Genomic DNA, 57,671 nt, shown 5'->3' with positions numbered 1-57,671 from the left:
GTATATCACTTTTTTCACAATGTGAGAAGATAAGATTTTATATTTTATTCTACCTTCTAAGAAACACAAGTGAAAATGTCCCACTTAAGGTTTCAATCTAGGAACTAATTTTTTCAGTACATTTTAACTTGCGCTTGACAGTTACGTTTTCATATTTTTTACCCGTCTTCTATGGAAAATCACTTTACATTCTGACAAGCTTTCGCTATGATGGTATAGGTTTAAATAAACACCATAGGAGGATTTTATGAAAAAATTATTAGCTTTAGCCTTATTAACATTATCTTTAGGAGCATGCGCACAACCAGCAACACCTGCCAAACAATCAACTCAAGAAACAACAACTACCGCAAAAGTAGCACAAACTATTACAGTAAATGTTAAAAAAGATGGAGAACCAATTTCAGGTAGCCCATTTACCTTAACCTTTAAAGATGGAGATAAATTATTAACCGTCATGAAAGAACAAATGCAAATCGTTGAAAAAGATGGCTTCGTATCTGCGATTAACGGAATCGAACAAGAACCTGCAAACCAAAAATATTGGTTATTTGATGTCAACGGAGAAATGAGCCCAGTCGGAGCTAACCAAGTTGACTTAAAACAAGGCGACGTTATCGATTGGAAATTAGAAGCATTTAAATAATAATGAAAAATACGCCTATTTTTTCAATTCGAAAAATTACACTGGTTGCATTATTATCAACACTAGCCTATGTTGGCAGAATCCTATTTGCTTGGATTCCAAATGTCCAACCAGTTACAGTTATTTTATTAATCATTACTCTAGAGATAGGATTAGCGGAAGGAATACTAACGGCTAGTTTATCCATGTTCCTGTCGAATATCTTTTTAGGTATGGGACCTTGGACATTGTATCAAATTGCGAGTTTTGCGATTGTCATTCTTGTATTTTCTTGCTTGAAACCTTTATGGAGTATGCCTTGGAAACAACCCTTATTGAAATTAGCCTTTTTTACATTTATGGCTGGATTGACGGGGTATTTGTACGGATTTGTCGTTTCGATTTTCTCTGTATATTTTTATCATATTCCTAAATTCTGGGTATATTATTTACAAGGAATACCATTTGATACACTACATGCTTTTGGAAATGTTGGATTTTGGATTATTTTATCTCCATTATTACCACGTATTATCCAAAAGTATCAAACTAAATTTCAGTAACATAAAAAGGAGATTGATACCGTTCAATCTCCTTCTTTTTTAATTTCTATTGGTTCGCAACAATAACACTGTCTCTTTTTCCGATAATCTTTATGTCGTCTGACTGTAAATTCATCCGGAACTGGATCTTGACCTCCTAAAATAAATGGATGACATCTCATAATTCTTCCAATTCCCATCGTTACTCCTTTGATAACACCATGTTTTTCAATCGCTTGAATCATATACGTTGAACAAGTTGGTCGATAGATACAAGTTGGTGGAAATAATGGTGAAATCCACCTTTGATACCCTCGCACCAAACCAATCATTATTTTTTTCACTAAAACACCTCTACCCTTGAATCCATTTAAAGAGAACTTGTACTCCTTCTGCTGCAATCAATGTATACACATAAAGAGTGACAGGTTTTGCCACTAAACAAATCACTACAAACTTCCTAAACGTCATCTTCCCTAATCCTGCTACCATACATAAGAAATCATCAGGAAATCCTGGCAACACTAATGCCCAGAAGAAGAAACGTTCGAATTTCTTTCCATCGTTTAAATAGCTAATATATTTATCATAAGTTGCTTGAGAAACAAATGCTTGAACGACTGCCTCTCCATACCGTCTTGCTAGCCAAAAATTAATTATTGAGCCAATCATAATACCAATAAAATTATAAATAAATCCATATAAAGGTCCAAATACAATATGCCCAACAACACAAGTTAATCCGCCCGGAATTATCGGATAAACGACTTGTACAATTTGGATGAGGATAAAGAATAGTACTCCATAAATTCCCCAATGACCTACTAACTGATGGAAGGCTCCTCCAACTTCAAAATAATGATGCTTCGCAATGATGTATCCTAAATAAATTGTTAAAATAATTCCTGCTATTGTTAATAATTGGATAATTTTTCGATTTAACGCAATGGCATTTATTTTATTCATAATTTCCTCCAGCAATCTTCTTCCGTATAAATTTTGATAAGACTACTTTAACAAATCAAATATGAAAAATCCTTGATTTTTTCTAACAAAAACGATGATAACCTTACATTACTGTCACAATGATTCCATCCAAGGTTTATGAATGGAAACATGATTCATTAATTCTCCTTGTCGTTTTAATTGTTCTAGTCGAGCCAAACGTCTCTGTTCATAGCCACTACAAATGAATTTTTCTTCTGCTGTTTCCGGTTCAATCGCTGGAAGTGCAAAATCCGTTTCACCTTCACGGGGCATTGCAACAAATGTCCAAAAACTAGTTGCTGCTAAATAACGTTCACCTGTTAAAACATCTTCCCCTACCACTTTACAAAAGACTTCCATACTTTTCTTTCCAACTCCAGAAATATAAGTCTCCACACAAACAGAATGTCCTAATGGTAATGGTTTTAAATAATTCATCGCATCAACGGAAGCAGTCACTGCTAAACGACGGCAATGACGAGATACGGTAATCGATGCACAGTCGTCAATAATCCGTGTTAAATTCCCTCCAAATAATGTTTGATGCATATTGACATCAAATGGAAAAATTCTCCTAGACTGAATCGCACGTGTTTGTGCGCATGTTTTAATAGTTGTATTCATAATAACTCCTCTAATATTCGATAACGCTATTGTACCATTCCTTTTCTTATTTTCAAAAAGTATGGCTTTGAGATATTTCCCCTAAATGGTATCTTTTTTATTTCCTACCATCCTACAAAATTTGAATAAAGATATACTAACAGGATTTAAGATATTTTTACTTGTGTTTGACATGAGACAATATCACTTGAATTTGCGAAGTTTGCAATCCGTTTTGTTTTTGGTATAATGAAGATACAAAAAGAGCCGAGCTAGAACTCGACTCTAATGTAGCCCGTTAAAAAGACGGTGGCTAGAATTGGTATTAAGATAACACCGAAAACTACCTAAGTTTAGAGCGGTGTTATTTTTTTGTCTTGATTTCTATCAGTTTGACAATAAGTGCCAATAATGCAACTAGTAAAGTCACAAAAGAACACACTAAGGTCAAAGCTTCATAGACTGACAAAGTACAACCTCCTTTCGATAGATTTTATAAAGATGCCCATAAGCATCACCTACCTTTATAGAGATTGCCACCGCTTTAAAACTTTCTACGGTGAGAGTATACCATAAACGAAATAGAAACAACAGTAAATTGTGCAAAATATCACGTTACTAAAATAACATTATTTAGGACATTTTTACTTGTGTTTCATACAAATTTCCCATACAAAAAGAGAGCAACTCTCGTTACTCTCTTATACTCAAACTTCCATTCTTAGTCTAAGCCAATTTCTTGACGAACAACATCTGCGATACGTGTTACATAATCATGACATAATTCATCTGTTGGTGCTTCTACCATGACACGTACTAATGGTTCTGTTCCACTTGGACGAACTAGGACTCGACCATTCCCTGCCATTTCAGCTTCCACTGTATCGATAATTTCTTTAATCGCTGGAACTTCCATTGCTCCATTTTTATCACTCACTCGAATATTCACTAATTCTTGCGGATAAGTTGGCACTTCACTAGCTAATTCGCTTAATTTCTTACCTGTTTGTTTCATAACATTCATTAATTGAATTCCTGATAACAATCCATCTCCTGTTGTATTTAAATCTAAAAATACAATATGTCCTGATTGTTCTCCACCGAAGTTATACCCATTTTTGCGCATTTCTTCTACAACATAGCGATCTCCTACCGCTGTTTGAAGAGCAATCATTCCTTCTTCTTCAACTGCTTTATGGAATCCTAAGTTACTCATTACTGTTGAAACAATTGTATCTTGTTTCAATTGTCCTACACTACGTAAATATTTTCCGCAGATAAACATAATTTTATCGCCATCTACGATTTCTCCATTTTCGTCAACCGCAATACAACGGTCTCCATCTCCATCGAAGCTTAATCCTAAATCTGCGCCATTTTCTTTAACGAATTCCGCTAAAGCTTCTGGATGTGTTGAACCAACTCCATCATTAATATTCACACCATTTGGTTTATTCCCCATTGTGTAAAATTCTGTTTCTAAATCTGCAAATAAACGATTTAATACTGAAGCTGTTGCTCCATTTGCCCCATCTAATGCAACTTTTATATCTGTCAGTGGTCCATCAATCGTTTGTTGTAAAAATTGACTATATTTCATTGTTCCTTCTAAATAAACATCTACTGTTCCTAATTCATCTGTTGAAGGACGTGGTAATGTATCTTCCGGACTATCTAATAAAGCTTCAATTTCTGCTTCTGTTTCGTCAGATAATTTAAAGCCGTCTGATCCAAAGAATTTAATCCCATTATCTTGTGCTGGATTATGAGAGGCAGAAATCATGACACCCGCCACTGCTCCTTGCACTCTTGTTAAATAAGACACTCCTGGCGTTGGAATAACACCTAATTGCATTACTTCAATACCGACAGATAATAAACCTGCAATTAACGCATGTTCTAATAATTGTCCTGAAATACGAGTATCTCTTCCGACTAAAACACGTGGGTGTTTATCTCCACCTGCTTGTTGTAATAAGACATAGCCACCAAAACGTCCTAATTTAAATGCTAATTCTGGTGTTAATTCTGCATTTGCTACTCCTCTTACACCATCTGTTCCAAAATATTTGCCCATATTCAATCTCCTTTAAAAGTCTATCATTTTCTATTGTCTTGTTGTTGTTGTCGTTTTCTGTGTTGTTTCTGTCGTTTGTGTTGTCATAGGTGTGACTACAACTTCTACAGATATATTTTCTGGATTGACACTATCGACTCCTGTTGGTAGCGTTAATTTCACTACTTGTGTCGTTGTTTTTGTGATTTGACTGACATCAATTACTACAGGAATGGCTGTCAATCGATCTAATATTTCTTGAGCTCCTAAAATTGTAACCTCTTTGATATCTGATTTCAACTGATAGGTATATTGAGTTCCTACACTACCCGTAGTTGTTAATACTAAAGGTACTTTCTTACTATTTGTTGTAATGGGAATTCTCACTTGTACATGATCAGGTTCCACTTTAACGGCTAAAGGTTTCCCTGTTGCATCGATTGCTTGTGCGACCACTGAAGCTGTAAAATCTGCTTTTGTACTTTCTGGAACCGTAACAGTTGCTAATACATTTTCAACTTGATTCACAAGTGATTCTGGACCAGAAATAGTTACTCTAGCAGGATTTACCATAGCTTGTCCATTTTTATAAGCACCTGGTAAACTTCCACGATTAACATTTACTGAAACCGGTAATTCAATCGTCGCCTTCTTCTCTATTACAATTTCCACTGTTTCTGGAGAAACAGTCCCTTTTACTCCTGGGGGTAACCCTGTTACTTGTAGTAATATTGTATGTTTTCCAGAACCTAATTCATTTAAATTGGGAGTTTTTACACGATACGAACCATTCCCTACAACCGTCAATAAGGAACTACTTGAACCTTCGATTCTTAATGTCACAGATTCAGGCAAACCTGTTACCGTATATAATTGACTGTCCATATCGACATATACTGGCACATTTCCAATCGTATTAGAAGTTGTTTGGATAGATACAGAAGATGATTGTCGATTTGGACTTAAATCACTTGCATATACAAATAATGCCATTGTTAAAATAAACGATAGAAATACTAAAAATGATTTCTTTGTCATCCATTTACTAATCATTCATACGACCTCCTCTAAAGAAATCGATAATCATTGTTAAAATGGTTGAATCCTTCTGAGAAGTTTCTGTTGCAATTAAATGTTCACTTAAAACTTCAACAAACTGATCTGGAGTTAACTCTCGTAATAATTTTTCACGTAAGGCCACACTAACCTTCCCAGTTTCTTCTGAAATAACAATAATTAAAGCATCCGTTACTTCACTTAATCCGATAGCTGCACGGTGTCTTGTTCCTAATTCTTTCGGAATAAATTTACTTTCGGATAATGGTAAATAACACGCTGCCGCTTCCACTTCATGACCACGAATAATGACTGCACCATCATGAAGAGGTGTGTTTGGAATAAAAATTTGCGTCATTAATTGATTTGAAATTCGTGATTGTAACGCAATTCCTGTATTAATATACTCTTCTAAAGAATTCGATTGCTCAATACAAATTAAAGCTCCAATTCTTCGCTTTGCCATATATTGTACAGAAATATTTAACTCTTCAATCATTCTTTGAGCTTGATTCGTTCCAGAAGATTTTCTAGAGAAAAAGTTCGAACGTCCAATATGTTCTAAGCCTCTTCGAATTTCTGGTTGAAAAACAATAATTGCTCCAACAACTCCCCATTGAATTACTAAATTCATAATCCAATCAAGAGTAATTAAACCAAACATATAACTGATGAATTTCACACCAGCAATCACTGCTAGTCCTTTCATTAGTTGAACCGCTCTTGTTCCTTTAACAATGAGTAATAGATTATATAATAAGTACCAAACAATGACAATATCCACAACATTACGAATACTGCTCCAAGCACCTAAACTACTCCAATTAAATTGCATCACTCAACCCCCATTTCTATATCCTCTTTAGTTTATACCTTTTCCGAAAACATTACAACTGGCGTTATCCATTCGCCTGATATTTTACCTTTTTATAATTTTTTGACAAAAAATCCTCCTACATGCTACACTACACACAACTCATTAAGGGAGGAATTATCATGCAAAAAAGTTATTTTGATGGCGGAATGTTAACGTATATTCTAAGTTACATCATTTCATTTTTTATTATTACACTAACCTTTGGATTAGGAACTCCTTGGGCAATCTGCATTATGTATAAATGGGAAATTGAACACACAGTGATTGAAGGGCGTCGACTTGGATTTGATGGCACTGCTCTCGAATTATTTGGGAATTGGATCAAATGGTTTTTCTTATGTATTATTACTTTAGGAATTTACGGATTTTGGATTCATATTAAAGTACTAGAATGGAAAGCTAAACATACATATTTCTTAGATTAAAGTAAAACCACTCCGCTTAACGTTACGGAGTGGTTTTTGTTATGCCACATTCTTGTCTTTTTGCTGAACTCGTTTAGAGATATACGCCGTTAAAATTGGTGTTAATATAGCCGTCACGATAACGGAAGCAGTAATTTGAGTCGTAGCAGTTGCTTCAATCGCTTTAAAGGAAGCATCTACCGCAGAAAGTGCCGCTGGCGTCGCAATAGCACTTGCAGCCGTACTAGAAATCGCCGCACCTGCAACTCCATTTCCTCCAGACAATTTATCTGCAGCAATCGCTGCAATCCCACCAATTAAAGTTGTAATTACACCTAGTAAAATGCCAGGAAGTCCACCTTCAAGAATTTGTCCAAAGTTCATATTTGCCCCTAAACAAAATCCTACGACGATAATAATCGCTGTAATTCCATTTGAGAGAACTTTCTTCATATAAGGAAAAGCATTTCCTAAAATAATCCCAATGATTAGTGGTAAAATCGTTCCAATCAAGTTCCAAATAGAAATATTTGCCAACCCTGCGGTACTTAACACCGCCATTGTTACCATTGGACCAACACTTAAAGTTGTAATTCCAACAGCACCAGCATCAATTTCATCACCGTATACTTCTACAATTCCAGCATACATCGCATTATTCGCTACTGAAATTGCTCCAATTACCGCTACTGCACTCAACCCTAAGAAATTATCATTGAACACTTTCGCCACTAATAATCCTAGAATAATTGATACAATAATTTTGGCGATAATAATGGATGCGCCACGAACAACAGCTTTCGGTGTATTTTTAAGGGAAATCGTTCCCCCAATGACAAATAAGAACGCTCCAACCAATGGCCCAGCACCTTTTACAATCGGTGTTGTAAATCCACCAATTTGCAAGATTTGAGGAATAAATGTATTAATAAAACATCCAATAAACATTGGTACAATAATAGTATCCCCAGGAATTTTAATCTTTTTCATTGCATTCACATACCTTTTTGAAAATTTTATCGAGCGGAAGAAAAATCAACCATCTAATGTAATACCACCATCACAGTCGCCGATTTCTCCAGTAATAAAGCTTGCCAAATCACTAGCGAAGAATAAAATCATTTGAGCAATTTCAACAGGTTCTGCACGACGTCCTAAAGGAATCATACTAATCACTTTTTGGCTCTTTTCTTTATCTTCAGAAAGCACCGTTGTCATATCTGTTCTTGTAAATGATGGACATACTGCATTACAAGCAATATTGTATTTTCCTCCTTCTTTAGCAACAGCTTTTGTTAATCCATTCAAGCCTGCTTTAGAAGAAGCATACGCTGCAGTTCCTAGAAGACCTCCCCCTAATTTTGCAGCAACGGAAGAAACATTGACAATTCTACCGCCTTTATTTTCAATAAAGTGAGGGAAAATCGTGCTAATCGTTGAGAAACATCCAGAAAGATTAATACGAATTGTTCTTTCCCATTCTTCATACGTCAATTGATCGAAAGGTTTCGCACTAATCACTCCTGCACAATTGACTAAAACATCTACTTTCCGTTCAGATAGAATTTTGTTCATACTTGCAACAATGGATTCATGATTGCCTAAATCCATGTATTCAAACGCAGTATGTTCCGCTCCAAACTCGGCTACTGTTTTTGTAGCAGCAGCTTCATTAATATCTGCAATGACTACAAAACCTCCACCTTCAACAATTCCTCTTACTACTTCTTTTCCAATCCCATTTGCTCCACCTGTCACGATAGCAACTTTTCCTGAAAAATTCATAAAATCACTTCCTTTGATTTGTTGTTTACATTCTATTCCTATGAAAAAATCAGGTTGTTATCATTTGTTACTATTTTCACAGTTTTATACAATTTTTATCGTTATTTCCGTAACAACTAAAAAAACCTGCTGGTTTTACCAACAGGTTACAAAATTATTCAAATTAGTCTAAATATCTTTCCGGTACTTTTAGAACTGCGCAGATTTTCTTCAAGTCTTCTTTAGATAGAACATTACTTTCATAAATGCTCTTACCACTAACTCTTTGAACATCTAATGCAATATGGGCTGCTTTATCAGCAGTTTCAATTAAGCCGAAGCAATCTTGATAATCTACACCAGTTGAAAGAACTCCATGTTTACTCCAAACAACTAAACGATGAGTTTCTAATTCTTTTGCTGTAGCAGAACCAATTTTTTGAGTTCCTGGTACTTCCCATGGTAGAACGGCAATTCCATCAGGGAATACTACGATTGATTCAGTTAAAACTGACCATAAATCTAATGATAGAGATTCAGTTGTTACATCATTTAATAAGCAGTATGTCACAACATTTGTTGCATGATTATGAATTACTACTCTATGATTTGGGTTTTGTTTTAATCTAGCTGCATGAGATAATACATGCATGAAAATTTCACTTGTAGGACGTTTTCCAGTAACAAAACCTGCAACTACTTGATAACCTTTATCTGTTAATTGAATGATCCCTGTATCCGCATGTGGTTGTGAATGTAATGTTCTAAAATGACTTCCAGAAGCTGTAATTAAGATATATTCTCCTCTTACATGTTCTGGAACATCTAAAACTTCCACTTCTTTTCTATTTTCAGCATAGTACGTATATTCTGTACCAGCCAAGCTGCTTTCAAGATTTTCAGCTTCTTCGACTGTTAAACGATAACTAACGTTTCCGCCGTTGTACTCGTCCCAGCCTTTATTCCACATGTCATATGTTACTTGACATAATTCTTCAATAAACTTAGGATACCCCATAATTATTCCCCTTCTTTAACTGTAATAATATTCAGCCGTACTTGAAAAAATTTTGTTTATCCAACATAATAGTAACCGTTTTCTTAACTGACGTCAACCTAATTTGTTTAAATTTTAATAAATTATACTCATTTCGTCTTAATTTAATTGTTGAGTCATATGATTTTTTACTACGATTAAGTATTAAATTAAACAAATTAGACAGTTGGTTTCTAAATACACTTTCTTAAATTCTTTCCATTGAATCTACTGATTTCTAATCTAACTCTTTAAATATCCATCATATTTAAGATTCTTTTTTTGTATTATGGAATCGATTAAATCTTCTTTCATCAAATTCCTTGAATAAATTCTGCTTATTCAAGTATATAGCAACAGGTAAAATCAAAACCGTTAACCAAATAATTTGGGAGATGATAGAATAGACAAATAGTATTCCTAATACTAAAATAAGCAACTTCTTCATTCTATTCGCCTGCTTCTAATGTTTCATTATATTTCTTTCTATCTTTTAATAGCCATACATAAAGAGCTAACCATACAATTCCTAACACAATTGCAATAACATCGCCATTAAATCCATTAGCTAAAATATAACGAATGTCTGGTCCTTCAAAAGTTGCCCATGAAATTAAACCACTTTGATTTAATGTTTTTGTTTCTTCTGCTAAACGAGTCATATATGGAGTAAAGTAAGTTGCTCCATATAAGAATAACGGAGTAGAAATTAAACCATGAATAATCATTCTTAATACATTACCATTTGTTAATAATAGAGCTCCTACAACAAATGATAAGTTAATAATACCTGCAAAAGGCAATACAATATTATTAGGTAAAACGATAGATCCTATCAATAGGAATGGAATAGTAAAGATAACAGCTACCCATAATTCATTACGTCCACCAAGTACTGGCCAATCTAAACCAATATAAACTTCACGATCTTCAAATTTTTCACGCATAAAGTCAGATACTGCTTCTGAAATTGGTGATAAAGCTTGAGAGAATAATTTTGATACCATAGGGAATAAAGTTAAAGCTGTTGCAGCTTGAACTGAAAGAGTTAATGCATATTTAATACCATTACCAGATGCAGCTCCTAATGCAAAACCAATAATAGCTCCCATTACTCCATTTTCACCAAACACACCAATTTTTTCTTTTAATGTATCTGCATCAAATTGTTTGTTTAAAATAGGAATTTTTTTCAATAATTCGTCAATTGGATGTAAAATTACTGCAATCAAACAAATGAAGTGAGGCACTGTAATTCCTGGCACTCCAGTTAAACGTTCTACTTCTGGTGCAAATACATCTCCAAGTTTTAGTTCTAATACAATAATAATAGCTGCTGCAATAAATCCTAAGAAAATGTTATTTGTAAAGTACGTTACAATTACTGCTGTAAAAATTTTATTCCAAACATTCCATAAGTCTACATTTAATGTTTTTGTTTGTTTAGTTACTAGCATTACGAAGTTAATCGCTAATTGTAATGGGAACACTAAGAACGCATATGGCCAAGCCCAACTAATTGCTGCCGCACCGGGCCAACCAATATCAACCGCTGGTAAACTTAATCCAGTATGAGTTGTTAAATCATTTGCTGCTGCACCCATACTTGTCATAATAAAGTTTACAAGAATTCCCATACCTGTAAATGCAATCCCTAGAGTTAACGCTGCTGTGAAAGCTTCTCTGAACTTCATTTTCATTGCTAATCCAACAATTAACATTAAAAATGGAACAAATACTGCCGCTCCTAAATCCAAAATATATTGAATAATGACTTGCAAGGTTTCCATATTATTTCCTCCTAACTATTTAAAAAATCAATAATTTTTTGTAACTCTTGTTTTTGACCCATTCCTGTTAAAAATGCAATTCCATTAAATACTGGAACACCATAATCTTTTTTTGCTTTAACAATTGAAATATATCCGTCTGCTGATTTCAAATGCGTTTCTAACGCCTTCATATCTACAGCTTCAATCTCACAAGGTACGTTAGCTTCTTTTAATAATCTTTCAACTTTTGATGCTACTGTTTGAGAAGTAGCCACTCCTGATCCACATGCAACAATTAATTTTTTCATAACTCTTCCTCCATTTCTACTGTTACAAATAATTGATAAACTTCTTCTTCAGATTTTGCATTTTGTAATTTTGTAATAAATTCATCTTGTCCAAAAATATTCATTAGTTCGACTAACAAACCTGTTTGATTTTTTGGTTCAGAAATTCCTAATACAATTACAAAATTTACAGGAACTTCTTCATCTGATGTCCCCATCTGAATAAAAGTTATAGGTTTTGATAATTTAACAATGTAAATAAACGGTTTTTTCACATACTCACTATACGTATGCGGAATTGCTACTGCTGTTTTTTCTAATCTCAATCCTGTTGGAAATTCCTCCTCTCTTTCCACAATTGCAGTTGCAAATCCATCAGTTACAAACCCTTTATCAAACAAAGTTTTTGATAATTGCTGTAATAAATCTTTTTGGTTTTCACCCACTCCTTCTAAATTAATTAATTGTTTATTGACTAACTGTGATATAATTGTCATCTTTTTCACTCCTTATAAAATTGATTCAAAGTTAGCTTCTGAAAATAATGCCGTCATAAAACTCTCATAATCTTCGCTCTTCCATAAGTTCTGTATATAAGAAAAACTATCAATCTTAGAATAAATAACTTTTAAAGCATCTTTATAAAACTCTAATTCCTTTTCTGCAATTGCAATTAACATTACGACTTTAACTAAATTTTGTCCCCAATAGATTGGTTTCTCTAATGTCATCATAATCAGTTCACTAGTTTGAACCTCTTTTGGATTTGCATGAGGAAGTGCTATACCTGTATAAGTACTTGTAATTCCTAAATTTTCTCTATGCCGTATAGTCTTTTCAAATTTTATATTTTCAAGATTTTTCTCATTAGCCAATTGAATAATCTTTGATAAACACTTTTCCACACTGCTTACTTTTTCTCTGATATATACTGATTTTCCAAGTAATTTTTTTATAAGTCGATTCGTATATTCTTCATCATTTTTCGTTAAAAAGTTATATTGTGTTTGCTCCATTGTATTGGCTAAAAATTTTCTTTGGATTTTTAGTAAATCATCTTCTTTCATAATCGTTCCAACATGAATGTAAGGAAACGACACATTCTTTAATTCCACAGAACTAATCACTAAGTCGTTTATGCTAATATCTAAAGAGCTTGCTTTGGAATATTCAACTTTATAAATATGTTCGTACTGACCTGTTATTTTTCTAACTTGATTCAATAATAATTCCGATGTTGCTAAACTGTGAGGACATATCACATAGATATTCATTGGTTTTTTTATCTTTTCTACTGATATCTCCAAATGTATGGTTAAAAGTGCTGCTTCATTATCTGTTAATTCAACGTTAAAATTATTCTTAAAAACTTTTCCTGATAACCAAACAAAGTTATACAAGACTCCATACTGGTACTTAATTTCTTCCATCAAATCACTTTTCAAATGAATTTTATTTCGCAATCTCATAATCATTGCTGGGATATGATTAATTAACATTCCTCGTAAATAATCGTCTTGCTCAAAATGAATACCCGCTAACTCACCAACTAAGTCTATAAATTCATCGACTGTTTTCTCAATTTGAGCATTGGACTCTAAATAAGTATTTTCATAATTCCCAATAGTAATTAAGCTCTGAGAAAGAGAAATGATTTCCTTCTCGGCAACTTCTTTTCCAGAAACTTCATTCAATAAATCTCTAGCTAACAAGTATGTTTCAATTATTTTAGGATTATTGCTATCTAAATCATTTTGTTGTTCTATAAAATATCCGTGTTTCCAACGAATATCAAAAATGACCAAGTCCATTAATAAATAATGACGATATTCATAACAAACTGAAAATTTATATTTTTCTAACAACTGATTCATAATTTGGATAATTTCTTGAACTCTATTCTGATTAATACATCCATAATTCGATAATCCTATTAAATTAAAATGAATTAATCCACTTAACAGCTTATTACGAAAGAATTTTCTAATATTGTCTTCCAAACCATCCAATGAAATTTTCCCTTGATGTTTAATCAATTTGATTCCATTCTTATTAATTTCTTTTTCCAGTTCATGAATTTCTCTTCTTATAGTTGATTCACTCGTGAAATTTTCAATTGAACAATCTAAGATATCAATTTCATTTTTCAACATAAATGTAGATAATAATTTATACTCTTCATTTTGCTTATTCGTCTTTTGTGAAGTTTGAAAAGTTTTCTTCAATTGTTCTTTGTATTTTTCATCTATTTCAATATAAATCCCCGTACTAGGTTTTTTCTTTATTTCTGAAGAAAAAGCTTTTAAATATTGATTAATTACTGAAATATCATTGTAAATCGTTTTAGTGGAAACCAGATACTGTTGAGCTAACACCTTTCCTGTCACAGGCTCATTTTCTTGAATTAACCGATTCAATAGATCCACCTGTCTATTATTCATTAAAATCACCCTCCAACCATTTCCACATTTCCATTTTAAACCGCTTGCAAAAATATATTAAGTCAACTTTTTTCCAGAACATTGTGGAAGTTTTATTTTTTACTCGTCCAATTACAAATTTCAATTATAGAAACACAGAATTTATTTCCTATTATTTTCCTACTTTATCCCTTTGTAATCAATACCTAGTATAAGAATAGTGAATCAAAAATATAAAAAACGACTTTTAACTATTAGAAGAAATCTAACAGTAAAAGTCGTTAATTCATCCTAAATTCTACTCTTCCCCCACACCAGGTCGATATGCAAGAACACCTAATCCCATAAAGATGACTAGTGTCACACTTAAGAATACAACCTGTTCTTGAATCATTCCTGTCATAGAAATCGTTTGACGTAATCCTGATACTGAATAACTCATCGGAAGCCATGGATTGATCGTTTTGAAGAAATCATTCGTCAATGCAAGAGGATACGTCCCCGCACTTGATGCTAATTGTAATAATAATAAGATAAGCGAGAAGAAGGCTCCCACACGAGAATTCCATGTCGTTAGTGCAGTTACTATTGACATAAATGTTACACTCGCTAATAGAATCAATAATAGTGTTTTCATTTCATGGACTGCTGTTAATCCTATCAAGTGTACTCCACCATAAACAAGTATTCCTGCTAATACAGCAATCATTCCATTAATTTCTAAGCGAGCTTTAAACCAAGCCCAACGTGTTTCTGGATGTCTTCCAGATGGTAGTTTTGCAAAGATCATATTCGTTGATAATGCTGCCACAAACAATGCAACAGATATCATATATGGAGCCATCGCAATCCCATTGACTGCTACAGCATCATGATCTGTTTTTGATAATGCCAATGGATTAGATAAAGTTTTCGCATTTGTTTCTTCTATCGAAGCTAATGCTAATTGTTCATTGGCATCCATTAATCCTGTACTTAAAGTAGTCACTCCACCATATAAAGTTTCCAATCCAGCTGAAAGGGTATTTCCTCCATCAGCAAGTTTTTCTGAACCTTCTGCAATTTTTTGTGATCCATCTGTTAATTTAGAAGAACCTGAAAGAAGTTGTTCAGATTTTTGATTTAACTGGCTTGTTCCAGATTGTAAGGTAGTGATTCCAGATACTAATTCTGAAGATTTTTGGTTCAACTGATTACTTCCAGAAGAAATTTTTTCAATCCCTGCGACTAGTTCAGGAGCTTTTTGTGCTAATTGTCCAACTCCAGAAGTTAACGTAGAAGATTTTTGCGCTAATTGAGAAGAACCTGACGCTAACTGACTAACACTACCGTTTAAAGTACTGTTTTTAGAACTTAAAGTATTAGCTCCTTGGGCAACTTTATCCACTCCACTTGTATAAGCACCTACACCACTTTGAATCGCTTGACTAGCTGGAACAAGTTGTTGACTGACTGCAGCTTGTAGTGTTCCAAGGCCTCCTGATAATTGTGTTAATGAAGAAGACGCTAATGGCAACACTTGTCCTGCTGCAGATTGTAATTTTGCGACACTTTCTGCTTGAGATTTTGCATGTTCCAATTTCCCTTTTAATGCTTGAATCGTTGATAAAATTTCTTTTGCAGATTGCGCACTCGTATTCGTTTGATTCGATACAGCTGCTGTTAATTCTGCTTGTTGTTCCGCACTTAAAGTACTATATGCATTGGTTGATTGAATGGCTGTTAATGCAGCTTGTTGAGAAGCTTGACTATTCACCATTACACTTTGTGCTGAAGCAGCAATTGTAGATAAAGCACTCGTTACTTCACCCATTAATGCTGTACTTTCAGTTGCATTCGCTGATTGAATGGCTTGATTTAATTGATCTAATCCAGCTGCCAATTGAGAAATTTGACTACTCTTTTGTGCAGACGCCTCTAATTGACTCGATAATTGCTGAATTCCTTGGTTTAATTGTTGAACTCCATTTCGCAAAGTTTCTGATTGACCTGCCAATTGACTTGCCCCTGAAGATAAGCTATCCACTCCAGAAGTGTATGCTTGAACTCCACTAGATAATTGATTCAACCCAGAGTCTAGTTTTACAACTCCTCCAGCATACGCTTGAACCCCGTCATTTAATTGTTGAATTCCAGATGCTAATTCTGGAGTTTTAGAAGATAATTGATTTAAACCATTATCTAACTGAGATACAGCCCCTGTATAAGTTAACAATCCATTATGGAAGCTTGCTACACCGCTATCGATTTTTTTGACGGCATCTGTATAAGTCGTTAATCCACTCGTAAATTGCTCTGCTCCATTTGAAAAAGTAACACTTGATTGAGCTAAAGTTTGTAAATTAGTTGCTAATTGTTGGCTCCCCTCTTTTAATTGATTAGAACCTGAAGCAAGAGTTTGACTTCCTTGCGAAGCTTGTTCGATTCCATCTTTTAAAGTGCCCATTTTTTCAAATAAGGCTTTTGTATAAGTTTCTGTCACATTTTTGGCAACTGTTTGCTTTAATTGAACCATTGCTGAATCACTCATTTTACTAGCGATAAAACTATGACCACTAGAAGTTTGATAATCAATGTTCATTTGTTCTGGATGATTTGTTAAAATCGATGCGGCTTTTTGGGATAAATCACTAGGTAAGGTCACAACCATATAGTAAGTACCATCTTCTAGTCCTTCCATCCCTTCTTCTTCCGTTACAAAATGAAAATTCAACGCATCATTATCTTTCAAATTCGAAACCATATCTTCACCAATATTCATCGACTCTCCATTATACGAAGCAGCCTGGTCTTTATTCACAACCGCTACTGGCAATTCAGATAACTTTCCATATGGGTCCCACATAGAAGATAAAAATATAATGTTATATAAGGCAGGAATCAGTGCAATTCCTATCATCACAATAATGAAAGTTGGTTTTTTCAAAATGGCTTTCCACTCTCTAAACATATAACTCCTCTTTTCTGTACATACTGTCTATTTTTTGATAAAATAGATTATACATCATTAAAAACAGATATCAAGCAATAAAATTCATTTTTAGACACAGTGTGTAAAAATGTTTATTAAGGAGACATTATGACAGAGAGTAATAAACGACAAAAAACAAAACAGGCGATTGAAAACGCCATGGTACAATTACTAGCAGAACAGCCTTTCGATCAAATTAGTACGGTAAAATTAGCCGAAGCAGCTGGAATCAGCCGTTCAAGTTTTTATACGCATTACAAAGATAAGTACGACATGATTGATCATTACCAAAGTCGACTTTTTCATACGCTAGAATATATATTCGGGAAATATGCTAACCATAAACAACAAGCTATTTTAGAAGTGTTTGAATATTTACAGTCTGAACCTCTATTAGCGGCCCTATTATCTGAAAATGGCACAAAAGAAATTCAAAATTTCCTTCGCAATAAATTGCTTATTTTACTAAAAACAGATATTTTAACACGCTCTGCAAATCGTCTGTTAAACGAAACAGATTTAGAATATTGTGGCGTTTATTTATCCAATGCATTATTTGGTGTTTGTCAAACATGGATTGCTCACGGTAAAAAAGAAAGCCCTCAAGAAATAACAGACTTTTTATTCCCACTAACAAATGCCGTCAGCGAAGTTTTCTCTAAAAAATAAAAAAAACGCATGAATCGTGAGCGTACGATTCATGCTTTTTTAACATTTATAAATTTTTTTGTAGTGAAAGTTAGCCATGAGACTCACAAACAAAAAGATTTTTTCTTGTCTTTCTTACTTTTTCAAAAGATTCACTTTCACTAAATACTCTCTAGCAACGTCTTCAGCAGGTCTTCCGTTTGCCCCTACTTCAAAGTTCATTTGGCTCATTTCTTCTTCAGAAATTTTACCAGCTAATTGATTCAAAATCCCTTCTAATTCAGGATGTTTTTTCAACAATTCTTGTTTCATTAGTGGAGCCCCTTGATAAGGTGGGAATAATTGTTTATCATCCTCTAACACTTTTAATTGATAACGTGAAATTTCTGCATCTGTTGAATAAGCATCTGTTACTTGAATATCATCTGATTGAATTGCTTGGTAACGTAGTGCAGGTTCCATGGTAGCTACATCCAATTGTAAGCCATACATACTTTGCAATCCTTTGTTTCCGTCTTCACGGTCATTAAATTCTAATGTGAATCCAGCTTTCAATGGTCGATTTACTTTTTTCAAATCAGAAATTTTTGTTAAATTTTCAGCTTCAGCTAATGATTTTGGCACAGCAACAGCATAAGTATTTTGATACGCCATTGGTTTTAAAAAGACTAGCCCATCTTGCTCTAAAATTCCTTTACGAGCTACTTCATACACTTCTTCAGGTTCATGACTAACTTTTGGTTTATTTTTCAATAAACTTTCTGTAATGGTTCCTGAAAATTCTGGGTAAATATCAATATCTCCCTTTTTCAATGCTTCATATAAGAAATTCGTCTTCCCGAAGTTTGGCTTCACTTCAACTTTTAATTTCGTTTGATCTTCGATTAATAACTTATACATATTCATCAAAATTTCAGGTTCTGGTCCTAATTTCCCTGCGATAACTAGCTTATCTGATGTTTGCATTTTAGCAATTGTTGGAGCATAAGAAGTTCCTAATCCAATAATTAACACTAAAAATGCTGCCAAAATCGTTCTTAATTTTGCAGTTTCCATCCATTTTAATAAGAAGTTGAATAAAATGGCTAAAATCGCTGCAGAAATCGCTCCAATTAAGATAAGACTTGAATTATTTCGGTCAATTCCTAATAAAATAAAGCTTCCTAATCCTCCAGCACCAATTAATGCTGCTAAAGTTGCTGTTCCAATAATGAACACAGCTGCTGTACGAATTCCTGACATAATGACAGGCATTGCTAATGCAATTTCAAATTTTTTAAGACGTTCGATTTTTGTCATCCCAAAAGCAATTCCTGCTTCAACAAGACTTTCATCAATTCCTTGAAGTCCTGTAATTGTATTTTGCAAAATTGGAAATAAAGCATATAACACTAAAGTCGTTAAGGCTGGCAATGTTCCAATCCCCATTAACGGAATAAATAATCCAATCAAGGCTAATGATGGCAATGTTTGTACGATTCCCGCAATTTGTAATAAAAAACCAGAGATTTTTTTCGATGGACTGACTACTATCGCAACTGGAACAGCAATTACTACTGCTAATAATAACGCTAATAACGACAGTTGAAGGTGTTGTCCAAGAGCTAACATCCATTCACTATTTCTCTCTTGAAAAGTTCGAATGAATTCATTCATGATGTTCTCCCCCTTTAAATAATTCTTTAACGAATGCATTAGCCGGATTTGTTTGAATTTCGTAAGGAGTGTCTACTTGGACAATTTCTCCATCTTTTAACACAGCAATTCGATCGGCTAATTTTACAGCTTCATCTGTATCATGTGTAACAAATAAAGTTGTCATCTTAAATTCTTGATGCAATTGTTTCGTTAAATCTTGTAATTGTTTACGGCTAATCGCATCTAATGCTGAGAAAGGTTCGTCCATTAATAATATTTTCGGAGTCGCAATAATTGCTCGAACAATCCCTACTCGTTGTTGTTCTCCTCCAGATAATTCTTTTGGATAACGATGCGCGTAATCTTCAAAAGAAAGTCCAACTTTCTCTAATAACACCTTTGTTTGCTCTTGAATTTGTTCTTTTTTCCAACCTTTCATCTCAGGAATTAAGGCAATATTTTCTGCTACCGTTAAATTTGGAAAAAGTGCAATTTGTTGCAAGACATATCCAGTTTCTAATCGTAATTCTCTTTGATTATGATCTTTAATACGCTTGTCATTCAAGTAAATATTTCCATCTGTTGGTTCGATTAATTGGTTAATCATTTTCATCATCGTCGTTTTCCCTGAACCCGATGGTCCCACTAAAACCATAAATTCACCGTCTTCAATGCGTAAATTAACATCTTTTAAGACAGTTTTTTCTGCGTAGCGCAATGCTACATTTTTGTATTCAATCATTTTAACTCCCCCTTTTAGTAAAAGCAGATTGTATCAACAAACAGCTCCTCTAATTTTACTCCAGTTCTCCATCTTTTAAATTTTGCAAAATTCGATTTAAATAGTTCTCTACTTGAACAATTTCTTCTTCCTTAAATCCTGCATAGAAGATTTCTCCTAACGCTCTGCTAACTCTTTCTCCGATTTCTTTTTGAGATTTTCCTAATTCCGTTAAGTTCACATATTTTCTACGTTTATCTTTCGGACAATCTTCCATGCACACTAAACCTTGTTTTTCTAATTGTTTTAACATACTCGTTAATGTGTTATTTGCTAGTCCTGTTCTACAGCTCAATTCTGAACAGGTAATATACCCTTCCGTATCATTCCATAAAACAGACATTATCTTCCCTTGTTCACTTCTAAAAAGTGCATCCGGTTCTTTACTTAATAACTTTTGATAAAGTCTTCCATTCAATAAACGAATATGGTGAATTAAATATCCCCCATTCTTTCTAGCCCCCATGACATTCATCTCCTTTCTTTTTGTTTCTATATAGAACTATATTCCTTTTTGCTCACTTTGTCAATTACTTCTATGTAGAAACTTTATAAAAAAGAAGAGCGTTCGTACTCGAACACTCCTCTTCGATTCATTAATCTACTTTTTTCATTTCTTCAAACATTTCATCATTGACATAACAACCTAGAGCAGGATTTTCAGATGGGTTAATCACTACATCGAAAGCTTTTGTTACTTGAGATAAAGTCTGAATCATTCCACTCCAGCTTTCATCATAAATTTGTCTCAATCTCTTCCAATCTGTATAGAAGACCATTGCTTCTTTTTCATCTTTCCCTGGTAAAATGGCAACATTTAATTTCTCTCCAGATTGTAAATCAATTTGTGCATTTGGATCTGCATTTTCTAATTTAATTGGTGTTAAGAATTTTGCTTTTGGTAATTCTAAGCATAAGAATCGATAGTATAATCCGTGCATAATTTTTTGTTCTTCTGTCTGCGGAAATCCTAATTGTCCTAATAACAAGATCCATCTCATGGCATCAGGATTTGTAACAGGAATATCTTCTTCTGCTACTCCTGTATAATCAGGTGCAGCAATAATTCCTTCTGCTGCAAGAGATGTTTGTTCTGTTACAAGATGGACTCCTGTAGCTCCGTTTTGGTAGAACGTTTCTAAGAAGAAATTCTCAATTCCTTTTCCATCTTCTCCTTTTTGAATACGACGTAATTCAAAAATTTCTGTGTCTGCAAATCGAGACGCTAATCTTTCTTCATACGCTACTGGAGCAATGAAAATCATTGGCGAACTACAAATGAATCCACCTTCTTCTCTTTGTTGTGTTTGAGAGAATAAATAAGGTTCTTCTGTTTTTTTAGAATACACAGTTACTAACTCATCTGCTTGTAGTAATTTATCACGCACAGCAATCATTAATTGTTCAATTTTGCCGACATTTGCAGCATGCTCTTCTGGTGTTTCTTGTGAAGCATTCATATGACAGTATAGTAAAAATACACGTGCAATTTCTGATAAATCTGCTAAGCTTAATGTATCAATATCTCTTTGTGTTAAAACACCTTCTTGACGTCCCACAAAGACATTTCCTAATGTATTGACAAATGTTTTGTAAATTTCTTCCTTATTTGCACCTTCTTCATGTAATACGGTTCCTTTTTTTATCCCTAAAGGCATTGCATCTTCTAACCAAAGAGCCACTGGTTCATTAGTTACTTCAAACACTTTTTCTCGCTGAGCATTTTCCATTGCGTAAATCGCAGAAGTTGTGACAGTTCCATTGTCATCTCCAAGGTTTGTCAACCAAACAAAGTCCCCTACTTTTAATGTTCCTTCAAGATTTCCTGTTACTACTAGGTCTAGTGAGTCATCACTAATTTTATAAACATCCTCTACTCCTAGTTTGAATGCTGGTTTTTCTTGTGCTGTTTCTTCTGTTTCTTGTTTTTTAAATAAATCTTTTAATCCCATTTTCGTTCCTCCGTCGTTAATTCTTTTCTCCAACTAATATCCATAAATGAACCGTTATCGTTTCTAATGGATGATTTTTACTATATTCTTGGTCTTCTTTACTAGCTCCCCAATATAAAGGAGTCATTTGTAATAAGTGTTCATACATTTCTGTTGTCAGTTTTACTTGATACAAAACTTCTTTCATCTTCATAGATGGATATTCTTGTTTAAATCGTTCTACAATATCCTCATTAGAATAGTGTTGTTTTTCTTCGTTACTTTTATATAATTGTTGCCTTAATTCAATTAAATAGTTACTTCCAGGAATAATTTTAATGAATGTTCCTCCTGGTGCTAGTACACGGTTGAACTCCTTATAATTCGATGGAGTTAACATATTAATGAGTGTACCACAGGATTCATCCCTGAAAGGTAGCTGTGCTAAATCTGCCACAATCCACAAAGCTTTTTGAGAGTGATGATGACTAGCAGCCAGAATTCCTTCCTTAGCAATATCCATTCCTACTAAAGGAATATCTTCTAAAAATGACGATAAATAAGCAAGCGGACTTCCTTCTCCACAACCAATATCCACAATCAGTTTATTCTCCTGTTTTGGAATCAGTGACAAAACTTCGTCTAATAGCGGATTGAAGAAACCACTCTGCGCTAATTCATAACGATGCATAAATAACTCTGCATCATAATCCTCATTCGCTTTTTGTTTCATCAAATGGAGCGTTCCTTTTTTATTAATATCAAAACGATGACGATTCGTACAAACCATACTATACCCATCTATTGTTTCAATAGCTGCATAACAGTAGGGACATGCAAATAAATGTTGATGTTTTTGTATAAAGTCTCGACTCCAGTCGATTTTCTTTTGCATCATCCACACTCCTGCTCCATTTATTCTCAATTGTCAGTATACCATAAAATTACTTTTCTGTTTGATTTTCTTTCTCCATCAAAATAACCGATTTTTTATTTTGACATTTTTTCCTGCAATGATACAATAGAATAGAATCGTAATTATCCCGATTTAATTACATGAATGGAGGAAATCATGATGAGTAGTAAAATTCCAGTAACCATTGTCAGCGGATTTTTAGGAGCAGGTAAAACAACGCTCATTAACAAAGTATTAAAAGAAAAACACGGCGAACATATTGCCGTAGTGATTAACGAATTTGGAGAAATTGGTGTTGACCATCAATTCGTATTAGATGTAGAAGAAGAAATTTATCAAATGGATAATGGATGTCTATGTTGTACTCTTCGTACAGATATTGCAGACATGTTAAAATCCATTTTAATGGTCAAAGAACAAAACGGTATTAAAGTGGACCGTGTATTATTTGAAACAACTGGTTTAGCAGATCCTGCACCAATTGCTCAAACATTTATCAATGTACCATTTTTAAATGAACACTTTATCTTAGATGCTGTTTTAACAGTTGTCGATTCAAAAAATTTCTTATATCAAACCACTCATCAAACTGAGCCAGCGAAACAAGTCGGTTTTGCAGACAAAATCTTTATGTCAAAACATAGTTTAGTAGATGACACTATTTATACAAAAGTGATTAACGAAGTTCGTTCTATCAATCCTTTTGCAGAAATTCAAGATTTAGATGCTCGTCCAGCTGAAATGAAAGATATGTTTGGTCTTGAATTATTCTATGCTTCTGAAAAGAAAATTTTAGAAATGCAAGAAAATTCTGAAGAAGAATATTGCGAAGCGTGTGGACACACTCATGCTCACGGCGAACATGATCACCACCATCATCACGATGAAGAACACTGCGAAGAATGCGGTCATGCTCATGAACACGGTGAACACGATCACCACCATCATGACGAAGATCATCACCACGATCATCATGATGAAGATCATCACCACGATCACGACCATGATCATCACCATCATGGACATCATCATCACAAACATCACCACCACAGCGGTATTAATTCATTTGTCATTGAAACAGAGAAACCTCTTGTTTTAGCTCATATTAATGAATGGTTGAATGAATTAGTTTATATTTATGGACCTGAATTATATCGTTATAAAGGAATTTTAAGTGTAGAAGGTTTGGATTATCAAATCATTTTCCAAGGGGTTCAAATGAGTTTTGATATTTCTCGTGGACGTGATTGGAACGATACAGAGCGTAAGTCGACTTTAGTCTTTATTGGTAAAAACTTACCAGAAGATACATTAAGAGAAAGCTTTGTCGCTTGTACAAATAAATAAAGCACGTAAAATAACTACAATAAAACAGAAAAAACATTCCTAGCCGTAGCATGGTCGCCAGCAGCCTCGCAACTGCGAGTCTCATGTGCTACGGTGATGGTTTTTTCTGTTTTATTTAATTCTCCAAAGATTCTTCTCACTTTCTTATCGGAGTCTTCATATAATTTTCAAAATTTTACTCTATACTTTGGTCATTCCCAAATAAGAAATATTATCCTCCCAAGTTAAATATTTCAAAATCCTTTTTTCCACCGACTATTGTGTCGGTGGTTTTTTTAATATTCTTGGAGAATGAGCATCATTTCCTCTTTCAACGAACTTTCCCAAAGGTTTAATGATTCCATCCTAAAATAGATTGTTGCTAAAAAACTTTTATACATCGCTAAACGATAATAACTTTCACGGCTTCCATCTAATTCCTCAAAGTTTTGCTTTTTCATCCACTCACACAACAATTTTTGAGAAAGATTTCCGGACTCTATTCCAAAAAAGATTGCTAATCCTAATCTTTTTTCTTCTTCATCTATAAACGGTTGTTGACTCTTTTGAAAAATATCACTAATGACTTCTAATGCTTCTATTACATATTCTTGAGTACATTTCGGATGAGAAATAATGGTTCCTAATAAATCTGCACCATGAGCAAATGCGTGTACCCATCCTAGTTTCTCATCGTAGCCCGTTCTGTCCTTTTCTCTTTTCAAATAACCAATTCCATTTTGCATCCAAGTGACTCTCTCTGAATTTGTTAAACAAGAGTCATATCCACTTGTTTGATCCCCATCAACTTGTAAAATCATTCCCATAACAAGTGCTGAGAATGAACGATAGGCTGTCGCACCACCGGTCTCTTCTATTCTATACTCTAAAGGATTTGTGACATTCATTTTTTCAATCAGCCAGCGTAATTGTTCTTTTGTTATGAGTTGTTCAAAAATAAATTGTCCAAATAAATTAAAGACTAAGTTATCTCGAATGTCTGGATTAGTATTTCCTATATTCTCCCATAACCATTCTAATTCTTCTTGTGTTAATGCTAGATTATTCCCTTGTTTTATTTTTAACTGAGAAATCATTTCTTGTTCTAACATGATATTCACCTCTCTACTGGGCATATTTTAACACAAAATAAAAAGGCTAAGCATTTCTGCCTAACCTTCTTTCTACGCTTTTTATCGCATACTTTTTGGTTTCGATAACACTTCACTTGCGACAATTGCTTTTTTCCATTGTAAGTGATGTTTCAACACTCGATTTTTCTTTGTATAATTTGTTGCACTTTTAACGGTTTCAACGACTAAATCTCCTTTTGAGCCCATATGTTGAACTTCTTCTTCCTGTAATTGAATGGCTTCCATTTCTTCTACAAAAGCTCGAAGAGATTCTAATAATTCTTCTGATAAATTCGGATTATTTAAGTATAATCGTTTTAATTTTTCAGTATGAATTAAAATGGCACTTCTTCTCATCGTATCAATTTCTTCTGGGGAAATAATGGACACTCTTTGAATGAGTTCCTTATCAAATACGGATAAAGAATAGTCCTCTGGTGAAAATTGTTGAAACACTTGTACCATCTTTAAAAATTGTTGTCTCATTTTCTCTGTATGGGATAATGTCGCTTTAGTTTCTGGCATTTCTTCTACAACAACATCTACTACTTTTTGATTTTTTGGATGATGATGTTTAGACGAAACTGGTTTTTCTTGAAAAGAATGATTGAACCAATCGTGCAGTTGGTCAAATCCATGCTCTTTACTTTTCATTTTTAAATTAATAAAACTAGCAACAGACATAATCACAAGGATCAATATATACAAGAGAAAGAGTACTATATTCATGATTCACTCTCAACAGAAGATTTGCTAATCGCTTCTCTCATATCTGTATCCGATTGAATATTTTTCAATTGATAGTAGTCCATGACTCCAAGTTTTCCATTACGAAGAGCTTCTGCCATTGCTAATGGAATTTGCGATTCAGCTTCTACAACTTTTGCACGCATCCGTTGTACTTCTGCTAACATTTCTTGTTCTTGCGCTACGGCAAGAGAACGGCGTTCTTCAGCTTTAGCTTGTGCAATTTTCTTATCTGCTTCTGCTTGTTCTGCTTGTAATTTTGCTCCAATATTTCTACCGACATCAACATCTGCGATATCAATGGATAGAATTTCATACGCTGTACCTGCATCCAATCCTTTTCTCAAAATAGTTTGGGAAATAGAATCAGGATTTTCTAAAACTAATTTATGGTGAGCTGCTGAACCAACTGTGGTAACAATCCCTTCACCAACACGGGCAATAATCGTTTCTTCACCAGCACCCCCAACTAATCGTTCAATATTGGCACGTACGGTTACTTTTGCTTTTGCTTGAACTTCAATCCCGTCCATCGCAACCCCTGCAATAACCGGAGTTTCAATGACTTTTGGATTAACAGACACTTGAACGGCTTCAAATACATTTCTACCTGCTAAATCAATAGCAGCTGCTTGTTCAAATTCTAAGTCAATATTCGCACGTTGAGCTGCAATTAATGCATCAATTACTACATTGACATTCCCACCTGCTAAATAATGGGCTTCTAATTCATTAATATCGATTTTTAGCCCTGCTTTTGTTGCTTTAATCATTGGACGCACAATATATTGAGGAGCTACTCGACGTAATCTCATCCCCACTAATGTGCCTACTCCAATTTTTACATCAGAAAAATATGCTGTAATCCATAATCCAATTGGTACAAATCTAAAAAATAACATGACAACTGTTAAAATTAGAAATAGTATCACAATGAATCCAATGACTCCTGCTGGATTATTCAATAACCCTTTTTCTAACATGTTACTCCCTCCTAGTTATTATTTGTTCTCCAAAGCTTGTACAACAATTTTACTGCCTTCCACTTTTACAACTTGTATTCTTGTATTTTCTGGAATGACAAATCCCGTACTAACTACATCAACGATTTCACCGTCTAGTTCAGCCTTTCCACTTGGACGTAATACCGTCAATGTTTTCCCTGTTTGATTGAATAAATCGTCATATACTTTTGAGGTTGAATAGCCTTTTGATCTGTTTAAAGAAGAAAGTAAGACTAATCCTTTCTTATGAGAAAAATGATTTCCTCTTTTTACCAATAAAACTAACAAGACTATTGCCAACAATAGTGACATTAAGATTAAAACGACTAAATCCATGACAGCCTGGTTTGCCCAGTACATCCCTCCTATGACTAATACTGTTCCTAACACTCCTAAAGCACCAATTCCTGGAATTAATACTTCAAATCCTAAAAATAGAAACCCAAATATAAATAGGATGATGACGAAAAAATTCCAGTATGGATGAAGGAAACTGTAGGTTGCAAAACTTATTACTGTTATCACACTACCGAGTAGGTTCCATTTGGAGAACAAAGAAATGAAAACACCAATGACAGCTACTAACAGTAATAATAAGTCTACATACAAAAGACCACCCCCATTCGTTGCCATCATTATAGCACTTTCCTTTTTAAATACAACTGAATAATTATTATGAAATGCTTAAATTTAAAGAATGAAAACCATTTCTAAAATTACGACGGATAATCTTCCATTTGAGCAAATTCATTTGCTTGTTGCAGTTGTTTTTCGAACAATTCTATATCAATAAATCTCGCTTGACGAGCAAATTCTCTCTCTCCTACAAAAACAATCACAACCGGAACGGTTAGCACTTGATACTGACTAGCCACTTCAGGATGCTGCGTTACATTAATGACTTCTAATGCTATTCCTTCTTGTTCTGTAACTTCTTCTACTCGTGGCTGTAATGCATGACAAACCCCACAAGTTTCGCTTCCTAAATAGATTACTTTAATATTTTTCATATACTTACCTCCCTTATAGTGTACCATTTTTAGAAAAATTTTCTTGTAAAATGCATTTCTGAATAGAAAATACTTAACAAACCTAGCTTCCATCTGTATAATGAAGAATGTCTTATAGATATTTTTAGAAAGTGAGTGAGAAAATGGGACGTAAATGGGCTAACATCGTAGAAAAGAAAACTAAACTCGATGCTAACAACAGTAAAATTTATGCAAAATTCGGAATTGAGATCTATGTAGCAGCAAAACAAGGTGAACCAGATCCACATTCTAACCAAAAATTAAAATTCGTAATTGACCGTGCGAAAACTTATAATGTACCTCGTCATATTATCGAACGTGCAATTGAAAAAGCTAAAGGTGGCGGCGATGGAGATTACCAAGAATTACGTTATGAAGGATTCGGTCCTAACGGTTCTATGATTATCGTAGACGCACTAACAAATAACGTAAACCGTACTGCTGCAGACGTTCGTGCTGCTTATAGCAAAAACGGAGGAAACATGGGTGCGCCAGGTTCTGTAACTTATTTATTCGACCATACAGCAATCTTCGGTATCGCAAACAAAGATGCAGATGAATTATTAGAACAATTAATGGAAGCAGAAGTAGACGTTCGTGATGTTGTACAAGAAGATGACCAAGCAATCGTTTATGCTGAACCAAACGACTTCAACACTGTTCGTACAGCATTAGAAGGATTAGGAATTTCTGAATTCACAGTATCTGAAATCGAAATGATTCCTCAATCAGAAGTAACGTTAACAGGCGATGACTTACGTTTATTTGAACGTATGATTAACGCTTTAGAAGATAATGAAGACGTTCAAAAAGTTTACCACAATGTAAACTTAGAAGAATAGGCTTTGTTGATTTTTATTGAATATAGAGTGTTCGACAAATCCTGTTGGTGAGAAATTGCCGACAGGATTTTTTATATGCAAAAAAGAGAAATCCAAGTTATGATTAAGTCGTCTGAAACCAATCAAAGGGGATTTCTCTCATGAACTATTGTATAGGGAAATAAAACTCTTTTAGACTTAAAAGTACAACCATTTATCTGTAAAGATTGTCATAAAACTTGAATTACAGATTGCCCTCTTGTTCCTAAAAATAGTAATATTTCTTATGATTTAACGTGCCAAATTATGCTTTACTTAAAAGAGAATTTCTCTATAAAAACAAGCACTAAACTTCTTTCAATCTCTGATAAAACTGTTAAAAGAGTGATAGTAATTAAACATGTAGCATATGGATATCGAGATTTTAAGAATCAAGATTATCAAAGGATATTTCTTTACCCCGCTCATTATAAAGTTAAAAATAGATTTCGTTCTTAGTTATATTTGTGGTGAATTATTAAACAGGGGCAATAGTTAATTTCCCCCACCTTATTCATTTGAAATTTAAAGACTTAATTTGGTATTAAATTTAATTCACCAATAGAATTTATCGAATAATCTATTTTCACACGAAAAACCAAATGACAATCACTACAAAAGACATCATGCAACCACTATACATTAAATCTATACTCGTAATACTTGGGTTTATTCTTTGGATTCTTTCTTTAGAAAACCCTCTAAGTTCCATTGCCATTGCAGTATATTCTGATTGGCGTATCAAGCGAATCATCATTGTTGTTAAAGCTTTAAAGTACACAGTTTTTCCTGAAACTCCTCTAATTCGCAAAGCTAATTTAGATTGTTCATATTCTGTTTGAATAAGTGTTAAAAAGTTAATTGAAACCAAAATACTGAAAGCTATCTCAACTGGTACTCTTAATTGTTTTATAAGACTTGCGATAAACTCATTTTTATCAATTGACGTAGTAAGACTAATCCCGACAAATCCAAGAGCTAAAATTCGGCTACTGAGTTCTAAGGAGGTTAAAAATACTCCATTTTCTACTGAATGCACCAGTATATTTTCATTTGGATGTAAATATACAGATAGAAAATAAATAATCGTAATAACCGACAATCCACATCCTAATTTCACAATTCTTGACCAAGTCTGTCTACGAAATAAGAGGATAATAACAATTACCGAAAGCATCATCGCAATATTTAATTCCCATGATTTAGTAAATAAAATGACAATCGACAGAATAAATGAAATTACTAATTGTACACTTGGATTAATTCTTAGTTTCATTCGTAATTTCCTCCATTGTCTTGGAATGAATCTTCATTACTTTATGGGCATATTGACGAACAAGTCGTTGATCATGACATGTAAAAATACAAGACATTCCCTCTTTACACAATTGCTCTAATGCATTCATTATCAAAATGGCATTCTTCATATCTTGCCCATAAGTAGGCTCATCTACCAAAAGAATAATCTTATTAGGCCCTGTCATCGTAAGAAATGCAAGTCTTCTTTGTTGTCCCTGACTAATCAGCCACGGTGATAAGTCTTTTGTTTTCTCCAAGTAATACTCTCTCAATAAATTTTCAAGAACACTTTCTCTTTCTGTATAAAACGTAACCTTAAGCTCCTCTAGGACTTTTGCACTGACAAACTGAAGAGATGGATCCTGAAAGACGATTCCCAGTGAAGAAAACAGAGATTTTGTCTTCATCTTTGATAAAGAGTGACCACAGATTTCTATTTTACCAGTATAAGAATATTCTTTTAAAAGTGTCTTAAAAAAACTTGTTTTTCCACTCCCACTAGATCCAACTAATGCTATCATCTCACCTTCGTGAAGCTCAAGATTAAGATTTTCAAGAAGTACTTGATTGTTTGATACACAAATAGATACATTTTCTACCTTCAAAAGGACTTTATTTTTTACTGGATTACTCTTCTCTTTTAATGGCAATGTACAAAGTAATCCGTTATTTTCTAAAAGGTGTTTATCTTCTATAGCTAGAGGGAGTTTTATTTCTTTCAAGTCTCCATAATCATCCAAAAGATACCAGCGATCAATCCAGTCCCAATACTCTAATCGGTGATCAATGATACAAATAGCTTTTCCTTCCTCACCCAACAATTTAATTTGTTCCATAAAGTAAGGAATACTCTCTTCATCAATATTTGCAAAAGGTTCATCCATGATATAGAGAGGTGCATCAACAAGATTTGCACACGCAAAAGCCACCTTCTGTAATTCACCACCCGAGAGACTTGAGAATTCTCGATGTAATAAAGCTTTAATCTGAAATTTTTCAGCTTGTTCTTTTACTTTTTGTTTCATCTTTTCAATCGGAAATCGAAAATTTTCTAATACAAAAATCATTTCTTCATAAGGTGTTAACATTGCAAACGAGAGTCTTGCATTTTGAAAGATAGAGCGTACATATTTCGTTCTCTCCAAGTGATTGAACGATAAAAGAGAATGCCCTAAAATTTCTAATCCTTCACATCGAACTTCTGTATCTCCATTTGGATAGACTCCATTAATAACATTCATTAGGCTGCTTTTTCCAACACCACTTCTTCCACAAACCAATACGATTTCTCCTGAACATACTTGAAGATTCAAATTAGAAAATAACTCTTTCTCTTGAATACTTAATGTAGTTTCCTTTAAAGATAAAACAACTTCCGAATTAGCCACGTACTTTGACAACTCCTGATTTCACCATTTGATCGCATACTAACTTACTAACAAAACCTGTAAAGAATAATGCTGATACTAGACGAATCACAAAAATAGCGACTACCAACTTCCAATCTAATGCCAAATAATTGCTGCGGAATCCTGTCCAAAGGAGTGTGAAAATGGTCGTAATGACCGCCCCTAGCATTGTTGTTCCATAAGTAATATCACTATATTTCTTTGTCATGAAGGCAATTTCTACTCCTAAACCTTGGATAAATGCACTAACCACAACGATAATCCCAAACATATTTCCAAGTAATACTTCAATAACGGCTGCAATAATTTCTGTAATAATACCAACTCCTGGTTTACGTATTAAATAGAGCGTGAATACAGGTGCCATAAACCAAATTCCATAAAATGGCTCATATCCTAGTATCCCAAGTCCCATCGGTGCTAAAACTGCTGAAAGAGCTCCTCCTGCGTAAACTGCCAATAAGTAAAATACTCCAAACAATACACAAATAAAGCTAATCAATAAGTAATCCTTTAATTCTAATTTCTTTTTATTCATCAATTTCTCCTCCTGGTACATTACATAGTAACGTCACTTGTATCACAAAATGACTGACTTCTTTATTTAAAATATTAAAAACTTCTTCTAAATATCCAAAAACCTCATGAACGTCTCCGCCTAGAAAAGTGACGTAATGTCCTGTTCCAGTAATCGTTCCCTTATCAATTCCAAGATTGACAATTTTCTCAATGGATTTCATATAGTTATCCGATCCCAATGGGTACACTGCGAACTTCCCAATAACTGGAAAATGAATACCCTGACTCTGTTTTTCATTTATACGACTTCCCTCAAATTGTAAAGGCGTATCCTCATCAACATCCCCCGGACACCCTTTAGAAATAGTAGCTTCTAAAGAGCAATGAACTCCTGGATTAAAACTATATACAAAACAAGCTTTCAAAGCATCAAAGACCTCTACACTTCCTCCACGATAGATCGTAGACGTATGATCTGTCTTTGCCCAGACATTAGACAAATCAACTTTTCTAATTGCACCAAGAATAATATCAATAAAATTATCTGACATTGGTGCTAAATTAAAACGAGTACCAGTAATTGCCAGATGCGAACCTGGAATTCCAACACGACAATTACCGTACGACACATATTGAGACATAAAAAACCCCTCCCAGACCTAAAAATCCTGAAAGGGGTAAACATATATAAGTGTATATAGGCATACTGCAATAATAGATATAGCAGTACGCTCGACATTGTAAGATACTCTCTACGCAACTATAATGTTGATCAGATAATATTGGTCTGTTTATAACACTCTCAGCCCCCCTAACGAGACTCCCAAGATCTTAATTATTTAATTACAGGGATTATAATAGCATTATCTCTTCATAAAAGCAATGTATTGAGCTTAGCATTCAAGAACGCCATATTCAAAGAACTTTACAAAAATGAAAATCTACTTCAAAATTCAACCAAAAATAAGGCTTCTGTAAAATATCAAACTCCGAATTTTGTTAGGATATACATCTTTTATAAACCCCTTACAAAATTTAATTATACATCAATTTTTTCTGAAATATAAGTCTGTTTTTTCCTGAAATAATATTTTAGAATATGGATAAGATAAGGAAAACTAGACGCCTAATGTGAGTGGAGGTAAGTCAAAATGAGTAAGTTTTTAGTTGGTAATTATTTGTTTTACGGTACTATTTTCGGCGTAGGAACAGTACTACTTATATATTACTTCTTACCTGACTTTTTCTTATTATTTGTTCATCTATCGACTATTTGTTTTTATCTAGCATTACTGTATGCTTTTCTTAAATTCGTATACAAAAAAATCAAACATAAATCTTAAAAATGAATAATTGAAGCTACCTTAAAAAGTTGTACTTTTTAAGGTAGCTTCATCTTTTTTATTTTTCCAATTTTGATAATTTATGATTCAATCGTAATGCGTTGAGCACAACTGATACTGAACTGAAACTCATCGCAGCTCCTGCTATCATTGGACTTAATAATGGGCCTCCAAAGAAGTGTAAAACTCCCATCGCTACTGGAATTCCAATCACGTTATATATGAATGCCCAGAATAAGTTTTCTTTAATCGTCATCATTGTCATTTTACTTAATTGAATGGTTTTAGCTACTAATCTTAAATCATCTTGCATCATGACCATATCGGCAGTTTCAATCGCAACATCTACTCCAGATCCAATCGCAATTCCGACTGTTGCTTTGGCAAGTGCAGGCGCATCATTAATGCCATCTCCAACCATAGCTACTTGATAGCCTTCGTCTAATAATTGTTGGACAACACTTGCTTTTTCATTTGGTAATACTTGGCTATATACCGTCTCAATTCCAACTTCATTCGCAATCGCTTTGGCTGTTTTTTCATGATCTCCTGTTACCATTCGAACTTGAAGTCCTAAGGCTTTCATTTGTTGGATGGCTTCTTTACTAGTTGCTTTAATCGTATCCGCAACTACAATAATTCCGGCTACTTGTTTTTGAATGGCTACAAACATTGCTGTTTGCCCTTTAGAAGCGACTCCATCAATCACAGCATTAAATTCATCTACCGCAATCCCTTGATTTTGTAATAATAAATGATTTCCTAATAGCACTTCTTTTCCATCTACGATCCCTTGAATTCCCATACCAGAAATAGATTGGAATTGTTCAATTGGTAAAACGTCAAATTCTTGTTTTTCAGCTTCTTCCACGATGGCTTTTCCTAATGGATGTTCCGAATGTTTTTCGATTGATGCTGCTATTTTTAGAACTTCTTCTGTTGAATAATCATTAAATACTTGAATATCAACCACTTTAGGTTTACCATTTGTAATCGTTCCTGTTTTATCTAGTAATACAACTCCTACATGTCCAGCTTCTTCTAAAGCGGCACTACTTTTAATTAAAATTCCTCTTTTAGCACCGAAACCTGTTCCTACCATAATGGCAGTTGGAGTTGCTAATCCTAATGCACATGGACAAGCAATGACTAATACAGAAATCATCACGGTTACGACAAATTCAAAAGATTCTCCACCAATCAATCCCCAATATAGACCTGCTAAGAGAGATAATCCCATCACGATTGGAACAAAAATTCCGGCTACACGGTCTGCAATAGCAGCGATTGGTGCTTTAGATCCTTGCGCTTCTTCTACTAAACGAATAATTTGAGATAATGTTGTATCTTTCCCAACTTGGGTTACTTCAACTTGGAATGAACCGGTTGTATTCAGCGTAGCTCCAACTACTTTGCTTCCTTCTTTTTTGAAGACTGGTACACTTTCGCCGGTAATCATGGATTCATCAACAAAGCTTTCTCCAGAAAGAATAACCCCATCCACAGGAATTTTTTCACCTGGTCGTACGAAGACTACTTCTCCAATTTGTAATTCCTCTACTGGAACTTCTACTTCTTTTCCATCACGAATGACTGTCGCTACTTTTGGAGATAAAGCGACTAATGATTGAATCGCTTGAGAAGTTCTTCCTTTTGTTAAAGTTTCAAAATATTTTCCTAAGGTAATAAAAGCTAAAATGACTGCTGCTGATTCTACATAGAGATGCATTACATAATGATACTCTCCTGCAAAAATACGAATCGTACTCCATACACTATATAAAATCGCAGCACTTGTTCCCAATGCAACTAATGAATCCATATTCGGATGTTTTCTAATCAATGCCTTAAATCCATTCACAAAATAACTACGACCCACCCATAAAATAGGAGTTACTAAAATCAATTGCGTTACAGAAAATACAATTGGATGTTCCATCGGCTGTAAGATTTGTGGAAGAGGAAGTCCAATCATTTCACCCATCGCAATATAAAGTAATACAATGGCAAACACACCTGATATCCATGCTCTTACTTTAAGTGATTGTAATTGTTTTTCTTTTTTCATCGCTGTTTTTTCTAACACATCTTCTTCATCATTTATCAATATAGCCTGATATCCAGCTAGAGAAACAGTTTCCATAATTTTTTGTACATCTGCTTCCTTTGGATTAAATTGCACCATCATTTTTTCAGTCGCTAAATTCACATTGGCTTCTTTTACGCCTGGAAGATCTCGGACAACTTTTTCAACCGTACTGACACAACCCGCACATTGTAATCCTTCTAATGCAAATTCTTCTTTCTTCATTACTAACAACTCCTCCTTACTATTATGCTAATTCAGCTTGATATCCTGCTTTGGATACAGCTTCTATAATTTTTTGTTCTTCTACTTTATCTTGTTGAAATTCTACAGTCAGCTTTTTAGCTTCGAAATCAACACTTGCTTTTTCAACACCTGAAACAGCACTTACCGCATTTGCAACAGCTTTCGCACAACCTGAACATTTTAATCCTTCTACTTTAAATTCTTTTATCATTTTAAAAACCGCCTTTCTTAAATTTACATTTGTAAACTTCATAAATTTATTATACCTCTTATTTTAAAAAAGTCAACACAAAAAAAAGGAAGACTAAAAAGTCTTCCCTAGAAATGTTATTCTGCTAATTCAGGGCGAACATTAATTACTCGACCTTCTTTTTTCCATTGACGGAATTCTGCCGCTGCTGTGAATAAAACATCTGTTGATGAATTTAAGGCAGTTTCACAAGAATCTTGTAATACCCCAATAATAAATCCAACCCCAACAACTTGCATCGCAATATCATTTGAAATTCCGAATAAACTACATGCAACAGGAATTAATAATAATGATCCACCTGTTACCCCAGAAGCACCACATGCTGCTACTGTTGATAATACACTTAGCACTAACGCTGTTAAGAAGTCTACTTGAATTCCTAATGTATTAACGGCTGCTAATGATAATACTGTAATTGTAATTGCTGCACCCGCCATATTAATGGTTGCCCCTAAAGGAATCGATACTGAGTAGCTATCTTCATCTAATCCTAAATCTCTACATAATTCCATATTTACTGGAATATTTGCTGCTGAACTACGAGTGAAGAATGCTGTAATTCCACTATCTTTTAAGCAACGGAATACTAATGGGAATGGATTTTCCTTAATCATTACAAATACAATAATTGGATTAATGACTAATGCTACAAAGAACATACTTCCAAGTAATACCATAATTAAACTACCATAAGTTGCAAATACCCCTACTCCATTTTCTGAAACAGTTGTATAAACTAAGCCCATAATCCCAAACGGTGCAAAGCTAATCACTAGTTTAACAACATGACTTGTTGCATCTGCAATTTGTTGTAAAAATGATTTTGTTGCTTCATCTGCTTTACGGAATGCAAAACCAAATACAACTGCCCATGATAAAATACCAATATAGTTCCCGCTCATTAAAGCATTTACCGGATTATCTACTAATTTTAAAATTAAGGTTTGTAATACAGAAGCAATTCCTTCTGGTGCTGCAATTTCTGATACAGTGTCCGTTAATGTTAATGTAATTGGAAATACAAAACTAGCAATAACCCCCACTAATGCTGCAGCAAAAGTCCCAAATAAATATAAAATCACAATTGATTTCATATTTGTTTCATGTCCTTCTTTATGTTGTGCTAATGCACTTAATACAATAAAGAATACTAATAATGGTGCGATTGCTTTTAACGCACTTACAAATACTGTTCCGATTGTTCCGATTGCTACTGCTTGAGGAACAAAAATTCCTAATAAAATACCGATAATCATACCGATGACGATTCTATTAATCAAACTTAATTGATTCCAAAAATTTAATACTTGTTTCATCTCTTTGCCCCTATTCTCTTATTATAGCGACAATCATACACAAACAAGTCCTATTCTGTCAATAAAAATCCACGAAACAGATACATTTGTACTCGTTTCAAAAACACTTCTTTTTCACTGCTTATGAGAGGAAGAAAACTCCACCATCCCTCTATTTACAAAATGATTTCTTCATCTAATAAAGATTTCAATCCTTCAGGAAGATGATGAGTGACCCAAAGAATGGTTAGATTTTCCTCTTGTAATAAAGATTGCATCATTTCTGTTCCCGTTTGAACATCTAAATTCGCTGTCACTTCATCTAATAATAACACTTGCGGATTTCGAACTAACGCTCTTGCTAGAGAAATGCGTTGTAATTGTCCTCCTGACAATGTTGAGGAAGTATCTCCAATCATTGTATCTAAACCTTGCGGTAGTTGTTCCACGATGGATTTCAACAATACCTTATCTAATACATCCCAAATTTTCTCATCCGATATTTCTTCTTGGAACACAATATTCTCACGAATACTTCCTTGGAAAATATGAGGATTTTGTTCGACATAAGTAACGGAATCGTACAATTTTGAATAGGGAATCGTATTTAGTTCTTTTTGATATAAAGTTACATTTCCCTGATATCCTTCGATTTTTCCACCTAAAATATTGAGCAGAGTGGATTTCCCTGTTCCACTTTCTCCCATAATGACATATTTATAATTTTTGAATAATGTTTTACTAAAAGGTTTCAACACAATAGCATCCCCATAAGCAAACTGAAGATTTTCTATCTTGTATAATACTTCTGCATCATCAAGTGTTTCTACTGCATTCTCCTCTGCCCGTGCTGAAGGCGTTAATGTATGAATTTTTTCAAACAATGGTTTGGCACTAGTGACCATTGCTAATTCTTGGCTCATATTTCCAACGGCATTAAAAATGGTTCCTGCTAAACTTGTCGTTGCCAAAATAGCTCCTACAGTGACCATCCCTTTTGTCACTAAATATCCCGTAAATAAAAAGATGGAAATTTGACTAAGAACATTGCCAAAGCCACCTAGAACTGCTACTTTCGCAAAAGATTTACTATAATTTCTTCGAGTAAAGCCTAATTGTTCAGAAGCTTGATGAATTTTTTCTTTAAAATATTTCCATTGTTGAAACACAAAAATCGTATCGTACGCTAATAATACATCAGAAATGATTTGGTTAAATCGCTCATTTTCTTTTGTTTTATGCACGGTCTTCTTAGATAGTTCTTTAGCATAAACTTTTGGCAACAGGAGTAAAATACCAATTTCAACAATCACAACAACGACTAAACTCCAATGAATACTCCATAACCCAATTGTTGAAAATACAATTCCTAAAATTCCCCGTAGCAAAGAAAAACTTGGATTGACTGCCATTTCTTGAATTTGATCCATGTCACTTGTAAACCAAGCAATATAATCATGATTCTTCTTTTGATGAAAATGCGCATAAGACGTATTGGAAATAGCTTCACTCACTTCATCTCTCCAAAGCGTTGCAATTTTTTGCTTCACAAAGGAGCAATAACGAAGATCCATATACGTTACTACTAGAAAAACAGCATATACCGCTACTAGTAATAAGGCTCCCATTCCGAATTGATGAAAATCTAAATCCACTAAAAAATTTAATAAATCTGCATGAATAAAGCTTGTCCATAACTCTAACCCTTCCAAGCTACAAAAAATAATGAATATAGTTATTATCTGTAATGTTAACTTTCGAATCATGTCATACTCCCCTTTAAAAAAACCAATGTTTACTTACAGTATACTTTCCCCATAAATACTTTGAAAAAAATCATCCTATAGTTGGATTTATTCTATTTCATGTAAAACATAATCTAAATATTCCTGATATTGAGAAGCCTTTTTCACTTCCTTTAAATTTTTAAAAATATCAATCATCTTCAAACACTCTTGTTCCCCTTTTTCTACATAACCTTGATAAATATGAAGAATCCCTTGCAAATAGTAAAAACGAATTTTCTCATAATAAAATTCTTCATCTTCTAATAACTCTTTTAAATACTCTTCTACTTGGCTAGCTTCAGATGCATTGGATTCAATATCTTCTAAAAAAATATTTAACAAAATACGACATAACATTCGTTTATGCATCGTATCCTGTTTTCCTAAACGAGCTTTTCTAAAGATAGAATCTATATATAAATGTGTTTCTTTAGTGGATAAACAAAAAACAATATTCCCAAATAACTCCCATTCATAATCTCCCCACTCTTCTACTTCAAACAAATAGGATTGAATCACTCTTTTTTGTTTCACATCAAGATTTTTACCTTGTAAATACTGTATATGAGCTTCCACCAAAATTTGATTATGAAGATGTCGTCTATTTCTATCACTTTGAAATAATTGTTTCTCTTCTACCTTTAAATTTTCTAATAAATAAACGTCTTTTTGACTTTTAAAAGTGTCTAATTTTTGTAGGAATTCCTTTTGAGAATATTTTGAAGTCACTAATTGTTCGAATTCCTCTAAGGAAACATTTAATCGTTCTAACAAATTCATAAAAATTTCACTCGTTATTTTACTTTCTCCTCTTTCAAATTTCGATAAAAAGTTTTTACTTAATATACCTTCAGCCAACTCTTTTTGTGTTAAATGTTTTTCTTGCCTAATTTTTTTAATAAATTCTCCATGTCCCATAACTTCTTCCTCCAAGTCATCCTATAAGATTACTTTTCACCCAAATTTTTATTTTTATTATACTCTTATTGAAAAAGGAGTAAAGATTATGTCAGAAAAAATCATTGAAAATTTATCAAAAAATCCAAAACCACGCCCAAACTTATCAGAAATTATCCAATCTCTAAAATAAAAACTATCGAGCCCGTTGACCCGATAGTTTCTTTTAGTTTAAATCTAGATTTTTATATATTTTGTAGAACGACCATTTCCTACTTGTTGTATCTTTTCAGCAAGCTGTAATTCTTTTAGAGCTTGTTCAATTGTTCTTTTTTCTACGCCATTTTTAGCGTTTTGGCGTAGAAAAATCAAAACTGGCGAGATTAACCTCTATAAACACAAAAAACTACCGAGCCCTTTGACCCGATAGTTACGATATATCATTCTTCTATTTCTTCTTCGTTTTCTTCTTGTTCGTACGCTTCTACTTCTTCTGGAGTTAGTAAGTGAACATGAATACGACGAATTCTTCCATTTTCTACTAATGTTGGTTTTAATAAGACATTTTCTTGACGAACTTCCACAACTTCATCATCTTCTGGGAAGTATCCTAAATCTTCTAAAATAATTCCCGCCATTGTGTCTACTTCATCTGAATCAATCGTTGTTTGGAATGTTTGATTGAATTTTTCTAATGTCATTCCCGCATCAATTAAGAAATTCTTCTCATCAATTTCACGGTAACTCATTTCTTCCACATCATACTCATCTTCAATTTCACCGACAATTTCTTCGATTAAGTCTTCCAATGTCACGACACCTTCAACTCCACCGTATTCATCTTTTAAAATCGCCATATGTTGACGTGTTTTTCTAAATTCGACTAATAAATCATCTACGAAAATCGTTGAAGGAACAAATAACGGTTGATGCGCTAAATCCATTAATTGGATTTGATCGAAGCCTTGTTCTTTTGCCGCTCTTAAAACATCTTTAGAGTGTAAAACTCCAATGACATTATCTTTATCTTCTTCATAAATTGGGAAACGTGAATAAGAACTACTTAAAATGATTTCGATATTTTCTGCTAAATCATCTTCCACATCAAGCATTAATGTGTCCGTTCTTGGTACCATCACTTCTCTAGCTAGTTTTGAATCAAGAGATAAAACTCCTTGAAGCATTGTAAATTCTTCTTTATCAATCGCTCCATCATTACGACTATTTGTTAAAAGAAAATTCATTTCACTACGCGTTAATTTTTCTTGTTCATTATTAAATTCAATCGGCGTCATTCGTTTTAATAAACCTGTTGAAACGGTTAAAATCCATACAAATGGTTTGGAAACTTTTTTGACAAATAAAATAATCCCTGCCGTATGTAAGGCAATCGGTTCCGCCAATTGTAAGGCAACTTGTTTTGGATATAATTCCCCAAACACTAATGTTAAATAAGATAAGATTACAGTCACAATCAAAATTGCTAAGGTTTCTGCACCCGGTACATTCTCCAATAATGGTTGAATACGTGAAGTAAAACTAGTTGCTGCAAACGCACTTGAGAAAAATCCTGCTAACGTAATTGCTACTTGAATGGTTGCTAAAAATTCATCCGAATTTTCTAATAAACGCATCACTCGCTGCGCCTTCTTATCTCCTTCACTCGCTTTTTGACTCATCTTTCCTTGATTGACCGATACAAAGGCAATCTCCGCTGCTGCAAAAAATGCATTTACGGCAGTTAATAGTACAATAATTAAAATCTGGATTCCCAGCGAACTCCCATCAGAATCTGCTGTCATCATTCAGTTATCCCCTTTACTTTGTTAATTTTTTAAAAATATACAAATATCATACTCACTTTTGTATGAAAATGCAAGATATGTCCATTATATAGAGATTTTCGACACCTATTTTAATAAATTTCTCGTTACTTTTTAATCAAAAAGTGGTATTATCAATAATGAAAACGTGTCTATATTTTACAAAACACGAAAATTGATTTCAAGAAAGGGGCATGTCTATGCTATTAAAATCACTTGTTATTCCTAAAAAAAGTTTAACGGTTGTTAAAGAATCTTGTACTCTTGAAGAAGCCATTGTTATTTTAGAAAACTCTGGATATCGTTGCGTTCCAGTTTTAGATGAAACAGAAACTTTCTTCCGTGGAAATATTTATAAAATGCACATCTATCGTCATAAAGCAAATGGGGGCGATATGAGCTTACCGGTTACTCATTTAATTAAAAACACTACGAAATTTATCAATATTACGAGTTCGTTCTTCAAAGTGTTCTTTACGATTAAGGAATTACCTTATATTGCTGTGTTAGATGATTCTCAGCGTTTTTATGGTATTTTAACGCATAGTAGTTTATTAAATATGCTTCAAGAATCTTGGAGTGTGAATAATGGTTCTTATGTTTTAACGATTATTTCTGGTGGGGAAAAGGGATCATTAGCTCAAATTTCTAAAATTATTAATCAATATGCTTCTATTGCCAATGTGATGACATTAGATACGGAAAAAGATCGTACACTTCGTCGTCTATTAATTACTCTTCCAGCAGGAGTTTCAAACGAAACATTGAATCAAATTATTTCAGCGCTAGAAAAAAAAGACTTCTCAATTGCTGAAGTGGAAGATTTGAACGACTATTAAATACGAATACTAAACAAAAATAAAAACAGAAAAAGTTTACGCTTTAGTAGCTAGGGACGCTAGTAGCCTCGCTTTGCGAGTCTCTTAGCTAAAAATTGAGCCTAAGGTCTCAATTTTTCCCGTACTATAAGCCCTTGTGGCTTATAGTACCAAAGCTACAGCGCTCCAACTTTTTCTGTTTTTATTTTTTTGTGTGCCTTTTTCTTTCTTCCTGCAAAATAAAGAATGTTGGGATAATTATGCTTTCCGTAGAATTCATCGTAACCGCAAGAAAAGTAATTCAACGTAAGTCTTTAAATAAAGCAGAAAAAGATGTAGCTTTGTAGCTTGAGTAATATAAGCCTTCTCGGTTTATATTACAGGAAAAAACGAGACCGAGGCTCGTTTTTTAGCCATGAGATTCGCAAAGCGAAGCTGCTGGCGTCCTTAGCTACCAAAGCGTAATTTTTTTCTGCTTTATTTTGCTCACTACTTGTGTCCATTGCTACAGCTATTTTTACTTGTATATATGTCATCACTTTTCCCTCTAATCATTAAAGAAATCATGCGTTGATTGTTGTTTTTATTTACTATATAATAACATAAATTTCAATGTTTCATTACAATCGGTATGTTGATTTAAAAAGAAATAGCCTATTAAAAAGGAGAACTTATGAAAAAAGAAATTGTTAAAGACCCATTTTTCTTATCACAAAAAGCAATCCCTGCTAATCCTATTACGGATAAACAAGTCATTATCGACTTACAAGATACTTTACGTGCCAACCGTGACCGTTGTGTCGGCTTAGCGGCGAATATGATTGGAAGTCAAAAAGCCATTATTATCGTTGCCGCTGGTCCATTTGATATCGTAATGGTCAATCCAGTCATCACTAAAAAATCCCAACCGTACCAAACAGAAGAAGGTTGTCTCTCTCATACAGGAATGAAAAGCACTACTCGCTATCAGAAAATCGAAGTTCGCTATCAAGATGCTATGGGGAAAACTCACACAGGGACATTTACAGAGTTTACAGCTCAAGTCATTCAACATGAGATAGATCATTTACAAGGAATTTTAATTTAATCATTCGAATTCAAATATAAAATGAGCATCTCCAAAATTGGAAATGCTCATTTACTATTCTCTCTTTTTCTTAACGTACTACCGAACTTGCCATTCTTGCAACGGTATGTCTCATCCCTCGAATCGCAACGGACAAAGCAAAGATGTTATTTACATCGGCTAAACCACCATAACCTGCATCTCCAATATGTTGAATATCGACTCCACAAATTTTATTGCGAATGGCAATTTGTTCAATGACTTCCTTAGAAGAGCCTTCTTGACTAGTTCCTATGGCAGATAACACAAGTGTTTCATGTTCATGAGCAAATTGGACAATATCAATCAATGCTTCTTCTGTAAATCCAGGAACTGTTCCTACTGCTGGAACCAATAAAATATCCGCTCCTGCTTCAATCAGTTCCTTTGCAATTTCTCGATTCATTACGGGTTCTTTTGAGCCTGCTCCATGCATTTTCCCTGCAATAATGACTCCTGTAAAATATTTTTTCGCTTTTTGAATTGCTTGGGCAATCGCTTGATTCGTCACTCCTGTACCAGGATTTCCGGTTAAACAAATAAAATCTAATCCTAAAGCTTCTGCGGATTTCAATGTTTCTTTCGAGCAAATTCTTCCTGCTGGAATAACTAGTCGAGTTTCCAACATTTCTGCTTCTAAATCGACAGGTTCTAAGTTAGCACCAACAGGACGTCCGCATAATTCTTTTAATCGTGCAATTGGATTTGCGCTACCTTCTACTCCGTATAATTTTGGATTTAAACAATCAAATCCATTTAAAAGCATTAAGTCGCCCCCAAATGCACTGGCAATTTCCGCATGTGTTAACTCCGGAATAATTGGACGATGACGAATCGCCATTTCACAACATACCGTTCTACCCTCACCTGCCTGAATGGCTAGTTTTAATTCTTCTGCAGAAAATTTTCTAAAATCACTTGCCACACAGTTTAAAATTCGTTTTCCCATTATAAAGTCCCCTTTATTTTAAAATAGTAACTGCTTCTTTCATACTTTCTAAATGACACAAATCATAGTCTCCGCTATCAGAATAGCGATAAGAAACTTCTCCATTCGTTGTCGTTGGATCCACTGCCCAAGATTTAAAACTTCCATGAAGTTGTTCTAATCCTGTTTTTTCTAGAATTTCTGTTAGATTGGCAAGAGAAACGCCACATCCCCCTAAAAATTCGATTTGTTTTCCATATTGTTTTTGCCATTTCGCTAAATTCTCCAAGCCAGACATAATACTTTTTCCTTGCCCACTTGTTAAAATACGAGTGCATCCTAATTCAATTAATGTTTCTAGTGTTTCTTCCGGATTTTTTACACAATCAAAGGCACGGTGAACCACACTATCAGCACCGTATTCTTTACATAGCTCAATCATTTTCTTTGTCGCATCCCAATCCATGTTCCCTTCTGGAGTTAAGAAACCAAAAGCTAAACCTTTTGCGCCTGCTTCTAAGAAAATTTTCGCATCTTCAAACATCACTTCTTTTTCCAATTCGTTATAACAAAAACCGGCTCCCCTTGGTCGAACCATACAAATAATAGGAATATCGATTTTTTTAACAGCTTGAGTTAAAACAGCTAATGATGGGCTTAATCCTCCTAAATGTAATGCACTATTTAATTCAATACGATTGGCTCCTGCAGTTTGAGCATTGATACAGTCCTCAATGCCTCCTGCACAAATTTCTAAAATAGTCATTCTTCTCTCTCCTTCTAATGATGTTGTATGAAACTTAATTCATATAATGCTAATCCATAAATAATAGTATTCACTTTTAAATCTTCAATTCCTATCCACTCATTTGGAAGATGAGCAATATCTCTTTGCCCTGGAAAACTTGGACCATAAGCAATAATATTTGGAATAATTTTCGCATAAGTTCCACCCGTTGTTGTAACAGGCGTTGCATTGCCATCGACGACTTCTTGATAAACTCTTTGTAAAGTTTGCACATAAATCGAATCTTTATCGTACAAAACTGGCTTCCATGAACTAATTTCTTCTAACCTGCTTCCTTCTGGAATATGTTTTCGAATATCCAATAATAATTGTTCTTTTGTCACAGAGGCTGGGTAACTCATCGTCCACTCCACAAAATGTCGTTCTTCCTCTATTCCAACTGTATATCCTCTTAATTGCATCATCCCAAAATCTTCATCGGAATAGTTAATTCCTAATTCCACTCCTTGATGAGTTGTATGAAGTAAGTACTGATTAGTAAAATGATATAATTCTGAAATCTGTTCTAAAGAAGTACTCAATCGAACTTTCAATCGTCCTCTTTCTCCATAAACAACTGGCCATTTACAGTCTGGAGTCCATCCAAAAGTAGGGGGCTGTTCTTTTGTTAAATAATGTTTTACACAGCCAAATCCCGTTTCCTCATTTGTTCCAAATACAATTCGAATCGGACGCTCAAATTGAATTCCCTTTTCCTTCAATACATATAAGGCAAATAAATTCGACAAAATCGGTCCTTTATTATCCAACACGCCACGTCCAAATAATTTTCCATCTCGCTTCGTTGCTTTTAACGCTGGACTTTCCCATCCTGTTCCTAATGGCATGACATCGACATGTCCAAAAATGCCATAATATTCCCCATCTGCTCGAGTATCTCCATATTGTGCATAGCCAATTTTATTGTCTAAATTTTTCGTTTCAAAGCCTAATTCTTCAGCAAGTGCTAATACTTCCAATAAAGCTTGTTTGGGACCTTCTCCATAAGGAGCTTCTGGCAAAGCTTCTCCCCGAACACTTTCAATAGCGACTAATCGTTCGATAGCTTTGTGCAATTCAGGTTGAATGTCTTCCAACGCTTTGACTAAATCCTCTCTTATTCTCATTTATTTCACCTCAAGTGGCTTCATTCGTTCTCTTAAATAGTCATCCAACCATTCTTGAGTCGCTGTTTCATGAAGCATTGTGCCATCTTCTTGTGGATGTACTCGGTAAACTGTTAAGGGCTCTTTTTCAGTTGCGACTACAAAAGAGAAATTGGCAATATTGGTCGCTGCTCCCCATTCTCCTTTGTGATTCATCGCTACAACTGACAAATCCCCAGCACTTCCTCTTCGTTGAATTAATTTTTCAGATAAATTCTTCACTGCTGTTTCACACGCTTGTTGAGGATGCATTCCTTGTTCCATTAATCGAACAATTTCGTAGGAAATAATTCCCTTCATCAAATCTTCTCCTAAACCTGTAGCAGTTGCCCCACCAACTGTGCTATCGACATATAAGCCAGAACCAATAAATGGAGAATCTCCTACTCGTCCTCTTTTTTTCATAAATAGTCCACTTGTAGAAGTTCCTGCGACCATTTTTCCAGTTGTATCTAGGCTAACCATACCAACAGTATCATGACCTGCATAAGGTGCTAAAGATTCTGTTTGTATATCTTTGACACGATTATAATAATGAATTTTCGCGCGATCGGTTAACATATTTTTCCGTTCGAAGCCCTGCTTTTGTGCATAAGCTTGAGCACCGATTCCAACTAATACATTATTCACCGATTGTAAGCTCAATTGACGAGCCACTGAAATGGGATTTGCCACATCTTGAATGGCACATACCGCCCCAAAATCAAGAGTTGTTCCATCCATATAGGCTGCATCTAATTCCACTTCCATCACTTCATTAGGAAGCCCCCCATAACCGACTGATTTATAATAGGGAAAATCTTCAACTGCTTTAATCGCTACTTCAATCGCATCTCCAGAAGATGCCTGTTGTTCTAATGACTGCACAGCCTCTTGAACTCCTTCTAGCGCCATTCTCCAAGTGGCAATCATTCCCCACATAGTCACTCCTCCATTCCGTATTGATAATTGTATTCTAATATTTGATGGTATTTTTCCATCGTTAAATCTTCGCAAATCGCACACATTAATCTAAGCGTTGCTTCAACATCTCCTAAATGCAAAATACTTTGATGCGTATGCATATAACGAATTGGAATTGATAAAGTTGTCGCTAAAATTCCCGATTCAGACTTATAAATATTTCCCGCATCTGTTCCACCCTTTGTAAAACAACCAATTTGATAAGGAATTTGATGTTTCTTACAAAGATTTTCCAAGTAAATAAGCAAACCACGATTCGTCACTGTCATATTATCAATGGCAGTAAGCGAGACACCTTTTCCTAGTTTCGTATGATTTTGATTAGCTGGAGTATCTCCTGCTAATGTTGTATCAACCGCAAAAGCCACTAAAGGTTTTTCTTGGAAAGCTGTCGTACGTGCACCTCTTAATCCAACTTCTTCTTGAATCGTTGTTGCTAATGTCACTCTTTTAGATAGATTTTGATGCTCTAAAGCTTGCATGAGCCAAATTCCTAACGAAACACTCACTCGATTATCGAGAGCTTTCCCAATCATATATTCCTGATTCAAACCAATCGTTTGGCAAGAACTCACTAAACTTACGACATCTCCTACTTCAATGCCCATTTCTTGAATAGACTCCCGACTATCCACACCCAAATCGACAAATAACTCTTCCATTGCAACAACTTTTTTACGAGCTTCCGGAGAAATCGCATGCGTTTGAGGTCCCCCAATAATTCCCGTCCATTGTCGACCATCACTCGTTGTAATGGTCACTAATTGTTGTAATAACGTATGCGCCCACATATTTCCGACAGGTTGAATCGATACATATCCTCTCTCATTAATCGAAGAAACAACAAATCCCACTTCATCCATATGAGTGGCAAACATAATGGAAAGATCTCCCTCTCCTAACGAAAATAATCCTGAGCCTAATTTATCTTGTTCTTTCGTACAAAAAGGAAGTTGTTCTGACACAAATTGTAAAATTTTCTCTTCATGTCCTGACACACCTACAAGATTACTCAATGTCTTTAATAATTCTATTTGATGATTTTCTAACATCGCTTCACCAACTTTCTTGGAAAGCAAGTTGCTGAACTTTTTGGAGAGTTAAATTTTCTAAAAATACTTGAAGCGTATGAATGACAGGTTTCAAATCGTCCTTATTCAATAATTGGATAAATTCTCCTTCTTCTTTTAACGGAATCACAACAACAACCGTTGGGGTTCCTGCTAGAGATTTATGAATAAATGATCCATCCGTCCCTTTTTCTTGAACATTTGCCTTCACTTCGTATCCTAAACTTTGAGCAACTGTTTTGATTTCTTTCACTAACGAAACATTGGGTAATAATGTCTTATCAAAATAGCGAATATAAACTGTTTTTTCTGCATAATCTCTAACTGGTGCTACATCTAATACAATCGATACATCAGGTAATATTGTATTTGTAGCAGTAATAGCTCCTCTATATCCCACAATCGATTGAGCAATTCCTCCAATGCTAAGTGTATAAGGTAGAGAGGACATTGTTTCCATCAACTGATAGGCAGCATAAACTCCCGCTCGATTAGATATATTTTTACTTAAAATCATTTGTTCCGTTTCAATCACTGGAATTTCTAATACAAAAGTATCTCCTACTTGAACTCCAAACTCTTCCACTTCTTGCTGCGATTTAGCTCCTATATGAATCCAAAATTTCTCTTGTTTTTGTAGGACATAGCCATAAACTCGTTGATGATGTCGTGTTAACAGACAAACTCGTTGATGAAGAAAATCTTTTGGCAAAATATCTCCAATGGTCACAAAAGACAATAATCCACTCTCATAAATATCGTCAATCATTCCTCCACATTCATCAATATTGGAACTAATCATCACTTTAAAAGGACTATTCTCTACTTGTCTCTCTCCAAAAATTGAACCTAATTTATCTTTTTTCAAGTCTAAATTCAATTGTTGATATTCCCTAGACAAATATTGATGGACTTCATACTCGTCTCCAGAAACTCCAGGTAGACTACATAAGGTACTTAACTCCACTTCACTCGCTTCCTTTCTAACGATAAATCCGATTTGAATCTTGTTGATCATACGCAATAATAAGTGCAATGTCTTTCAACGCTTCATTCAAACCAACTGCACCTTTTTTAGGCATTTCAATCATGGTCGTATATTCCTTGAATTGTTGAATAATCTCTTCATTTTCTTTCGAACAAGCTACATACGTTTTACAATCTGTTTGATGTTCAATAAAAGAAGCTACATTTGCTGCCATTTCTGTATAACTTTCATCATTAAAGCATGGGCCCGCAAATAACACTTCTGCATTTGTTTTCAAAATCAAATTATGAATTTTATGAAGCACTTCTTCCTTATGATTCGCAAAATAATCTGGACCGCAATACACAGTCGCTAATACTTGTAAATTTTCTTTTAAAAAGTAATCTTTATACATTAAGTAGGAGCCAATTCCTCCTTTTTCTAACCCAAGAGGAGTATCTGCTCTTTCTTTTCCACCATAACCTGCCTGTATTTGATTCAAAAATAATATCACTCGCATATGCTTTCTCCCTTCAAAAAAAGCGGGAAAACAACAGAATTTTTTCGTTCTCTGTTGTCTTCCCACCTCCGCACGTTCAACTTTTCTACTCGTTTATTATTTTTACATTTTATAAATCATCAAAACTTAAATCATCTAATGACAATTCATCTAATTCATCGCTTAATGAATGAGCAGCTTGATGTTCTTCATGAAGATATTGTTTATCAATCACTCTAAAGAATGGATAGTAAATACACATTCCGATAATAATTAATACAATTTGGAATAAACCTGCTACGATACTTCCTGTGGCTAACCAACCAGAGAAGAAGAATGGAGTTGTCCAAGGAAGTGCTGCTCCTGTAGTATATGGAATTAAGCCAATTAATGTAGCAATAGTCGCTAAAATTGTATTTACCAATGGTGTTAAAATAAATGGAATAACAATTAATGGGTTTAATACAACTGGTAATCCAAAAATAATCATTTCATTAATCCCAAAAATACCAGGAACAATGGCTAAACGTCCTAATTTTTTCATACGTTCTGATTTTCCGAAGAATACCATTAAGAAAACAAGTGACAATGTACTACCGCCACCACCAAAGTTTCCAAAGAAATCTCCAAATGGACCTGTAAAGATATTAGGAAGTGTTGCTCCTTGTTTAAAGGCTTCTAAGTTTTCTGCTGTTAAAGCTAAATGAATTGGATTAAATACCGTATTCGTTACAGCAGGTCCATTAATACCAAAGAACCAGAATAAAGTAGATAAGAACTGATAAATTGGCTCAAAAATCAAGCTTTGTCCGAATCCCATTAATGGTGCTTGTAAAATTTTATAAATAAAGTTATGAGCGTATTGATAATCTGTTGCTGAGAATACTAAATACACTACAAAGAAGAAGAACATTGCAAATGCACTTGGAATTAATGCTGCAAATGATTGAGTTACAGCTGGTGGAACACCATCAGGCATTTTAATAACCCAACCTTTGTTTTTAACCGTCACAAAAATTTTTACAGAAATAATAGCTGTTATCATGGCTAAAAACATTCCTGCTGACCCTAAATGACCTAACGCAAATCCATTAAACACCTTACCATTAGCAGCATTCACAAAATCTGGATGTGATTTTGGCGTAATAATAAGGAAACATACAAGAGCAACCGCTCCTCCTGCGACTGGATCATTTTCCAATTGACGAGCATATGCATACCCAATTCCAAAAGCTCCTAATAACCCTAAAACACTAAATGTTGAATCAATGACAGCATCCATTTTATTTGGCCAACCTTGACCAAAAAATTGTGCTAAGAAATCAACATATCCTGGAATTGGAAAGTTTGCGATTACTAGAAAAATGGATGCAACAATAATTAATGGAGTCGAAACTAAAAAACCATCCCGAATCGCAATTAAAACTTTATTATTGCCCAATTTCTCCGCGGAACTTCCCATTACTTTTTCTAATGTATCAAACATAACTTCTCCCCCTATTTTTTACTTTTAATCAGTTGAATCGCGCGTTTCAAAATACGTTCCCCATTGACATTCCCATAATCTTCTAAATTAATCACTTCTACAGGAATACCCATAGGTTCGTATTTTTCACGAGTAGCATTAAATTTGAATTTCACTTGAGGACCCAACAAAATGACATCCGGATGAAATTCCTGAACAACAGAATCTAACTGAACATCAGGAAATGCCTTTACTTCTATTGGCAATTGATGATGATTTGCAACTTCTTGCATTTTACTAGCCACTAGACTTGTTGACATTCCTGCATTACAAAATAAATACACACGTTTCATATATATTCCCCCACTATTTTGTTTCATTCTTATGCTTTTTCAATTTTTTCTAATCTCTGATATAAAGCTACTACTTCTTCACTTGTTACTTGTAGTAATTCTGCATTCATTAGTTGATCTTCTGCGTGCAATAATAATAATGAAAAAGGCACTCTATTCCCTGAACTATCCTTTTGTAATAACTCAAAGTGAATTTCGTGACCTTTTAATCGTTGTTGCTGACCTTCTTCAATTAACGAACTTGCTTCTTCAAAATGACCATTTTTAGCTTGAACAATAGCTTCCATAAAAGCTGAACGTGCTGCCCCTAAAGCCGTAATCATTTTAAAGCAAACTAATTCTACTTCATTCATGCATCTTACCTCCCCTCTAAAAAACACTGGCAAAAGCCCCTTTATACATTAATTATAAATCGTTTTCATAAAAAATCCTAGTATTTTTACTCATTTTTTCACAAATAAATTTTTTATTTAGTATAAAAAAACTCAGAACAACATAATTAGTGTCATTCTGAGATTATCGGTTAAATCATTTCATTTTTATAGGGAGCTACCACAAATTGAATGGCTTTTATAATAGCTACAAAAGGACTAATAAATACTAAAATAAATTGTATCATTCCAACGAGCCAGAGAAGTGAACTGAATGAATTTGGTAAATGAAACATCCATACTAAACTAAACGCTTTTATCATATAGCGATAAGCCATTAAAAAAATAGGTGTTAACATAATCGCAAACATCATTTCTCCTAATATAAATAAAGGAAACTCTTTCGAAGTTTTTAATTTCCATTGTTCAATCAGCATCATAAATAATGCAGCCATAAACATAAATAGAATAACTTCTCCCTCTTTTTCCAAGCTCTTACTTCCTTGGTTCATTATAAATAAAGTAATTAGATTGGTGACTACAATTATTCCCATTACAAATTTCCAGTAATAGGTACTGTATTTTTTCATTGTTAAAGCTCCTCTCTCCTACTCTCGTCTTTAGAACTATCATTACTGACAATCTATTTTTTATCAAGAATATCTGAGAAAATTTAATAAAAATTTAGGAAATAAAAAAGACAGCCGAAGCTGTCTATCCTACTGGGGTAGCTGGATTCGAACCAACGAATGACGGAGTCAAAGTCCGTTGCCTTACCGCTTGGCTATACCCCAATGGTGGAGGGGGGCAGATTCGAACTGCCGAACCCTAAGGAGCGGATTTACAGTCCGCCGCGTTTAGCCACTTCGCTACCCCTCCAGCTGTTATTAAAATAACGTACTCATATATAGTACACTAGTCTTTAACTTTTTGCAATACCTTTTTTTCAAAAAAATATTTATTTTTATATAAGAAAACTCCAACCACTTCCCTCGAAGTAATTGGAGTTTTCGTAATTTTATCCTTGTTTTTCAATCCAATTTTTTTGATGCTCACGAGAAATACGCATTAATTCAGTATAAAGTTCAGCCAATTCATCTTTTAAAGACTCTTCTTTTAAATACGATTGAACTTTCAAAATCACTTGTTCCTCACGTCCACTATCTAAAATCGGAATATCATTGTCTAACTTAATTTTCGCTACTTCTTCTACCACATTTGTTCGTTCTTCAAATAACGCAACAATTTGGCGATCAATTTGATCAATTTTCTGACGTTGTTCTTCTAACATCATTTTTCCCCTTTCTTATATCCATAAAGTTCCTAATGGATACCCAATCGCTACTGCACTTACAATACTTAACACTAATAACCATCCACCATATAAAAAGGCATCTTTTGAACTTGTCCAACCACTACCAACGGAGATGGCTACATAAGGCATTGCTGGTGGAGTCATATAAGCTAAACTTGCCATAAAACCAATTAAGCAAGCGACAACTGCTGTATGAATTCCTAAATCCGTACTAGCAGCAATCGTAGTTAACACAGTCGTCACAACAGAAACAGTTACTAAATTTGATGAAAAATTCGTTTGAAGCCCCGCCCAAATGACAAAGACCATGACAATCACCATAGCACTCCATTGATGGAATAAAGGAGTTAACCCACTTTCAATTAATGGTAATACCCCTAATTCTGGTTTTGTTAATAAAGTTCCTAAACTCAAGGTTGCCCCTACTAATAATAAACTTGGCCAGTAAACGCCACGTGTTAAAGCTTCTTGAATCGGCATTAACGGTTTTCCATCTTCACGGATACAAGCTAATAATACCGCTCCAATCATTGGTGGGAATGCCATCCCCGCAGATTTTAAGAAAGCTGCCACACTAGGTGAAACAATTCCTAACCATTCCGGAATAATCCATAAAGCAATCACAATTGAAAAAATAGAAACAATCCATTTTTCTTTTTTCGTTACTGCTGGTAAATTTTCCAAGGATTCTAGACTTTGGAAAGTTACTTTTGATAAATCTAATTTCCATAAGCGGTGTAAACTTGCCAACATTCCAATAAAAATACAAATTCCTGCAGGCATCGCAATTCCCATATATTGGATATTCGAAATACTTACACCAGTTGCTGTATGATACAATCCCATTGCCGTAATCGCAAAGACATGATTAATCGGCGTCATCGCTGTTCCAATTGCAATAGTCGAAAATAATGTAATTAAAATAAAGGATGCTTGTCGACTGCCTTTTTCTAATCCAAATACTTCCATCATCTCTTCATAAGTTGGAAAGACAATCATAAATAAAATCGTCGGTGAAATAAAACAACTAATGACTAACACAGCGCCTAGAAAAGCTCCTAAAAAATGACTCGGACTTTTCTTAGCAAAATTCGTTTTTAAAAACCAACCCACTAAACGTTTCAAAGCAGGGGTCTGTTCTAAAGCATACGTCACTATAAAGGTAAACAATAAGAAAACAAATGTACTGTTCCCAAAAGAAAGAGAAAACACTTGACTATACGTTACTTTTGGAAGCCACCCGAGTCCTAATAAGACTAAACATAAAATACTTGGCCAATCGATTCCTACAAATAACCATAATAATAAGCAACTCATAAAAATCGATAATAAAGCAAATGCACTTCCAGGTATCGCTAATAATTGCCAATCAAAATGTGAATTAATCATCGCAAGAACGATAAAAAAGATGCTTAGCACGATTGCGCCCGTTTGAAACAAACTTTGGGTTTCTTTTTTCATATTCTACTCCTCAACTTTCATTTATTCCGCTATCCATCCTACCGTATTTTTCTCGAAAATACTAGTAAAGCTAACATTTTGACGCTTTTATCGACTATAGTCGATATCGTTAAATATTTTTGAATTTCCCGAAACCATCAAAAAAACGATAGAGACTTTTCCTCTACCATTTCCTGTTTTTGTATTTAATTTTCTAATTCAACCTCTGGATTCAGTTGATAATTTTTTCCATAGTTATCTCTAATGACAAATTTATAGTCCACTAAATAACGACGCATTGTAGCAAAATCATCATATAATTCCTTAATTTTTTCATTCAATTCTTTTTCAGTATAAGTCTCAGCATGACTCTTTAAATGCGCATAAATAAATTCAAAAATCTCTATTTTATTTTTCTGTTTTTTTGGAAGAACAATAATTTTTCCATCCCTCATAAATCTAGAAATATTTTCCTCTTTCATCAGATAACACCTCTAATCCTTATTCATTTTTTTGGTTAGTTTATACTACATACAGAAAAAAGGCAAATCTTTATAAGAAACTTCTTCGCTCTACTACACTGACAATTTTATCCACAAAAAAACTTGTTAGAAATGGCAGTTATTTCTAACAAGTTCTTGGTAGTGGGTTTATTAAATATATTATTTTTCTAATTTTAATACTTTTTCAACTTTTTTATAAAGCATTAACGATAGTACACTGCTTAAGCCAAATTTTAATACATTAAATGGTAATAAAGCAAATAGCATTAATGTCCATAAATTTGTTACGAATGGGTTTGTAGTAGCTGCAAGGGCAACAATTTTATCAATTGGGAAATGCATCGCTGTTGCATATAATGGGAAAATGACAAAATAATTTGCTGTTAACAATACTACTGTTGCAGTAGCTGTACCGATTACTAAACTTGTAATAGCCCCTTTAAATGTACGGTTGTGTTTATAATAAAATACCGCTGGCAACATAAAACTTAAACTTCCAATTAAATTAACTGTTTCACCAATTCCAAATGTTGTTGTTCCATTTAAAACAAAGTTTAAGGCAATTTTTACAATCGCAATATACGCGCCATATAATGGTCCTAATAAATAGCCTCCTAAAATAACAGGCAATTCAGAAAAATCCATTTTAACAAATGGTGGAATAAATGGAAGACTAAATTCTAATAACATTAGAATTGTGCTTAGCGCACCGAATAGTCCTACTAAAATTAATGGTTTTGTCGCATAACGTGACACTGTTTTTGCATTTGTACTCATCGTACATCTCCTCCTTAACCGGGTTGAAGGATCGGATGGTTTTTCACGCTTTTGTTCCATTTTATTTGTATAACTGCACAAAAAAATGCAGCAACAAAATGGTATACATTTCATCGCTGCATTCTTATATATCAAATGAATTGGTATCTTCGAACGTGAAATATAACCATTTTCTCTCATCTAGACTATCACTATCGGTTCTGGAATTACACCAGATCATGCCTTTTTGGCTCGCGGACTATACCGCCGGTAAGGAATTACACCTTGCCCCGAAAATGTTATTTTATATACAAAGAGTACCATACTTTTTTTTGCATGACAATAGTTCTGCTCAATATACTGATTGAATCATCTAATTCTCTAAATAAAGGAAAATTCATAAAAATTCATCCTAACACTTAAGTGATTATTTTACCCATTCACCAGCTGCATTGACTTTATATCCGTCAATAACTTCATTTTTAGCCATGTAACCACCTGATTTTAAGTAATACCATTTATGATTTAACTCAATCCATTCTTTTTGAGCTAATTTGCCATCTTCTTAGACATTACGGCCGCAGTCAAGACAGTTGACTCACCGTAACGCACGACAACTGCGCCATTTGCTTGCTTAGCAACCTGACCAGTCTCTACAATTAACTCACGACCCGCAAAAGTCGTTTGAAACACTTGTTTTGTCATTTTAATCCCCTTTGGATTGATGAAATTATACGCCTTGCCTACAAAGATCAAGATACCAAGGACGTCAAAAGCAAAGTAAAAATAGGAA

56 protein-coding genes, 2 tRNA genes, 3 pseudogenes and 2 riboswitches are annotated in these 57,671 nt (G+C 34.2%); of the genes and pseudogenes, 8 read left to right on the top strand and 53 right to left on the bottom strand.

Annotated elements, in window-relative coordinates; all coding sequences use genetic code 11:
• Positions 1-247: 247 nt before the first annotated feature.
• Together RYL55_RS00305 and RYL55_RS00300 are read left to right on the top strand one after the other, a co-directional pair.
• The gene (locus RYL55_RS00305; RefSeq protein WP_315006241.1) at positions 248-646 is read left to right on the top strand and encodes a DUF4430 domain-containing protein; all 399 of its coding nucleotides are present in this window, start codon (positions 248-250) and stop codon (positions 644-646) included.
• 2 nt (positions 647-648) lie between these two features.
• Positions 649-1,188, top strand: a complete 540-nt coding sequence (locus RYL55_RS00300) for an ECF transporter S component (RefSeq protein WP_315006240.1) — start codon at positions 649-651, stop codon at positions 1,186-1,188.
• A gap of 23 nt (positions 1,189-1,211) precedes the next feature.
• Here the strand turns inward: RYL55_RS00300 and yidD are convergent, their stop codons facing one another.
• The 7 genes from yidD to cdaA form a co-directional block, all read right to left on the bottom strand.
• The gene (gene yidD / locus RYL55_RS00295; RefSeq protein WP_315006237.1) at positions 1,212-1,511 is read right to left on the bottom strand and encodes a membrane protein insertion efficiency factor YidD; all 300 of its coding nucleotides are present in this window, start codon (positions 1,509-1,511) and stop codon (positions 1,212-1,214) included.
• A gap of 10 nt (positions 1,512-1,521) precedes the next feature.
• Positions 1,522-2,133, bottom strand: a complete 612-nt coding sequence (locus RYL55_RS00290; RefSeq protein WP_315006235.1) for a VTT domain-containing protein — start codon at positions 2,131-2,133, stop codon at positions 1,522-1,524.
• Between the two features lie 114 nt (positions 2,134-2,247).
• The gene (locus RYL55_RS00285) at positions 2,248-2,778 is read right to left on the bottom strand and encodes an acyl-CoA thioesterase (protein WP_315006233.1); all 531 of its coding nucleotides are present in this window, start codon (positions 2,776-2,778) and stop codon (positions 2,248-2,250) included.
• A 343-nt stretch (positions 2,779-3,121) separates the two neighbouring features.
• The gene (locus RYL55_RS08450) at positions 3,122-3,226 is read right to left on the bottom strand and encodes a putative holin-like toxin (protein ID WP_399545377.1); all 105 of its coding nucleotides are present in this window, start codon (positions 3,224-3,226) and stop codon (positions 3,122-3,124) included.
• A gap of 252 nt (positions 3,227-3,478) precedes the next feature.
• Entirely contained in the window at positions 3,479-4,834 is a 1,356-nt protein-coding gene (gene glmM, locus RYL55_RS00280; RefSeq protein ID WP_315006231.1) for a phosphoglucosamine mutase, read from the bottom strand.
• A 30-nt stretch (positions 4,835-4,864) separates the two neighbouring features.
• On the bottom strand, positions 4,865-5,866 hold the full coding sequence (locus tag RYL55_RS00275; RefSeq protein WP_315006229.1) for a CdaR family protein: 1,002 nt from the start codon (positions 5,864-5,866) through the stop codon (positions 4,865-4,867).
• Positions 5,859-6,704 carry a diadenylate cyclase CdaA gene (cdaA, locus tag RYL55_RS00270; protein WP_314112234.1) on the bottom strand — a complete coding sequence of 282 codons (846 nt, stop codon included), beginning with the start codon at positions 6,702-6,704 and terminating at the stop codon, positions 5,859-5,861. The genes RYL55_RS00275 and cdaA overlap by 8 nt, the downstream gene beginning before the upstream one ends.
• Before the next feature lie 161 nt (positions 6,705-6,865).
• Between cdaA and RYL55_RS00265 the strand changes: the two genes are divergently transcribed.
• Positions 6,866-7,171 (top strand): DUF898 family protein, encoded by a 306-nt coding sequence (locus tag RYL55_RS00265; RefSeq protein ID WP_315006227.1) that lies wholly within the window; start codon positions 6,866-6,868, stop codon positions 7,169-7,171.
• A 39-nt stretch (positions 7,172-7,210) separates the two neighbouring features.
• Here RYL55_RS00265 and RYL55_RS00260 read toward each other — a convergent pair whose 3' ends face one another.
• The 8 genes from RYL55_RS00260 to RYL55_RS00225 form a co-directional block, all read right to left on the bottom strand.
• A complete protein-coding gene (locus tag RYL55_RS00260; protein ID WP_315006225.1) occupies positions 7,211-8,140 on the bottom strand; it encodes a 2-keto-3-deoxygluconate permease in 930 nt (309 codons plus the stop codon).
• A 45-nt stretch (positions 8,141-8,185) separates the two neighbouring features.
• Positions 8,186-8,935, bottom strand: coding sequence for an SDR family oxidoreductase (locus RYL55_RS00255; protein WP_315006223.1), 750 nt, complete (start codon positions 8,933-8,935; stop codon positions 8,186-8,188).
• A gap of 163 nt (positions 8,936-9,098) precedes the next feature.
• A complete protein-coding gene (gene rhaD / locus RYL55_RS00250) occupies positions 9,099-9,932 on the bottom strand; it encodes a rhamnulose-1-phosphate aldolase (RefSeq protein ID WP_314112226.1) in 834 nt (277 codons plus the stop codon).
• Positions 9,933-10,399: 467 nt separating this feature from the next.
• Positions 10,400-11,740 (bottom strand): PTS transporter subunit IIC, encoded by a 1,341-nt coding sequence (locus RYL55_RS00245; protein ID WP_315006220.1) that lies wholly within the window; start codon positions 11,738-11,740, stop codon positions 10,400-10,402.
• Positions 11,741-11,751: 11 nt separating this feature from the next.
• Complete coding sequence (locus RYL55_RS00240) at positions 11,752-12,030, bottom strand: PTS sugar transporter subunit IIB (protein ID WP_314112220.1); 279 nt, start codon at positions 12,028-12,030, stop codon at positions 11,752-11,754.
• Complete coding sequence (locus tag RYL55_RS00235; protein WP_314255919.1) at positions 12,027-12,506, bottom strand: PTS sugar transporter subunit IIA; 480 nt, start codon at positions 12,504-12,506, stop codon at positions 12,027-12,029. The genes RYL55_RS00240 and RYL55_RS00235 overlap by 4 nt, the downstream gene beginning before the upstream one ends.
• 12 nt (positions 12,507-12,518) lie before the next feature.
• Complete coding sequence (locus RYL55_RS00230; protein WP_315006218.1) at positions 12,519-14,450, bottom strand: PTS sugar transporter subunit IIA; 1,932 nt, start codon at positions 14,448-14,450, stop codon at positions 12,519-12,521.
• 277 nt (positions 14,451-14,727) lie between these two features.
• Positions 14,728-17,379, bottom strand: a complete 2,652-nt coding sequence (locus tag RYL55_RS00225) for a YhgE/Pip domain-containing protein (RefSeq protein ID WP_315006216.1) — start codon at positions 17,377-17,379, stop codon at positions 14,728-14,730.
• A gap of 129 nt (positions 17,380-17,508) precedes the next feature.
• On the opposite strand from RYL55_RS00225, the gene RYL55_RS00220 reads away from it, so the two are divergent.
• The gene (locus tag RYL55_RS00220; protein WP_315006215.1) at positions 17,509-18,069 is read left to right on the top strand and encodes a TetR/AcrR family transcriptional regulator; all 561 of its coding nucleotides are present in this window, start codon (positions 17,509-17,511) and stop codon (positions 18,067-18,069) included.
• 114 nt (positions 18,070-18,183) lie between these two features.
• Here the strand turns inward: RYL55_RS00220 and RYL55_RS00215 are convergent, their stop codons facing one another.
• The 5 genes from RYL55_RS00215 to RYL55_RS00195 all read right to left on the bottom strand — a co-directional run bounded on the left by RYL55_RS00215 (position 18,184) and on the right by RYL55_RS00195 (position 23,296).
• On the bottom strand, positions 18,184-19,704 hold the full coding sequence (locus RYL55_RS00215; RefSeq protein WP_315006213.1) for an ABC transporter permease/substrate-binding protein: 1,521 nt from the start codon (positions 19,702-19,704) through the stop codon (positions 18,184-18,186).
• Positions 19,697-20,428 carry an ABC transporter ATP-binding protein gene (locus RYL55_RS00210; protein ID WP_314852480.1) on the bottom strand — a complete coding sequence of 244 codons (732 nt, stop codon included), beginning with the start codon at positions 20,426-20,428 and terminating at the stop codon, positions 19,697-19,699. Before RYL55_RS00210 ends, RYL55_RS00215 begins: the two co-directional genes overlap by 8 nt.
• Before the next feature lie 55 nt (positions 20,429-20,483).
• A complete protein-coding gene (locus RYL55_RS00205) occupies positions 20,484-20,933 on the bottom strand; it encodes a MarR family transcriptional regulator (RefSeq protein ID WP_314852479.1) in 450 nt (149 codons plus the stop codon).
• Between the two features lie 130 nt (positions 20,934-21,063).
• Entirely contained in the window at positions 21,064-22,419 is a 1,356-nt protein-coding gene (locus tag RYL55_RS00200) for a hypothetical protein (RefSeq protein ID WP_315006211.1), read from the bottom strand.
• 16 nt (positions 22,420-22,435) lie between these two features.
• Positions 22,436-23,296, bottom strand: a complete 861-nt coding sequence (locus RYL55_RS00195) for a methyltransferase domain-containing protein (protein WP_315006208.1) — start codon at positions 23,294-23,296, stop codon at positions 22,436-22,438.
• A 174-nt stretch (positions 23,297-23,470) separates the two neighbouring features.
• Between RYL55_RS00195 and RYL55_RS00190 the strand changes: the two genes are divergently transcribed.
• Positions 23,471-24,661 (top strand): GTP-binding protein, encoded by a 1,191-nt coding sequence (locus RYL55_RS00190; RefSeq protein ID WP_315006206.1) that lies wholly within the window; start codon positions 23,471-23,473, stop codon positions 24,659-24,661.
• A 275-nt stretch (positions 24,662-24,936) separates the two neighbouring features.
• Here RYL55_RS00190 and RYL55_RS00185 read toward each other — a convergent pair whose 3' ends face one another.
• The 5 genes from RYL55_RS00185 to RYL55_RS00165 all read right to left on the bottom strand — a co-directional run bounded on the left by RYL55_RS00185 (position 24,937) and on the right by RYL55_RS00165 (position 28,534).
• Positions 24,937-25,752, bottom strand: coding sequence for a DUF2785 domain-containing protein (locus RYL55_RS00185; protein WP_315006204.1), 816 nt, complete (start codon positions 25,750-25,752; stop codon positions 24,937-24,939).
• 81 nt (positions 25,753-25,833) lie between these two features.
• Entirely contained in the window at positions 25,834-26,502 is a 669-nt protein-coding gene (locus RYL55_RS00180; RefSeq protein ID WP_315006202.1) for a hypothetical protein, read from the bottom strand.
• Positions 26,499-27,503: a flotillin-like protein FloA gene (floA, locus tag RYL55_RS00175; protein ID WP_315006200.1), complete on the bottom strand. Its 1,005-nt coding sequence runs from the start codon at positions 27,501-27,503 to the stop codon at positions 26,499-26,501. Before floA ends, RYL55_RS00180 begins: the two co-directional genes overlap by 4 nt.
• Before the next feature lie 18 nt (positions 27,504-27,521).
• On the bottom strand, positions 27,522-28,157 hold the full coding sequence (locus tag RYL55_RS00170; RefSeq protein ID WP_315006198.1) for an NfeD family protein: 636 nt from the start codon (positions 28,155-28,157) through the stop codon (positions 27,522-27,524).
• Positions 28,158-28,240: 83 nt separating this feature from the next.
• Positions 28,241-28,534 carry a thioredoxin family protein gene (locus tag RYL55_RS00165; protein WP_315006196.1) on the bottom strand — a complete coding sequence of 98 codons (294 nt, stop codon included), beginning with the start codon at positions 28,532-28,534 and terminating at the stop codon, positions 28,241-28,243.
• A 143-nt stretch (positions 28,535-28,677) separates the two neighbouring features.
• Here RYL55_RS00165 and RYL55_RS00160 point away from each other — a divergent pair, with 143 nt between their 5' ends.
• On the top strand, positions 28,678-29,397 hold the full coding sequence (locus RYL55_RS00160; RefSeq protein ID WP_315006194.1) for a YebC/PmpR family DNA-binding transcriptional regulator: 720 nt from the start codon (positions 28,678-28,680) through the stop codon (positions 29,395-29,397).
• A 604-nt stretch (positions 29,398-30,001) separates the two neighbouring features.
• Here the strand turns inward: RYL55_RS00160 and RYL55_RS00155 are convergent.
• From RYL55_RS00155 to RYL55_RS00110, 9 genes and pseudogenes are all read right to left on the bottom strand, one after another.
• Positions 30,002-30,691 carry an energy-coupling factor transporter transmembrane component T gene (locus tag RYL55_RS00155; RefSeq protein ID WP_315006192.1) on the bottom strand — a complete coding sequence of 230 codons (690 nt, stop codon included), beginning with the start codon at positions 30,689-30,691 and terminating at the stop codon, positions 30,002-30,004.
• A complete protein-coding gene (locus RYL55_RS00150; RefSeq protein WP_315006190.1) occupies positions 30,675-32,102 on the bottom strand; it encodes an ATP-binding cassette domain-containing protein in 1,428 nt (475 codons plus the stop codon). Before RYL55_RS00150 ends, RYL55_RS00155 begins: the two co-directional genes overlap by 17 nt.
• Positions 32,095-32,661 carry an ECF transporter S component gene (locus RYL55_RS00145; protein ID WP_315006188.1) on the bottom strand — a complete coding sequence of 189 codons (567 nt, stop codon included), beginning with the start codon at positions 32,659-32,661 and terminating at the stop codon, positions 32,095-32,097. The genes RYL55_RS00150 and RYL55_RS00145 overlap by 8 nt, the downstream gene beginning before the upstream one ends.
• Entirely contained in the window at positions 32,654-33,283 is a 630-nt protein-coding gene (locus RYL55_RS00140) for a YkoF family thiamine/hydroxymethylpyrimidine-binding protein (protein ID WP_315006186.1), read from the bottom strand. The genes RYL55_RS00145 and RYL55_RS00140 overlap by 8 nt, the downstream gene beginning before the upstream one ends.
• Positions 33,284-33,373: 90 nt before the next feature.
• A riboswitch (TPP riboswitch) is annotated at positions 33,374-33,479 on the bottom strand.
• A gap of 564 nt (positions 33,480-34,043) precedes the next feature.
• Positions 34,044-36,528: pseudogene (locus RYL55_RS00135) on the bottom strand (heavy metal translocating P-type ATPase).
• A gap of 116 nt (positions 36,529-36,644) precedes the next feature.
• Entirely contained in the window at positions 36,645-37,886 is a 1,242-nt protein-coding gene (gene sstT, locus RYL55_RS00125) for a serine/threonine transporter SstT (protein ID WP_315006180.1), read from the bottom strand.
• A 155-nt stretch (positions 37,887-38,041) separates the two neighbouring features.
• Positions 38,042-39,631 (bottom strand): ABC transporter ATP-binding protein, encoded by a 1,590-nt coding sequence (locus tag RYL55_RS00120; RefSeq protein ID WP_315006178.1) that lies wholly within the window; start codon positions 39,629-39,631, stop codon positions 38,042-38,044.
• 87 nt (positions 39,632-39,718) lie between these two features.
• A complete protein-coding gene (locus tag RYL55_RS00115; RefSeq protein ID WP_315006176.1) occupies positions 39,719-40,570 on the bottom strand; it encodes a helix-turn-helix domain-containing protein in 852 nt (283 codons plus the stop codon).
• Between the two features lie 419 nt (positions 40,571-40,989).
• Positions 40,990-42,354, bottom strand: a complete 1,365-nt coding sequence (locus RYL55_RS00110) for a hemolysin family protein (RefSeq protein ID WP_315006174.1) — start codon at positions 42,352-42,354, stop codon at positions 40,990-40,992.
• 218 nt (positions 42,355-42,572) lie between these two features.
• On the opposite strand from RYL55_RS00110, the gene cbpA reads away from it, so the two are divergent.
• Together cbpA and RYL55_RS00100 are read left to right on the top strand one after the other, a co-directional pair.
• A complete protein-coding gene (cbpA, locus tag RYL55_RS00105) occupies positions 42,573-43,211 on the top strand; it encodes a cyclic di-AMP binding protein CbpA (RefSeq protein ID WP_315006172.1) in 639 nt (212 codons plus the stop codon).
• 652 nt (positions 43,212-43,863) lie between these two features.
• On the top strand, positions 43,864-44,277 hold the full coding sequence (locus RYL55_RS00100; RefSeq protein WP_315006170.1) for a peptide deformylase: 414 nt from the start codon (positions 43,864-43,866) through the stop codon (positions 44,275-44,277).
• Positions 44,278-44,347: 70 nt separating this feature from the next.
• Here the strand turns inward: RYL55_RS00100 and RYL55_RS00095 are convergent, their stop codons facing one another.
• The 19 genes and pseudogenes from RYL55_RS00095 to RYL55_RS00005 all read right to left on the bottom strand — a co-directional run.
• Positions 44,348-45,244, bottom strand: a complete 897-nt coding sequence (locus RYL55_RS00095) for a haloacid dehalogenase-like hydrolase (protein ID WP_315006169.1) — start codon at positions 45,242-45,244, stop codon at positions 44,348-44,350.
• A 13-nt stretch (positions 45,245-45,257) separates the two neighbouring features.
• Entirely contained in the window at positions 45,258-45,989 is a 732-nt protein-coding gene (locus RYL55_RS00090; protein ID WP_315006168.1) for a copper homeostasis protein CutC, read from the bottom strand.
• Positions 45,990-46,003: 14 nt separating this feature from the next.
• Positions 46,004-47,137 (bottom strand): Sapep family Mn(2+)-dependent dipeptidase, encoded by a 1,134-nt coding sequence (locus RYL55_RS00085; RefSeq protein WP_315006166.1) that lies wholly within the window; start codon positions 47,135-47,137, stop codon positions 46,004-46,006.
• Positions 47,138-48,097, bottom strand: a complete 960-nt coding sequence (locus RYL55_RS00080) for a N(4)-(beta-N-acetylglucosaminyl)-L-asparaginase (RefSeq protein WP_315006164.1) — start codon at positions 48,095-48,097, stop codon at positions 47,138-47,140. It lies immediately after the preceding gene.
• Between the two features lie 2 nt (positions 48,098-48,099).
• Positions 48,100-49,191 carry a M42 family metallopeptidase gene (locus RYL55_RS00075; RefSeq protein WP_315006162.1) on the bottom strand — a complete coding sequence of 364 codons (1,092 nt, stop codon included), beginning with the start codon at positions 49,189-49,191 and terminating at the stop codon, positions 48,100-48,102.
• A gap of 4 nt (positions 49,192-49,195) precedes the next feature.
• The gene (locus tag RYL55_RS00070; RefSeq protein WP_315006161.1) at positions 49,196-50,176 is read right to left on the bottom strand and encodes a hypothetical protein; all 981 of its coding nucleotides are present in this window, start codon (positions 50,174-50,176) and stop codon (positions 49,196-49,198) included.
• A gap of 16 nt (positions 50,177-50,192) precedes the next feature.
• Positions 50,193-50,696, bottom strand: a complete 504-nt coding sequence (locus RYL55_RS00065; protein WP_315006159.1) for a GrdB-related putative oxidoreductase — start codon at positions 50,694-50,696, stop codon at positions 50,193-50,195.
• 109 nt (positions 50,697-50,805) lie between these two features.
• Positions 50,806-52,161 (bottom strand): PTS transporter subunit EIIC, encoded by a 1,356-nt coding sequence (locus tag RYL55_RS00060; RefSeq protein ID WP_315006158.1) that lies wholly within the window; start codon positions 52,159-52,161, stop codon positions 50,806-50,808.
• Between the two features lie 11 nt (positions 52,162-52,172).
• Positions 52,173-52,493: a PTS sugar transporter subunit IIB gene (locus RYL55_RS00055; protein ID WP_315006156.1), complete on the bottom strand. Its 321-nt coding sequence runs from the start codon at positions 52,491-52,493 to the stop codon at positions 52,173-52,175.
• A gap of 29 nt (positions 52,494-52,522) precedes the next feature.
• Positions 52,523-52,846: a PTS lactose/cellobiose transporter subunit IIA gene (locus tag RYL55_RS00050; protein WP_315006154.1), complete on the bottom strand. Its 324-nt coding sequence runs from the start codon at positions 52,844-52,846 to the stop codon at positions 52,523-52,525.
• A gap of 170 nt (positions 52,847-53,016) precedes the next feature.
• On the bottom strand, positions 53,017-53,454 hold the full coding sequence (locus RYL55_RS00045) for a hypothetical protein (RefSeq protein WP_315006152.1): 438 nt from the start codon (positions 53,452-53,454) through the stop codon (positions 53,017-53,019).
• Between the two features lie 132 nt (positions 53,455-53,586).
• A tRNA-Gln gene (locus RYL55_RS00040) sits at positions 53,587-53,658 on the bottom strand.
• A gap of 1 nt (position 53,659) precedes the next feature.
• A tRNA-Tyr gene (locus RYL55_RS00035) sits at positions 53,660-53,743 on the bottom strand.
• Positions 53,744-53,882: 139 nt separating this feature from the next.
• Positions 53,883-54,155 (bottom strand): chorismate mutase, encoded by a 273-nt coding sequence (locus RYL55_RS00030; RefSeq protein ID WP_315006150.1) that lies wholly within the window; start codon positions 54,153-54,155, stop codon positions 53,883-53,885.
• 15 nt (positions 54,156-54,170) lie between these two features.
• A complete protein-coding gene (locus tag RYL55_RS00025; protein ID WP_315006147.1) occupies positions 54,171-55,640 on the bottom strand; it encodes an SLC13 family permease in 1,470 nt (489 codons plus the stop codon).
• Positions 55,641-55,825: 185 nt separating this feature from the next.
• On the bottom strand, positions 55,826-56,101 hold the full coding sequence (locus tag RYL55_RS00020) for a DUF2087 domain-containing protein (protein WP_315006145.1): 276 nt from the start codon (positions 56,099-56,101) through the stop codon (positions 55,826-55,828).
• 180 nt (positions 56,102-56,281) lie between these two features.
• Positions 56,282-56,899, bottom strand: a complete 618-nt coding sequence (locus RYL55_RS00015) for an ECF transporter S component (RefSeq protein WP_315006143.1) — start codon at positions 56,897-56,899, stop codon at positions 56,282-56,284.
• A gap of 164 nt (positions 56,900-57,063) precedes the next feature.
• Positions 57,064-57,180, bottom strand: a riboswitch (FMN riboswitch).
• A gap of 131 nt (positions 57,181-57,311) precedes the next feature.
• Positions 57,312-57,440 (bottom strand): annotated as a pseudogene (locus tag RYL55_RS00010) (hypothetical protein); the annotation flags it as partial.
• Positions 57,434-57,583 (bottom strand): annotated as a pseudogene (locus RYL55_RS00005) (polyribonucleotide nucleotidyltransferase); the annotation flags it as partial. The pseudogenes RYL55_RS00005 and RYL55_RS00010, both read right to left, overlap by 7 nt.
• Between the last annotated feature and the right edge of the window lie 88 nt (positions 57,584-57,671).

The sequence above is a fragment of the uncultured Granulicatella sp. genome (assembly GCF_963515615.1).
Classification (GTDB): Bacteria; Bacillota; Bacilli; order Lactobacillales; family Aerococcaceae; genus Granulicatella.
The sequence above is the reverse complement of the archived record's forward strand: the minus strand, read 5'-3'. Positions and strand labels throughout refer to the sequence as shown.

Coding starts and splice junctions, on each gene's coding strand:
- RYL55_RS00285 (WP_315006233.1), bottom strand. CDS start 2,778: ATGAATACAACTATTAAAACATGCGCACAAACACGTGCGATTCAGTCT.
- RYL55_RS00115 (WP_315006176.1), bottom strand. CDS start 40,570: ATGGGACATGGAGAATTTATTAAAAAAATTAGGCAAGAAAAACATTTA.
- RYL55_RS00255 (WP_315006223.1), bottom strand. CDS start 8,935: ATGAATTTTTCAGGAAAAGTTGCTATCGTGACAGGTGGAGCAAATGGG.
- RYL55_RS00200 (WP_315006211.1), bottom strand. CDS start 22,419: ATGGGATTAAAAGATTTATTTAAAAAACAAGAAACAGAAGAAACAGCA.
- sstT (WP_315006180.1), bottom strand. CDS start 37,886: ATGAAACAAGTATTAAATTTTTGGAATCAATTAAGTTTGATTAATAGA.
- RYL55_RS00180 (WP_315006202.1), bottom strand. CDS start 26,502: ATGAATATAGTACTCTTTCTCTTGTATATATTGATCCTTGTGATTATG.
- RYL55_RS00015 (WP_315006143.1), bottom strand. CDS start 56,899: ATGAGTACAAATGCAAAAACAGTGTCACGTTATGCGACAAAACCATTA.
- RYL55_RS00025 (WP_315006147.1), bottom strand. CDS start 55,640: ATGAAAAAAGAAACCCAAAGTTTGTTTCAAACGGGCGCAATCGTGCTA.
- rhaD (WP_314112226.1), bottom strand. CDS start 9,932: ATGGGGTATCCTAAGTTTATTGAAGAATTATGTCAAGTAACATATGAC.
- RYL55_RS00215 (WP_315006213.1), bottom strand. CDS start 19,704: ATGAATGAATTCATTCGAACTTTTCAAGAGAGAAATAGTGAATGGATG.
- cdaA (WP_314112234.1), bottom strand. CDS start 6,704: ATGCAATTTAATTGGAGTAGTTTAGGTGCTTGGAGCAGTATTCGTAAT.
- RYL55_RS00075 (WP_315006162.1), bottom strand. CDS start 49,191: ATGTTAGAAAATCATCAAATAGAATTATTAAAGACATTGAGTAATCTT.
- RYL55_RS00170 (WP_315006198.1), bottom strand. CDS start 28,157: ATGGCAACGAATGGGGGTGGTCTTTTGTATGTAGACTTATTATTACTG.
- RYL55_RS00145 (WP_315006188.1), bottom strand. CDS start 32,661: ATGAATAAAAAGAAATTAGAATTAAAGGATTACTTATTGATTAGCTTT.
- RYL55_RS00160 (WP_315006194.1), top strand. CDS start 28,678: ATGGGACGTAAATGGGCTAACATCGTAGAAAAGAAAACTAAACTCGAT.
- RYL55_RS00080 (WP_315006164.1), bottom strand. CDS start 48,097: ATGTGGGGAATGATTGCCACTTGGAGAATGGCGCTAGAAGGAGTTCAA.
- RYL55_RS00095 (WP_315006169.1), bottom strand. CDS start 45,244: ATGGGAAAACGAATTTTAAACTGTGTGGCAAGTGATTTTAGAAAATTT.
- RYL55_RS00195 (WP_315006208.1), bottom strand. CDS start 23,296: ATGATGCAAAAGAAAATCGACTGGAGTCGAGACTTTATACAAAAACAT.
- RYL55_RS00275 (WP_315006229.1), bottom strand. CDS start 5,866: ATGATTAGTAAATGGATGACAAAGAAATCATTTTTAGTATTTCTATCG.
- RYL55_RS00210 (WP_314852480.1), bottom strand. CDS start 20,428: ATGATTGAATACAAAAATGTAGCATTGCGCTACGCAGAAAAAACTGTC.
- RYL55_RS00205 (WP_314852479.1), bottom strand. CDS start 20,933: ATGGGGGCTAGAAAGAATGGGGGATATTTAATTCACCATATTCGTTTA.
- RYL55_RS00055 (WP_315006156.1), bottom strand. CDS start 52,493: ATGAAACGTGTGTATTTATTTTGTAATGCAGGAATGTCAACAAGTCTA.
- RYL55_RS00060 (WP_315006158.1), bottom strand. CDS start 52,161: ATGTTTGATACATTAGAAAAAGTAATGGGAAGTTCCGCGGAGAAATTG.
- RYL55_RS00290 (WP_315006235.1), bottom strand. CDS start 2,133: ATGAATAAAATAAATGCCATTGCGTTAAATCGAAAAATTATCCAATTA.
- RYL55_RS00230 (WP_315006218.1), bottom strand. CDS start 14,450: ATGAATAATAGACAGGTGGATCTATTGAATCGGTTAATTCAAGAAAAT.
- cbpA (WP_315006172.1), top strand. CDS start 42,573: ATGCTATTAAAATCACTTGTTATTCCTAAAAAAAGTTTAACGGTTGTT.
- RYL55_RS00265 (WP_315006227.1), top strand. CDS start 6,866: ATGCAAAAAAGTTATTTTGATGGCGGAATGTTAACGTATATTCTAAGT.
- RYL55_RS00185 (WP_315006204.1), bottom strand. CDS start 25,752: ATGTTAGAACAAGAAATGATTTCTCAGTTAAAAATAAAACAAGGGAAT.
- glmM (WP_315006231.1), bottom strand. CDS start 4,834: ATGGGCAAATATTTTGGAACAGATGGTGTAAGAGGAGTAGCAAATGCA.
- RYL55_RS00245 (WP_315006220.1), bottom strand. CDS start 11,740: ATGGAAACCTTGCAAGTCATTATTCAATATATTTTGGATTTAGGAGCG.
- RYL55_RS00165 (WP_315006196.1), bottom strand. CDS start 28,534: ATGAAAAATATTAAAGTAATCTATTTAGGAAGCGAAACTTGTGGGGTT.
- floA (WP_315006200.1), bottom strand. CDS start 27,503: ATGTTAGAAAAAGGGTTATTGAATAATCCAGCAGGAGTCATTGGATTC.
- RYL55_RS00240 (WP_314112220.1), bottom strand. CDS start 12,030: ATGAAAAAATTAATTGTTGCATGTGGATCAGGAGTGGCTACTTCTCAA.
- RYL55_RS00155 (WP_315006192.1), bottom strand. CDS start 30,691: ATGAAACTAAGAATTAATCCAAGTGTACAATTAGTAATTTCATTTATT.
- RYL55_RS00260 (WP_315006225.1), bottom strand. CDS start 8,140: ATGAAAAAGATTAAAATTCCTGGGGATACTATTATTGTACCAATGTTT.
- RYL55_RS00085 (WP_315006166.1), bottom strand. CDS start 47,137: ATGAGAATAAGAGAGGATTTAGTCAAAGCGTTGGAAGACATTCAACCT.
- RYL55_RS00300 (WP_315006240.1), top strand. CDS start 649: ATGAAAAATACGCCTATTTTTTCAATTCGAAAAATTACACTGGTTGCA.
- RYL55_RS00120 (WP_315006178.1), bottom strand. CDS start 39,631: ATGATTCGAAAGTTAACATTACAGATAATAACTATATTCATTATTTTT.
- RYL55_RS00190 (WP_315006206.1), top strand. CDS start 23,471: ATGATGAGTAGTAAAATTCCAGTAACCATTGTCAGCGGATTTTTAGGA.
- RYL55_RS00100 (WP_315006170.1), top strand. CDS start 43,864: ATGAAAAAAGAAATTGTTAAAGACCCATTTTTCTTATCACAAAAAGCA.
- RYL55_RS00305 (WP_315006241.1), top strand. CDS start 248: ATGAAAAAATTATTAGCTTTAGCCTTATTAACATTATCTTTAGGAGCA.
- RYL55_RS00110 (WP_315006174.1), bottom strand. CDS start 42,354: ATGATGACAGCAGATTCTGATGGGAGTTCGCTGGGAATCCAGATTTTA.
- RYL55_RS00225 (WP_315006216.1), bottom strand. CDS start 17,379: ATGTTTAGAGAGTGGAAAGCCATTTTGAAAAAACCAACTTTCATTATT.
- RYL55_RS00140 (WP_315006186.1), bottom strand. CDS start 33,283: ATGTCTCAATATGTGTCGTACGGTAATTGTCGTGTTGGAATTCCAGGT.
- RYL55_RS00235 (WP_314255919.1), bottom strand. CDS start 12,506: ATGACAATTATATCACAGTTAGTCAATAAACAATTAATTAATTTAGAA.
- RYL55_RS00020 (WP_315006145.1), bottom strand. CDS start 56,101: ATGAAAGAGGAAAATATTTCTAGATTTATGAGGGATGGAAAAATTATT.
- RYL55_RS00220 (WP_315006215.1), top strand. CDS start 17,509: ATGACAGAGAGTAATAAACGACAAAAAACAAAACAGGCGATTGAAAAC.
- RYL55_RS00065 (WP_315006159.1), bottom strand. CDS start 50,696: ATGCGAGTGATATTATTTTTGAATCAAATACAGGCAGGTTATGGTGGA.
- RYL55_RS00050 (WP_315006154.1), bottom strand. CDS start 52,846: ATGAATGAAGTAGAATTAGTTTGCTTTAAAATGATTACGGCTTTAGGG.
- RYL55_RS00030 (WP_315006150.1), bottom strand. CDS start 54,155: ATGTTAGAAGAACAACGTCAGAAAATTGATCAAATTGATCGCCAAATT.
- RYL55_RS00045 (WP_315006152.1), bottom strand. CDS start 53,454: ATGAAAAAATACAGTACCTATTACTGGAAATTTGTAATGGGAATAATT.
- RYL55_RS00090 (WP_315006168.1), bottom strand. CDS start 45,989: ATGACTATTTTAGAAATTTGTGCAGGAGGCATTGAGGACTGTATCAAT.